Origin of the sequence: Exiguobacterium sp. s70, from assembly GCF_018618315.1 — a bacterium.
Taxonomy (GTDB): Bacteria; Bacillota; Bacilli; order Exiguobacteriales; family Exiguobacteriaceae; genus Exiguobacterium; species Exiguobacterium chiriqhucha.
Map to the genome: position 1 here is coordinate 1 of NZ_JACSLV010000007.1, position 54,837 is coordinate 54,837.

General features: G+C 50.2%; 63 protein-coding genes and 1 pseudogene. 17 read left to right on the forward strand and 47 right to left on the reverse strand.

Features of this window, described 5'->3' with window-relative positions; all coding sequences use genetic code 11:
• Nucleotides 1-293, reverse strand: a pseudogene (locus tag KNP84_RS13620) (glutamine--fructose-6-phosphate transaminase (isomerizing)); the annotation flags it as partial.
• 414 nt (nt 294-707) lie between these two features.
• Here KNP84_RS13620 and KNP84_RS13625 point away from each other — a divergent pair.
• Complete coding sequence (locus tag KNP84_RS13625) at nt 708-1,043, forward strand: hypothetical protein (protein ID WP_021065292.1); 336 nt, start codon at nt 708-710, stop codon at nt 1,041-1,043.
• 33 nt (nt 1,044-1,076) lie between these two features.
• Here the strand turns inward: KNP84_RS13625 and KNP84_RS13630 are convergent, their stop codons facing one another.
• The 7 genes from KNP84_RS13630 to KNP84_RS13660 are packed head-to-tail and all read right to left on the reverse strand — an operon-like array spanning nt 1,077 to nt 4,699.
• Entirely contained in the window at nt 1,077-1,835 is a 759-nt protein-coding gene (locus KNP84_RS13630; protein ID WP_215114972.1) for an endonuclease/exonuclease/phosphatase family protein, read from the reverse strand.
• On the reverse strand, nt 1,832-2,377 hold the full coding sequence (locus KNP84_RS13635; protein ID WP_021065294.1) for a P-loop nucleotide/nucleoside kinase family protein: 546 nt from the start codon (nt 2,375-2,377) through the stop codon (nt 1,832-1,834). Before KNP84_RS13635 ends, KNP84_RS13630 begins: the two co-directional genes overlap by 4 nt.
• A 32-nt stretch (nt 2,378-2,409) precedes the next feature.
• A complete protein-coding gene (locus KNP84_RS13640) occupies nt 2,410-2,880 on the reverse strand; it encodes a hypothetical protein (RefSeq protein WP_021065295.1) in 471 nt (156 codons plus the stop codon).
• The gene (locus KNP84_RS13645) at nt 2,873-3,382 is read right to left on the reverse strand and encodes a hypothetical protein (RefSeq protein WP_058765654.1); all 510 of its coding nucleotides are present in this window, start codon (nt 3,380-3,382) and stop codon (nt 2,873-2,875) included. Before KNP84_RS13645 ends, KNP84_RS13640 begins: the two co-directional genes overlap by 8 nt.
• Nucleotides 3,383-3,826: a hypothetical protein gene (locus KNP84_RS13650; RefSeq protein ID WP_058765653.1), complete on the reverse strand. Its 444-nt coding sequence runs from the start codon at nt 3,824-3,826 to the stop codon at nt 3,383-3,385.
• A gap of 4 nt (nt 3,827-3,830) precedes the next feature.
• Complete coding sequence (locus tag KNP84_RS13655) at nt 3,831-4,259, reverse strand: hypothetical protein (RefSeq protein WP_215114973.1); 429 nt, start codon at nt 4,257-4,259, stop codon at nt 3,831-3,833.
• Nucleotides 4,256-4,699, reverse strand: a complete 444-nt coding sequence (locus KNP84_RS13660) for a hypothetical protein (RefSeq protein WP_058765651.1) — start codon at nt 4,697-4,699, stop codon at nt 4,256-4,258. Before KNP84_RS13660 ends, KNP84_RS13655 begins: the two co-directional genes overlap by 4 nt.
• A 198-nt stretch (nt 4,700-4,897) precedes the next feature.
• Here KNP84_RS13660 and KNP84_RS13665 point away from each other — a divergent pair, with 198 nt between their 5' ends.
• The 6 genes from KNP84_RS13665 (at nt 4,898) to KNP84_RS13690 (ending at nt 9,400) form a co-directional block, all read left to right on the forward strand.
• Nucleotides 4,898-5,608, forward strand: a complete 711-nt coding sequence (locus KNP84_RS13665; protein ID WP_021065300.1) for a GntR family transcriptional regulator — start codon at nt 4,898-4,900, stop codon at nt 5,606-5,608.
• A gap of 150 nt (nt 5,609-5,758) precedes the next feature.
• Complete coding sequence (locus KNP84_RS13670) at nt 5,759-6,106, forward strand: PTS lactose/cellobiose transporter subunit IIA (RefSeq protein ID WP_215114974.1); 348 nt, start codon at nt 5,759-5,761, stop codon at nt 6,104-6,106.
• Nucleotides 6,103-6,411 (forward strand): PTS sugar transporter subunit IIB, encoded by a 309-nt coding sequence (locus tag KNP84_RS13675; RefSeq protein WP_021065302.1) that lies wholly within the window; start codon nt 6,103-6,105, stop codon nt 6,409-6,411. Before KNP84_RS13670 ends, KNP84_RS13675 begins: the two co-directional genes overlap by 4 nt.
• Nucleotides 6,412-6,426: 15 nt before the next feature.
• On the forward strand, nt 6,427-7,833 hold the full coding sequence (locus KNP84_RS13680) for a GH1 family beta-glucosidase (RefSeq protein ID WP_215114975.1): 1,407 nt from the start codon (nt 6,427-6,429) through the stop codon (nt 7,831-7,833).
• 11 nt (nt 7,834-7,844) lie between these two features.
• Nucleotides 7,845-9,173, forward strand: coding sequence for a PTS sugar transporter subunit IIC (locus tag KNP84_RS13685; protein ID WP_021065304.1), 1,329 nt, complete (start codon nt 7,845-7,847; stop codon nt 9,171-9,173).
• Nucleotides 9,174-9,250: 77 nt separating this feature from the next.
• Entirely contained in the window at nt 9,251-9,400 is a 150-nt protein-coding gene (locus tag KNP84_RS13690; protein ID WP_021065305.1) for a hypothetical protein, read from the forward strand.
• A gap of 38 nt (nt 9,401-9,438) precedes the next feature.
• Here KNP84_RS13690 and KNP84_RS13695 read toward each other — a convergent pair whose 3' ends face one another.
• The 8 genes from KNP84_RS13695 to KNP84_RS13730 form a co-directional block, all read right to left on the reverse strand.
• Nucleotides 9,439-9,888: a WapI family immunity protein gene (locus tag KNP84_RS13695; protein WP_215114976.1), complete on the reverse strand. Its 450-nt coding sequence runs from the start codon at nt 9,886-9,888 to the stop codon at nt 9,439-9,441.
• 2 nt (nt 9,889-9,890) lie between these two features.
• On the reverse strand, nt 9,891-10,133 hold the full coding sequence (locus KNP84_RS13700; RefSeq protein ID WP_144060641.1) for a hypothetical protein: 243 nt from the start codon (nt 10,131-10,133) through the stop codon (nt 9,891-9,893).
• A 101-nt stretch (nt 10,134-10,234) separates the two neighbouring features.
• On the reverse strand, nt 10,235-11,587 hold the full coding sequence (locus KNP84_RS13705) for a GH1 family beta-glucosidase (RefSeq protein ID WP_021065308.1): 1,353 nt from the start codon (nt 11,585-11,587) through the stop codon (nt 10,235-10,237).
• Between the two features lie 24 nt (nt 11,588-11,611).
• Entirely contained in the window at nt 11,612-12,538 is a 927-nt protein-coding gene (locus tag KNP84_RS13710; protein ID WP_215114977.1) for a carbohydrate ABC transporter permease, read from the reverse strand.
• Nucleotides 12,539-12,541: 3 nt separating this feature from the next.
• Nucleotides 12,542-13,441 (reverse strand): carbohydrate ABC transporter permease, encoded by a 900-nt coding sequence (locus KNP84_RS13715; protein WP_214837674.1) that lies wholly within the window; start codon nt 13,439-13,441, stop codon nt 12,542-12,544.
• 62 nt (nt 13,442-13,503) lie between these two features.
• Nucleotides 13,504-14,814, reverse strand: a complete 1,311-nt coding sequence (locus KNP84_RS13720; RefSeq protein ID WP_029596151.1) for an ABC transporter substrate-binding protein — start codon at nt 14,812-14,814, stop codon at nt 13,504-13,506.
• A gap of 198 nt (nt 14,815-15,012) precedes the next feature.
• On the reverse strand, nt 15,013-16,026 hold the full coding sequence (locus KNP84_RS13725) for a LacI family DNA-binding transcriptional regulator (protein WP_058765645.1): 1,014 nt from the start codon (nt 16,024-16,026) through the stop codon (nt 15,013-15,015).
• Between the two features lie 146 nt (nt 16,027-16,172).
• The gene (locus KNP84_RS13730) at nt 16,173-17,045 is read right to left on the reverse strand and encodes a TetR/AcrR family transcriptional regulator (RefSeq protein WP_021065313.1); all 873 of its coding nucleotides are present in this window, start codon (nt 17,043-17,045) and stop codon (nt 16,173-16,175) included.
• A 155-nt stretch (nt 17,046-17,200) separates the two neighbouring features.
• Here KNP84_RS13730 and KNP84_RS13735 point away from each other — a divergent pair, with 155 nt between their 5' ends.
• A complete protein-coding gene (locus KNP84_RS13735; RefSeq protein ID WP_215114978.1) occupies nt 17,201-18,694 on the forward strand; it encodes an MDR family MFS transporter in 1,494 nt (497 codons plus the stop codon).
• A gap of 41 nt (nt 18,695-18,735) precedes the next feature.
• On the opposite strand, the gene KNP84_RS13740 is transcribed toward KNP84_RS13735, so the two are convergent.
• Nucleotides 18,736-19,194 carry a hypothetical protein gene (locus KNP84_RS13740; protein WP_215114979.1) on the reverse strand — a complete coding sequence of 153 codons (459 nt, stop codon included), beginning with the start codon at nt 19,192-19,194 and terminating at the stop codon, nt 18,736-18,738.
• A 289-nt stretch (nt 19,195-19,483) separates the two neighbouring features.
• On the opposite strand from KNP84_RS13740, the gene KNP84_RS13745 reads away from it, so the two are divergent.
• Nucleotides 19,484-19,993, forward strand: coding sequence for a glucosaminidase domain-containing protein (locus KNP84_RS13745; RefSeq protein ID WP_251131256.1), 510 nt, complete (start codon nt 19,484-19,486; stop codon nt 19,991-19,993).
• Nucleotides 19,994-20,236: 243 nt separating this feature from the next.
• Here the strand turns inward: KNP84_RS13745 and KNP84_RS13750 are convergent, their stop codons facing one another.
• Complete coding sequence (locus KNP84_RS13750; RefSeq protein ID WP_215114981.1) at nt 20,237-21,331, reverse strand: HAMP domain-containing sensor histidine kinase; 1,095 nt, start codon at nt 21,329-21,331, stop codon at nt 20,237-20,239.
• Nucleotides 21,328-22,020 (reverse strand): response regulator transcription factor, encoded by a 693-nt coding sequence (locus KNP84_RS13755; protein WP_215114982.1) that lies wholly within the window; start codon nt 22,018-22,020, stop codon nt 21,328-21,330. The genes KNP84_RS13750 and KNP84_RS13755 overlap by 4 nt, the downstream gene beginning before the upstream one ends.
• Before the next feature lie 243 nt (nt 22,021-22,263).
• On the opposite strand from KNP84_RS13755, the gene KNP84_RS13760 reads away from it, so the two are divergent.
• The gene (locus KNP84_RS13760) at nt 22,264-22,728 is read left to right on the forward strand and encodes a DedA family protein (RefSeq protein WP_215114983.1); all 465 of its coding nucleotides are present in this window, start codon (nt 22,264-22,266) and stop codon (nt 22,726-22,728) included.
• Between the two features lies 1 nt (nt 22,729).
• Here the strand turns inward: KNP84_RS13760 and KNP84_RS13765 are convergent, their stop codons facing one another.
• Together KNP84_RS13765 and KNP84_RS13770 are read right to left on the reverse strand one after the other, a co-directional pair.
• Nucleotides 22,730-23,743 carry an ABC transporter permease gene (locus tag KNP84_RS13765; protein WP_215114984.1) on the reverse strand — a complete coding sequence of 338 codons (1,014 nt, stop codon included), beginning with the start codon at nt 23,741-23,743 and terminating at the stop codon, nt 22,730-22,732.
• Nucleotides 23,736-24,464 carry an ABC transporter ATP-binding protein gene (locus KNP84_RS13770; RefSeq protein ID WP_215114985.1) on the reverse strand — a complete coding sequence of 243 codons (729 nt, stop codon included), beginning with the start codon at nt 24,462-24,464 and terminating at the stop codon, nt 23,736-23,738. Before KNP84_RS13770 ends, KNP84_RS13765 begins: the two co-directional genes overlap by 8 nt.
• A gap of 173 nt (nt 24,465-24,637) precedes the next feature.
• On the opposite strand from KNP84_RS13770, the gene KNP84_RS13775 reads away from it, so the two are divergent.
• Nucleotides 24,638-25,237, forward strand: a complete 600-nt coding sequence (locus KNP84_RS13775) for a TetR/AcrR family transcriptional regulator (protein ID WP_215114986.1) — start codon at nt 24,638-24,640, stop codon at nt 25,235-25,237.
• 17 nt (nt 25,238-25,254) lie between these two features.
• Here KNP84_RS13775 and KNP84_RS13780 read toward each other — a convergent pair whose 3' ends face one another.
• From KNP84_RS13780 to KNP84_RS13800, 5 genes are read right to left on the reverse strand one after another with little or no spacing between them, the layout of a single operon-like run.
• Nucleotides 25,255-26,562, reverse strand: coding sequence for a HAMP domain-containing sensor histidine kinase (locus tag KNP84_RS13780; RefSeq protein WP_215114987.1), 1,308 nt, complete (start codon nt 26,560-26,562; stop codon nt 25,255-25,257).
• Nucleotides 26,559-27,233: a response regulator transcription factor gene (locus KNP84_RS13785; protein WP_215114988.1), complete on the reverse strand. Its 675-nt coding sequence runs from the start codon at nt 27,231-27,233 to the stop codon at nt 26,559-26,561. The genes KNP84_RS13780 and KNP84_RS13785 overlap by 4 nt, the downstream gene beginning before the upstream one ends.
• Before the next feature lie 18 nt (nt 27,234-27,251).
• Nucleotides 27,252-28,382, reverse strand: coding sequence for an ABC transporter permease (locus KNP84_RS13790; protein WP_251131257.1), 1,131 nt, complete (start codon nt 28,380-28,382; stop codon nt 27,252-27,254).
• A gap of 17 nt (nt 28,383-28,399) precedes the next feature.
• Nucleotides 28,400-29,083, reverse strand: a complete 684-nt coding sequence (locus KNP84_RS13795; RefSeq protein ID WP_215114990.1) for an ABC transporter ATP-binding protein — start codon at nt 29,081-29,083, stop codon at nt 28,400-28,402.
• Entirely contained in the window at nt 29,080-29,718 is a 639-nt protein-coding gene (locus tag KNP84_RS13800) for an efflux RND transporter periplasmic adaptor subunit (RefSeq protein WP_215114991.1), read from the reverse strand. Before KNP84_RS13800 ends, KNP84_RS13795 begins: the two co-directional genes overlap by 4 nt.
• Before the next feature lie 247 nt (nt 29,719-29,965).
• Here KNP84_RS13800 and KNP84_RS13805 point away from each other — a divergent pair, with 247 nt between their 5' ends.
• The 3 genes from KNP84_RS13805 to KNP84_RS13815 all read left to right on the forward strand — a co-directional run bounded on the left by KNP84_RS13805 (nt 29,966) and on the right by KNP84_RS13815 (nt 32,806).
• Nucleotides 29,966-31,468 carry a phytoene desaturase family protein gene (locus KNP84_RS13805; RefSeq protein WP_215114992.1) on the forward strand — a complete coding sequence of 501 codons (1,503 nt, stop codon included), beginning with the start codon at nt 29,966-29,968 and terminating at the stop codon, nt 31,466-31,468.
• A gap of 347 nt (nt 31,469-31,815) precedes the next feature.
• Nucleotides 31,816-32,268 (forward strand): LytTR family DNA-binding domain-containing protein, encoded by a 453-nt coding sequence (locus KNP84_RS13810; RefSeq protein WP_215114993.1) that lies wholly within the window; start codon nt 31,816-31,818, stop codon nt 32,266-32,268.
• A 13-nt stretch (nt 32,269-32,281) separates the two neighbouring features.
• Nucleotides 32,282-32,806 (forward strand): hypothetical protein, encoded by a 525-nt coding sequence (locus KNP84_RS13815; protein ID WP_251131258.1) that lies wholly within the window; start codon nt 32,282-32,284, stop codon nt 32,804-32,806.
• Between the two features lie 189 nt (nt 32,807-32,995).
• Here KNP84_RS13815 and KNP84_RS13820 read toward each other — a convergent pair whose 3' ends face one another.
• From KNP84_RS13820 to KNP84_RS13830, 3 genes are read right to left on the reverse strand one after another with little or no spacing between them, the layout of a single operon-like run.
• Complete coding sequence (locus tag KNP84_RS13820; RefSeq protein WP_215114994.1) at nt 32,996-33,481, reverse strand: hypothetical protein; 486 nt, start codon at nt 33,479-33,481, stop codon at nt 32,996-32,998.
• Between the two features lie 14 nt (nt 33,482-33,495).
• Entirely contained in the window at nt 33,496-33,975 is a 480-nt protein-coding gene (locus tag KNP84_RS13825; RefSeq protein WP_215114995.1) for a hypothetical protein, read from the reverse strand.
• Between the two features lie 58 nt (nt 33,976-34,033).
• Complete coding sequence (locus tag KNP84_RS13830) at nt 34,034-34,525, reverse strand: hypothetical protein (protein ID WP_215114996.1); 492 nt, start codon at nt 34,523-34,525, stop codon at nt 34,034-34,036.
• 78 nt (nt 34,526-34,603) lie between these two features.
• Between KNP84_RS13830 and KNP84_RS13835 the strand changes: the two genes are divergently transcribed.
• Nucleotides 34,604-34,807, forward strand: a complete 204-nt coding sequence (locus KNP84_RS13835; RefSeq protein ID WP_215114997.1) for a hypothetical protein — start codon at nt 34,604-34,606, stop codon at nt 34,805-34,807.
• Here the strand turns inward: KNP84_RS13835 and KNP84_RS13840 are convergent.
• The 17 genes from KNP84_RS13840 to KNP84_RS13920 all read right to left on the reverse strand — a co-directional run bounded on the left by KNP84_RS13840 (nt 34,804) and on the right by KNP84_RS13920 (nt 51,755).
• Nucleotides 34,804-35,277 carry a DMT family transporter gene (locus KNP84_RS13840; protein WP_215114998.1) on the reverse strand — a complete coding sequence of 158 codons (474 nt, stop codon included), beginning with the start codon at nt 35,275-35,277 and terminating at the stop codon, nt 34,804-34,806. The two genes, KNP84_RS13835 and KNP84_RS13840, sit on opposite strands and share 4 nt — an antisense overlap.
• 12 nt (nt 35,278-35,289) lie before the next feature.
• On the reverse strand, nt 35,290-35,958 hold the full coding sequence (locus KNP84_RS13845; protein ID WP_215114999.1) for a Crp/Fnr family transcriptional regulator: 669 nt from the start codon (nt 35,956-35,958) through the stop codon (nt 35,290-35,292).
• Nucleotides 35,959-35,964: 6 nt separating this feature from the next.
• Nucleotides 35,965-36,390: a DMT family transporter gene (locus tag KNP84_RS13850; protein ID WP_215115000.1), complete on the reverse strand. Its 426-nt coding sequence runs from the start codon at nt 36,388-36,390 to the stop codon at nt 35,965-35,967.
• A 15-nt stretch (nt 36,391-36,405) separates the two neighbouring features.
• Nucleotides 36,406-37,344 carry a DMT family transporter gene (locus KNP84_RS13855; protein ID WP_215115001.1) on the reverse strand — a complete coding sequence of 313 codons (939 nt, stop codon included), beginning with the start codon at nt 37,342-37,344 and terminating at the stop codon, nt 36,406-36,408.
• Between the two features lie 117 nt (nt 37,345-37,461).
• A complete protein-coding gene (locus KNP84_RS13860; RefSeq protein WP_251128374.1) occupies nt 37,462-38,355 on the reverse strand; it encodes a carbohydrate ABC transporter permease in 894 nt (297 codons plus the stop codon).
• A 12-nt stretch (nt 38,356-38,367) separates the two neighbouring features.
• A complete protein-coding gene (locus KNP84_RS13865; protein ID WP_034781489.1) occupies nt 38,368-39,255 on the reverse strand; it encodes a carbohydrate ABC transporter permease in 888 nt (295 codons plus the stop codon).
• Nucleotides 39,256-39,298: 43 nt separating this feature from the next.
• Entirely contained in the window at nt 39,299-40,540 is a 1,242-nt protein-coding gene (locus KNP84_RS13870) for a sugar ABC transporter substrate-binding protein (protein WP_034781487.1), read from the reverse strand.
• A 146-nt stretch (nt 40,541-40,686) separates the two neighbouring features.
• Entirely contained in the window at nt 40,687-41,661 is a 975-nt protein-coding gene (locus KNP84_RS13875; protein WP_034781484.1) for a LacI family DNA-binding transcriptional regulator, read from the reverse strand.
• Nucleotides 41,662-41,678: 17 nt separating this feature from the next.
• Nucleotides 41,679-43,211, reverse strand: a complete 1,533-nt coding sequence (locus tag KNP84_RS13880) for an alpha-glucosidase (protein ID WP_215115002.1) — start codon at nt 43,209-43,211, stop codon at nt 41,679-41,681.
• A 35-nt stretch (nt 43,212-43,246) separates the two neighbouring features.
• Entirely contained in the window at nt 43,247-46,465 is a 3,219-nt protein-coding gene (locus KNP84_RS15380) for a GH36-type glycosyl hydrolase domain-containing protein (RefSeq protein WP_215115003.1), read from the reverse strand.
• Nucleotides 46,462-48,588, reverse strand: coding sequence for a glycoside hydrolase family 3 N-terminal domain-containing protein (locus KNP84_RS13890; protein ID WP_215115038.1), 2,127 nt, complete (start codon nt 48,586-48,588; stop codon nt 46,462-46,464). The genes KNP84_RS15380 and KNP84_RS13890 overlap by 4 nt, the downstream gene beginning before the upstream one ends.
• A gap of 266 nt (nt 48,589-48,854) precedes the next feature.
• On the reverse strand, nt 48,855-49,343 hold the full coding sequence (locus KNP84_RS13895; protein WP_215115004.1) for a hypothetical protein: 489 nt from the start codon (nt 49,341-49,343) through the stop codon (nt 48,855-48,857).
• On the reverse strand, nt 49,340-49,795 hold the full coding sequence (locus KNP84_RS13900) for a hypothetical protein (protein ID WP_215115005.1): 456 nt from the start codon (nt 49,793-49,795) through the stop codon (nt 49,340-49,342). The genes KNP84_RS13895 and KNP84_RS13900 overlap by 4 nt, the downstream gene beginning before the upstream one ends.
• A 17-nt stretch (nt 49,796-49,812) precedes the next feature.
• On the reverse strand, nt 49,813-50,295 hold the full coding sequence (locus KNP84_RS13905) for a hypothetical protein (RefSeq protein ID WP_214834928.1): 483 nt from the start codon (nt 50,293-50,295) through the stop codon (nt 49,813-49,815).
• 11 nt (nt 50,296-50,306) lie between these two features.
• Nucleotides 50,307-50,768, reverse strand: a complete 462-nt coding sequence (locus KNP84_RS13910; RefSeq protein WP_215115006.1) for a hypothetical protein — start codon at nt 50,766-50,768, stop codon at nt 50,307-50,309.
• An 11-nt stretch (nt 50,769-50,779) separates the two neighbouring features.
• Nucleotides 50,780-51,235, reverse strand: a complete 456-nt coding sequence (locus tag KNP84_RS13915; RefSeq protein WP_215115007.1) for a hypothetical protein — start codon at nt 51,233-51,235, stop codon at nt 50,780-50,782.
• Nucleotides 51,236-51,290: 55 nt separating this feature from the next.
• Nucleotides 51,291-51,755: a hypothetical protein gene (locus tag KNP84_RS13920; RefSeq protein WP_215115008.1), complete on the reverse strand. Its 465-nt coding sequence runs from the start codon at nt 51,753-51,755 to the stop codon at nt 51,291-51,293.
• A gap of 160 nt (nt 51,756-51,915) precedes the next feature.
• Here KNP84_RS13920 and KNP84_RS13925 point away from each other — a divergent pair, with 160 nt between their 5' ends.
• Nucleotides 51,916-53,121, forward strand: a complete 1,206-nt coding sequence (locus KNP84_RS13925; RefSeq protein WP_215115009.1) for an MFS transporter — start codon at nt 51,916-51,918, stop codon at nt 53,119-53,121.
• A gap of 14 nt (nt 53,122-53,135) precedes the next feature.
• The gene (locus KNP84_RS13930) at nt 53,136-53,567 is read left to right on the forward strand and encodes a MarR family winged helix-turn-helix transcriptional regulator (protein ID WP_251131259.1); all 432 of its coding nucleotides are present in this window, start codon (nt 53,136-53,138) and stop codon (nt 53,565-53,567) included.
• 42 nt (nt 53,568-53,609) lie between these two features.
• On the opposite strand, the gene KNP84_RS13935 is transcribed toward KNP84_RS13930, so the two are convergent.
• Nucleotides 53,610-54,650: a flavin monoamine oxidase family protein gene (locus KNP84_RS13935; RefSeq protein WP_215115011.1), complete on the reverse strand. Its 1,041-nt coding sequence runs from the start codon at nt 54,648-54,650 to the stop codon at nt 53,610-53,612.
• Nucleotides 54,651-54,837: the final 187 nt, after the last annotated feature.

Here is a 54,837-nt window from a genome sequence, read left to right on the forward strand (position 1 = left end):
TTGTGGACGAGCGTGAAGCGGCCCGTCGTGCTCTGGTGCGGGTGGGCGTTCGGGACGCTCGGCACGCCGTGTGTCGCCCAACGTGTGTGGCCGATGCCGATGGCGCCTTCCGCTTCGACCGGTACGATGTCACGAAGTGCGGCGATGCGACCGACTTCTTTGAACACATGGACATCATCACCGACGAGCGCGATTCCGGCTGAGTCATAGCCTCGATACTCGAGCTTTTCCAACCCTTTTAATAAAATCTCTTTCGTTCCGACTTGACCAATCATTCCTACAATTCCACACATAACAATTCTCCTCATCGATTCGATTTCTCGAAAAAGGAAACGGGCTTTTTAGAGTGCTGTCAACGTGTTCCTCATTGTCCGTCCGGTCACCCGAACGTTTTAAAAGAACACTTTTAGTCGTGACAGGCGACTAGGAGGCATCCGCCGAAAACTCGATAACCCCCAACCTCGTCAACTCCTTAGAGTTCTGGCGCTTTTCCTTCATAGCTGGCCGTTTCTCCAGATACCCTTTCATGCTAGCCGGTCTCGATTGAATCCGAAAGTGTTTATGTCACAACAGAATCCAATACTTTTTTTACTGTTCATGTAAAAGTCACCACTTTCACTAAAAAGCTACTTTTTTCAACAGGCTTGTCTCGTCGAGCTGGTTCGGTCATGATGGAAGTATCTATTAGATGGAGTGGAGGAATGGCTATGAATATCGTCTTTCTCGTCATCGGTATCATCTTATCGACCGCATCCAAATGGCTGCAAATCGAAGGACAGAGTGAAGTTGGGGATTTTCTTGTGTTTCCGGCCGCCTTTTTCTTGGCGCTCGCGCTCTTGTTCAGCTTCCCGTTCTTTAAAGAATGGTGGGATGACCCGTCGCTTCGCCCGAAAGCGTATCGTTTTGCTGGACTTGCTGCCGGCGGCGTCTTGTCATTCCAGCTCTTCGCCTGGCTCCTATTCGGTCAAGGCGAGTGGATCGGAAGTATGTTCTTGATCCCGTTCCTCATTTGTCTCTACTTCGTCATCCGCACGTTCAAATGAAAAAGGGGGAAGCGACTAAGCGTTCCCCCTTTTTTAAGAGATGTCGAGATTGAGTAAGACTCCATAATGATCACTCGGCAGCACGTCGGTGATTGAATCGGACGTCTTCCCAAACACGTCCACGCTCGAGATGAGCGGGACGTTCCCTTCGTCGTGACGCAATAACATCCAATCGTAGCGTGCTGGTTGTTTCTGCAAAGAATCCTGCTTCAAATACGGATTGTGTACATAATCCAGCGTCGGCTCATCCCCTCCACGATCACATGTGGCGACATCGATCCAACGATGTGCGGTCAAATCACGATAAATCTCCGACTGCGGATTGTCATTGAAGTCACCACATAATAGCTCGTAACGTTCTCCCTCACCGATCCACTTGCGGACCGCTCGCACTTGCGCTTCCCGAATGACCGGCGACCTCCAATTCAGATGGACGTTCGTCAATCCGAACGCGTGACCTCCTGCTTGAAACGTCACCCGCATCGCACAGTAGTTCGCTTCTTCTACCTCGTGGTGCCAAATCGCATCATTCGTATCGAGGGGAATATTACTTAAGACAGCGAGCCCTTCATCGGGTGAGTCCGGATAGGCGAGAAATACGCAAAACGGATAGCCCGTTTCGTGGGCGATCTGCTCGGCTACACTGATGCCTTGCTCCCCTTCCACATGCGTTTTGACTTCTTGAAGCGCCAGCACATCGGCTTCAATCATCTTCACTGTGGCACAGATGGACTCGATCCGCTTCGACCATAATGTCGGATTGTTCCAGAGGTTGAACGTCGCAATCCTCATGTACTGGCTCCACTCTGTTGCAAATCTGTCAGCACGAATTGTTCGCTTTCTTGAAGCTGTTGAATCGTTTCGCTCAACTCACCGACCGTGTTGTCTAAATAGTAACGGTCCGGTGCACCCGAGCTTAGAAACTCGTTCCGCAATATGATGACCCGCTCCCCCATCTGCGCATCGCTCGGCCTATACTGATCGCGTTGGATGTGAACGTCTTGCTCCGCCCATAAGATGACGTAGCGTACTTCGACACCTTGTTCAATCCAGTGAACCGTGTAGCGCTTCACGTCTTGCCAAAAAGCGACCCAGTCCACGACGACGTCATACCCCGCCTCAAGAAAATTATCAGTCAACGCGACGATATTCTTCCAAACCAAATCGTTTGCCCGCTCTGATTCCCAAGGCCTTTCACGACCAGAGACTGCCATATGACTGATGTCATCCCCCGACACGTATGCACTCTTCTCCATGCTTTGAGCGAGCCATCTCGCCGTCGTCGACTTTCCGACACCAGCCGGACCTGAAATGATCCATACTTTCCGATTCATCATTATCCTCCTTAACATGTAAGAGGAAGCGCCTAAGCGCTCCCCCACTTTTGTTCTTCTCGCAATTCGGCTTCCGTGACGTAGTGCTCGTCGAGTTGAGCCATATGCCGCTCATACAGACGATGCTCAAGAATGGCGAGCATGTAAGCTCCTAGCCCAATCAAAGCGAACGCTTGAAGTGAAATCCAATCCGTGAGCAATGCGTAAATCCACACTAGGAAGAAGGGTAGCGTCACGAGCCCAAAGATGGAGTTAAGATGGATGAGCCGCTTTGCTGCATCCGACTTCAAAAATTGTTTTTTAATATTCTCGCGTTGCCACATCTTACGAAAATCGGGAAGACCCGCTGCGATGCTGAGAAATATGACTGTCATGGGTGATAGCCAATTATACTCTAATGAGAAAAATAGAAGTGCGGCCAACACCGCTGACAAGAACACTTGTGTGGAATGCTTTCTCTGGTCGAACGCCGTCAATTCACGCATTTGGCTCCGTTTATCCATGACCTTGCTCCTTCTCGATGTCGCGCGCTTCCCGAATCAGTTTTAAATCCTCCCCCGTCAAATAATGGCCGTCATGCTTTTGGATGATGCGATCGAGCCATTTCCCGAAAAAGGCAGCTCCCCAGAAAAAGGCTTGCGACAACAAGAACGCCTGAAATGATTGCGGTTGTGGCGTCTCATAGAATACGACAATCCCGTAGTATCCAATTGCGCTAACCCCAATCAAATAAATCGTATACCGGAGCGTAAGCAATTTCCGTGCCTGTCCATTTTTCACGAACCGACGCCACATGAGAAATCGAGTCGTTTCGATGCTAATCATCAAAGCGAAAACCGACACTAAGAGCACAAGGATAAATGACTCGGGCATGTTCCAATACGATGCGTAAATTAACATCCCAACGACCGCTGAAAAGACAGTTATACCGAAACCCCAACTCGTCCACTTCTCAAACCGGAGAATCGTATCAATCTGTTGTTTTGATTGTGGTGACAGTTCCATTTAGCTCATCCTTTCCATCAATTCTTCATACGTCGGTGCATGAGGATCATGCCTTTTCAACTGACGTTCAATGAATCGTTTCCGATGATTTGCAGTTAAACCCCAAATCCCAAATAGAAGTCCAATCCCAAATCCAAGCGACTCCGTTGTGAGCAAGGTCGTCATAAACGTTCCCATCAACATCGCGCTAATCCACGTGTCCGCATATTCGACCTTTAGCCACTGTAAGCTTTTTGAGTGCGTCGAGACATGGCGAAGGAGACGGTATTGTTTATGCCCCATGAAAATAAGGAACACGGCGACGGTCCACATTAAAGGAATCAATAACATCTTTTCGAATAGAAGCGCAACAATCATTAATAGAACGTAGATGCCAAGGACCGCGCCCCCATAGCGTTGGATTCGTTTAATCGATTGGACTTCTTTTTGAATAGAATATTCCATCCGCTCACCCCTTAAGCTGTTCATATGTAGGAAGCCACACATCCTCTTCTTTCATCCGCTTTTCGATTCGTATCGTCAACAACCCTGCTACTATAAGCATGAGCAGCCCACCTAGATACAGAACGTTCGACTCAAACAACTCACCACCATTTAAAGCGATAAAGAAGGCAATCGTATTGAAGCAGTCACTTCTTAATTGTTGGCGATAGCGATGCGTCAATTTCGGATTCAATGTCCGCCGCATCCGGGACCGTCGAATATACATAACATTGACGGGAACGAGCGCTAGTCCGATATAGAGAATTCCCCAAAACAGATGATCCGTCCATGCTATAACTGGAAGGACGACAATCAAGAATACACCGACAATCCCAAAGATGAGTTGATGGAACGAACGAAACCACGCCCGTTCCTGCTCAATGCGTTCTCTCATCGCGCTTCCTCCAATTCAAGGGCGCGCAAGATTGGATCATGGGCTTGTAGCGCCCGGTTCAAGCGGCGCGACACGACTTCGGCAATGATTCCCCAGATGACGACCGCGAACGCCCAATAGATGTTATCTTGACTGAAAATCAATAGCCCGCCGACCATGATGATGAGTACGCTCGTATTCACGATGTCGTATCCCAACTGCCAACGGAGCATTTTTTGTGCGGCGGACTCGAACAAAAACGACCGTCTCATCCGATATTTTGCCACGTCTGAAACGAGCAGGGCGACGCCGACAAGGCCGAGCGGGACGGTGATCCACGTTGCCCGTCCAAAGAACATCAAAGCGAACGCCAGAATGACCACCGCCAATAAAGCGTAACCGATGCGCGTATGTCGTCGCTTCCATTCTCGTTCCCGTTCCATCCGAACTGATTGTGCCATGACCTTCTCCTCCTCACTCTTCTCCTTTTCTATACGAATCCCTTTCTGATTCGTTTCGTTGAATTCATCGATTTCCCAAGTAATCGTTCGACGTTTTTCAACAATTGCCGAAGGATTGTCCTCCACCCATATATAATTTCTGATATACTGATAGCGTATTCATACCTACAAATTTTCATGTGAAAGGTGCAGACCCTGATGTCCCCAAAGTATAAACAAGTCGCCGAACAGATTGAGACGGATATTATGAATCACGTCTATCAACATACGAACAAGCTCCTCACCGAGGACGAATACGCCACCAAGTACGGCGTCAGCCGCAACACGGTCCGAAAAGCAATCGAGATTCTCGTCAACAAAGGCTACGTCTATCAAGTGCAAGGGAGCGGCGTCTTCGTCCGTGACCATTATATGAGCGATTACGTGAACCTCGAGAAGTTGCAAGGTCTCACGAGCGACTTCAGTGGACGAAAAGTCGAGACGCGCGTGCTTGATTTTGAATTGACGACAGCGAACGATGAAGTCGCTGAACGGATGAAGTGCAACGTCGGGACACCCGTCTATTACGTCAAACGTCTTCGTCTCGTCGATGACCATCCGTTTTCGGTCGAGGACTCGTATTTCCGAAAAGACCTCGTCGTCTATCTCGACCGGAACATCACGGAGAAGTCGATCTACAACTACTTCCGCAACGACCAAAAACTCGCCATCGGCTTTGCCGATCGTGTCATTTACGCCGACTTTTTGAACGCAGCAGATGCTGAGCTACTTGGATTGAATGAAAATGACCCGGCCCTTCTCGTCGACAACACCGTCTATTTGACGAACGGTCAAATCTTCGACGTATCGCGCTCGACACATCATTTCCGCCATGTTAAGATGCTCAAAGTCTCTAACATCAAGTCCTAAACGCACTCGAGAGATTGTTCTCGCGTGCGTTTTTTTCGTTCGTATATTTTATAAAAGAAAGGGTTTACATGTAAGCGGTATCGTGATACTATCAATTTGTAGAATTTGTACCTATGAATTTTGGTTATCCATACAAAAAGGAGAGATACTATGGTTTCTGAAACAATCGAAATTACACCCGAAGATATTTTCGGTTTAATCGCTCTTTCAGGCGACGCCAAAGCGAGCTACCATCACGCGATGCTATTGATGCAAGAAAACAAGGCAGAGGAAGCGGCTGAAGCGGTCAAAGCTGGGGATGCGACATTGAAAGAAGCACACGCCATCCAGACGAAATTCGTCACACTCGAAGCACAAGGGAAAACGGCTACGGTCGGCGTCCTCATGGTGCACGCGCAAGACCACTTAATGAACACAATCCTCGTCAAAGAGATGCTCGGCTATATGATGAACATGCAAAACGAAATCAACCAATTGAAAGGAATGGATCAAAAATGATGAAAATCGGACTCTTCTGTGCAGCAGGTATGTCAACAAGTATGTTAGTAGAAAAAATGAAAGCGGTTGCCGCTGAACGAGGCCTTGAGGCTGAAATCGCTGCTTACCCAGAATCAGAAATGGAAACGTACGTGGACAACCTCGACGTCGCGCTTCTCGGACCACAAGTCAAATACTTGCTCGCGAAAGGCAAACAAATCTGTGAGCCTAAAGGCGTTCCAATCGACGTCATCAACACAGTCGACTACGGCATGATGAACGGAACGAAAGTATTAGACCACGCGTTAAAACTCGCAAATAAATAAACTGAGGTGACCACTTTGAAAATGCCAAACAATTTCTTGTTCGGCGCCGCATCGGCTTCTTACCAAGTCGAAGGTGCATGGAACGAGGACGGGAAAGGACTCTCAAACTGGGACGTCTTCTCGAAAATTCCTGGAAAAACATTTGAAGATACGAACGGCGACGTTGCAGTCGACCATTACCACCGTTATAAAGAAGACATCGCACTCATGGAGGAGATGGGACTCGAATCATACCGTTTCTCGATCTCATGGCCGCGTGTCTTCCCGAACGGCACAGGTGAAGTGAACGAAAAAGGACTCGAGTTTTACAACAACTTGATTGACGAGTGCTTGAAGCACAACATCGTCCCGTTCGTGACACTCTACCACTGGGACCTCCCGCAAGCGCTTGAAGAAAAAGGCGGCTGGAAAAATCTAGAGACGGTTGACGCATTCGTCCGTTTCGCCGATACTTGCTTCCAATCGTTCGGCGACCGTGTCCGTCACTGGATCACGTTCAACGAAGCGGTCATCTTCTGCTCGCTCGGCTACTTGACTGGGGCACACCCGCCCGGCATCGAAGGCGACGTCAAAGGTTACTTCCAAACAACACACCACGTCTTCGTCGCTCACGCTCGTGCCGTCGAGTTGTTCAAACAAAACGGATACGTTGGCGAAATCGGAATCACACACGTGTTCAACCCGGCTTTCAGCATCGATGACGCCGAAGAGAACAAGTTCGCTGAAATGCACGCGAACGCTTACTCGACGCATTGGTTCTATGATCCGATCTTGAAAGGTGAATACCCAGCGTACGTGGTGAAAGGACTCGAGGAGCAAGGGCTTCTCCCTGACATGACAGACGAAGAGCTCGACCTCTTGAAGCGCACGGCTTCGATGAACGACTTCATCGGCCTCAACTACTACAGCCCGCAACGCGTCATGAAAAATGACTCGGCGCTCGTCATGGCCGGTGGCCGCGAGAACTCGACAGGCCGCCCGGGTAACCCATCATTCGATGGCGTCTACAAGACGGTCATGATGGATGACAAAGTCTACACGAAATGGGCTTGGGAAATCTCACCGGAAGCGTTCCTTGACGGCATGCACATGCTCAAAGATCGTTACGGCGATGTGAAAATCTACATCACAGAGAACGGTCTCGGTGATGTCGACCCGATCGTAGACGGAGAAATCGTCGACGACGCTCGCATCGAATACATCGAAGGTCATATCCGCGCCGTGAAACACGCTGTTGAACAGGGTGTCAACGTCGCAGGTTACTACGCTTGGTCGGCTATCGATCTTCTCAGCTGGCTCAACGGATATAAGAAGCAATATGGCTTCATCTATGTTGATCACGCTAACGGGCTTGCTCGTAAGAAGAAAAAATCGTTCCACTGGTACAAAGACATTATCGCTACTCGCGCTGAAAACCTATAAGGAGGTTCCCCATGAGCCGCTTAGAAACCGTATTTGAAAAATTCACGCCAGGGTTCGTTCGTTTCGCGAACGCCAAGCCCGTCCTTGCTATTAAGGACGGGTTCATCCTGACGATGCCGATGACAATCATCGGATCATTGTTCTTGCTCATTCTTGCTCTCCCAATTCCAGGTTGGGCTGACTTCATGTCAGGATTGTTCGGAGCCGATTGGACGCTTCCACTCACGCAAGTCGTCGGTGCGACGTTCGATATTCTCGCTTTAATCGGTGTATTCGGAATCGCTTACTCGTATGTTAAAAACGAAAAAATCGAAGGTGTACCAGCTGGTATCCTCGGAATCATCTCATTCTTGATCATCACGCAAGCGTCTGTCCTCTCTGAAGGTGGAGAAACAGTCGGCGGAGTCATCCCGAAAGTATGGACAGGTGGACAAGGTGTCCTCGCTGCCATCGTCGTCGGATTGGTCGTTGGATTCATTTATTCGCAGTTCATCAAACGCGGCATCAGCATCAAAATGCCTGACGGTGTTCCACCAGGCGTATCGAACTCATTCTCAGCACTCGTTCCTGGTCTTGCGATTATCACACTGGCGGTCGCGACATTCGCGATTTTCCAAGCGGTTGCAGATCGTACGTTCACAGAAGTCGTCTATGACGTGCTTCAAGCACCACTTCAAAACTTGACAGACACACTTGCCGGAGCCGTTATCATCATGGTGCTCATGTCAGTCATGTGGTGGTGTGGAATTCACGGTGCTGCTATCCTCATGGGGATTATGGGACCACTCCTTACAGCAAACGCGCTTCAAAACCAAGCACTCATCGATGCGGGTGAAACACTCGTTGCCGGTGAGAACGCGAAAATCGTTACCATCCAGTTCCTCGACGTCTTCACGAAGCTCGGTGGATCAGGAATCACAATCGGTTTCATCATCGCGACACTCATGGTCGCCCGTTCGGCTCACTTGAAGCAACTTGGTAAGCTCTCGCTTGCACCAAGTCTCTTCAACATCAACGAGCCGGTCATCTTCGGGATGCCGATCGTGTTCAACCCGATCATGTTCGTACCGTTCGTTATCGTTCCTGCCATCGCATCGTTCATGGTGTACTTCTCAATCCTTTGGGGCTGGGTCGACCCGTTCAACGCACTTCAAGTGCCATGGACAACACCACCGATCATCTCTGGTTTCTTAATCGGCGGATGGCGTGCAGCGCTCTTGCAAATCGTTACGATTGCGATGGCCGTAGCCGTCTACCTCCCGTTCGTCCGCATGCAAGACCGCGTCTCGTACGGTGAAGAGTTAAAAGCACAAGAAGACGCAGACAAAGCGTCAGCCTAAACAAATAACGACAGCCCTTCTCAGCGATGAGAAGGGCTGTTATATTTAGGAAAATGAGTATGAGAGTTGGTACATAGATGAAACGAAATTATACGGTCACGTTCTGCTTATTGATGAGCGCCTCGTTCCTCGCCGGCATCGCTCTAGAGTCTGTCGTCCCGTTCGTACTAGGAGTCGTCTGTCTGTTCGCAGCTGGCGTTCAAGCCAGGAAAGAAATCATTCATTAACAAGCAGCCAGCCTATTCGTAGCGCTGGCTGCTTTCGATTACAGATCTCGAATCGGATATGCGTCGGCGATTGCCTGTAACCCTTCCAAAAAACGCATCACATTGCTCACAGACGTCTCAAACGTGAACGCAAGCTCCTCAGACTCACCTTCAAGCGGATGCTCGAGATACCCCTTTACCGTGACCTCATCCCCATCTCCGTCTCTTCTCGTCACTGTCAAGCTGACGAATGGTTCGGTCGGCTCAAACTCGACTTCGGATACGTCGCCCGCTACGAATGACTCGAACATTGGTATGTAGTGAGCCACGAGCAGACTGTCGAGCATGACGTCATCGAACGTGATGCGATGGTCCGGCGTATGGAGCCCGACCCAATTACGATGCCAGGCCGCATCATGGATGTTGTCGGCGTCCGGATAGGCATACGCATAGCTCTCGATCGTCATATCACATGACTCGTCACGCGACATCAATTTAGCGATGGGCATCGTTATCCGTCCTTCCTGAGCGAATAACCGTCAATCTCCTGCAAACGCATCCGTTTCTGATCCACCGCTGCGTGGACGATGACCGTCACTCCTGGGTTGAGCTCCATCATCTTCTTGATTTTCGTCAAGTCGTCCCCTTTAATCTCGACCGGCAGGATAAACTCACCTTCCTTCAAATGGATGAACTTGATTTTCCCTTTGTCGTCATACCCTGTCACTTCGTACGTCGCATACTCGCGTTTCATTTGAACGGCCCCTTTCATTTGTTGTCCTCTTCTATACGTTCCCTGACCGAATACGTTCCACACAAAAAATCCATCCCTGTAGCGGCAGGGATGGATCCATCTTACGCCTCGACGCTATCCGCGTGTTTGGCTTTATGATCGCCGATGACTCCAGCGTACCATTTCGCGCTGTCTTTCCAGACGCGCTCTTGCGTGTCGAAGTCGATGTAGAGAATGCCGAAGCGTTTCTCATAACCGAAGCTCCATTCGAAGTTGTCCATGAGCGACCAGAGATAATATCCGGCGATGTTCATGCCTTCGTCGTTCAAGTCGGATACGGCTGTGAGGTGCTTTTTAACGTAGTCGATGCGTTTCACGTCATGGACTTCGCCGTTCTCAAGCACGTCGTCGTAAGCCGCGCCGTTCTCTGTGATGATGATTGGAAGGTCTGTGTACTCGTTACGTAAGCGACGGATCAGGTCTTTGAATTCGTTCGGGGCGATATCCCAGCCCATGCCCGTCTTGTCGTAATCGGAGTACGCAGCCACCGTCATGAAGTCGTTCGCCGCGCTGAACTCAACGAGTCCGCGGCTGTAGAAGTTGATGCCGAAGAAGTCGCACTCTGTCGAGATCGTCTCCATGTCACCTGGTTTGATGAAATCGTACGTGTGAACGTATTTCGCGAACAAGTTCATCATGTCTACCGGATATTGACCTTTAAACACTGGATCGAGGAACCAGCGATTCGAGTAACCGTCCGAGTTGTTTTGTGCGAGTCGGTCATTCACCGAGTCCGTCTTCGCATAGACCGGTGACAAGTTGAGCGTGATGCCAATTGGCGTCGTCGACTTCAACTCTTGTTTCAACAGTTCGACCGCTTTCCCGTGCGAGAGAAGCATATGGTGCACGGCGCGGACCGCTTCGTTCATGTCGCGATGGCCCGGTGCGTGGACACCGACGTGATAGCCGAGGAATCCAGCACACCATGGCTCGTTGTGCGTGATCCACGAGTCGACGATGCCGTCGAGTTCATCGAAGCACACTTTGGCATAGTCGAGGAACCAGTCGACCGAGTCGCGGTTCACCCAGCCGCCTTCATTGTGGGCCCACATCGGGAGATCCCAGTGGTAGAGCGTGACGGCCGGCTTGATGCCTTCCTCACGGAGGCGTGTCGCCAGCGTCTTATAGAACGCCATCCCAGCCGGGTTGAACTCCCCCTTTGCAGGGAAAATACGCGGCCAAGCGATCGAGAAGCGATACGTGTCGACACCGAGCTGTTTGATATGCTGGATGTCTTCTTCGAAGCGATGGTAGTGGTCACACGCGACGTCACCGTTATGCTTCTCGAACACACGTCCGTCGATGTCGCAGAACATGTCCCAAATCGACGGAGTGCGCCCGTCCTCGTTATGCGCGCCTTCAATCTGATACGACGAAGTCGCGGTCCCGAAGACGAAGTCTTTGTTAAACTGCATAGTCAATTCCTCTTTTCTCTCTAGTTATTCTTTGACCGCACCAGCCGAGATACTGCTGACGATGTATTTCGACAAGAACAAGAAGGCGATCATGATCGGTACGACCGAGATGGCGATACCGAGGTAAAGGGCACCGAGATTCTCGGCGACTTGTGAACCTTTCAAGAAGCCCATGAGGACCGGCAATGTGTATTTCTCTGGTGAGAACAAGAGCACGAGCGGCATCAAGTAGTTGTTCCATGAGCCGATGAACGTAAAGATCGACATCGTCGCAACGGCCGGCATCATCATCGGGAGCGCAATCGTATGGAAGATGCGCAGTTCGCTCGCTCCATCGATGCGCGCCGCTTCAATCATACTGACGTGCAGCGTCGCTTGCGTGTACTGACGGATGAAGAAGACGACGAACGGACTGGCGATTGACGGGATGATCAACGGGATGAACGAATCGAGAATTCCGAGCGTTTTCGAAATCTCGTAGAACCCGATGAGTCCAAGTTGCCCTGGGACCATCATCATGACGAGCATGAAGATGAACATCACGTTTTTGCCTTTGAAGTTATAGAACGCGAATCCGAACGCGGTCATCGCTGAGAAGTAACCAGAGAGCAACGTCACGAGCACCGCGACGATCAAACTGTTTTTAAAGCCGGTCCAGATGTTGATATAGTCGCTCAAAATCGCATAGTTTTCGACGAGCGCCGATCCAGGGATGAGCGAGAAACCAGACATGATTTCACCGTTCGTCCGTGTGGCGTTGATGAGCATCATCAAGAACGGGATAAAACAGATAATCGTCAAGACAATCAAGCCCGTGTAAATCAAGCTACGGCTAAACCATTTCTTTTTCTGCTTCTTTACTGGCGGTTCCACGCGAAGCGGTTTCTCCTCGCGCGGCGGCTGAACTTCGCTGTCGGCGAGCATACGCCGTGATTCTGCATTTTGTTCCATTGCTTATGCTCCCTTCTGCGCAGCGCGTTCTTTACGGAACATCCCTTTGAAGACGATCGCCGAGAAGACGAGTGTAATCAAAAACAAGCCGTAAGCGACCGCTGCCGCATAGCCATAGTTGTTATACTTGAATGCTTGGTTGTACAAGTAGAGAACCATCGTGTTCAGTGAGCCGTCCGGTGCGCCGATTCCATCCGTCAATAAGAGCGGAAGATCGAACAGTTGAAGACCACCGATGAGCGATGTGATCATGATGTACAAAAGAATCGGTTTGAGTAATGGGACCGTGACGTTCGTGAACATCTGCCAACGGTTCGCGCCATCGATATGGGCGGCTTCGAAGAAATCTTGTGAAATCCCCGATACACCGGCCATGACGATGATGAACGAGTGACCGAACCACATCCATGTCAAAATGAGTGAGACGGACAGTTGTGCCGTCACCGGTTGCGATAACCAATTGATCGGGTCAGAGATGATACCGAGTTTCAAGAGCATCATGTTGAGTGATCCATGCTGCCAGTCGAGCAAGATTCCGAACAAGAGCGCGACCGAACTGATTGTGATCAAGTTAGGAAGATAGAAGAATGAACGGAAGAACGCGAGGCCCTTCAATTTCAAACGTAAATCAGAGAACAAGAGCGCGAGAGCCAGTGCGAGACCGATTTGCAAGACAAAGTTTATTCCCCAAATCTTGATCGTATTGACGAACGCCTCGATGAAGTATGTGTCTGTCAACAGGCGCGTGTAGTTCGCAAAGCCGACGACCTCTTCTCCTTGGCTGCCGGTATAGTTGGTGAAACTGTAGTACAGGGTCAAGAAGACCGGGTAGATACTGAATGTCAAAAAGACGACCCAAAATGGGGCAATAAACGCATAGCCGTAACGGTCTAGTTTTTTCACGTCGTGTTACTCCTTCCATAGCAACCCTTAAGGGGGGGAATCCCCCCACGGGTTAGCTTGCTTCAGTCAACTGTAATGTCTGGGTAAGCGTTCTTCGCTTGTTTTTTGAACTCTTCGATTGCTTCTTCTTTCGACTTCTTACCTTCTACGTACTGAAGGACTGAAGCGCCGTAGAGCGTGTCGAGCTGTTGGTCGTATTTCGTGACGATTCCTGGTGTGATTTCATCCGCTTGGTCGAGGAAGAAGTCATAGTTGTTCTGTCCGCCGAGGAACTCATCGCTGAAGTCGTCTTTGATTTTGTCGGTAACTGGTTTGTAAGCGAGGACGTCGCCTGTCTCTTCAGCCCAGCCAGTCAAGAACTCTTCGTCTTGTGTCATGAGCTTAACGAAATCATAAGCAGCTTCTTTGTTTTTCGATCCTTCATAAACGCCGAGCCATGTGCCGCCCCAGAAGTACGGGCTTGGACCGTTCGTGACTGCCCAGTCACCGGCTGTGTCTTTCGCGCTATCTTTCAAGACGCTGTGAAGACCCCATGTTGGGAGGACGTAAGAGAAGACTTGTGTCTCTGTCTCTTTGCCGCCTTCTTTAACTTTGATCGGCTTCGACATGCCTTCGAACCAAGATGGTGACCATTCTGGAGCGAGCGCCGTGTATTGTTTCTCACGAAGTTCTTTCGCGTAGTCCATGTAGTTGATTTTGTCTTCTGTCAACACGAGTTCGTTCTTGTCGTTTACCCATGCTTCTGGGTTCGCGCCTTGTGAGAACCAACGGATTGCGCCTTCGTCTGGGAACATTTTGTAGCCTTTTTGCTTCATCTTCTCAGCAACTTCGAAAACGCCGTCCATCGAGCTCATCATGTTGCCGATTTCAGTCGGATCGTCCGTACCGAGGACTTCTTTCGCTAAGCTACGTTTGTAGTAGACGCCACCTGGTGTCGTTTGCCATGAGAGAGCGCGCACGTTGCCATCTTTGTCTTTCCCGAGGTCGAAGACGTAAGGAATATAGTCGTCTGAGATTTCATTGACGTTGTAAGGCTCGTCTGAAAGGTTTTCCCAGTAGCCTGCGTCAACCCATTGCTTGAGGAACGCGATTTCGCCTGTGAAGACGTCCGGTGCCCCAACGCCGCTTTCAAGTGCCGGCTTAAGTTTTGTCGGATAGTCCGCGATTGGAACGATTGTCAATTCGACCTTGACGCCGTTCTTCTCTTCGTATGTTTTGATTGGTTCTTTGAGCTCATCCGTGAACGACCAAACTTTAAGTACGTCGTCTTTGCCGTTTGACGATTCTGAAGACCCTTCGTCATTTGAGCATGCGCCCAAGACACCGACTGATAGTGCTCCGATAGAGAGTAAGCTAACTAATTTTTTACGCATGTGTGAACCATCCTTTATAAGTGTTTTTGAGAAAGCGTTTACAAGAAGAGGTAAATAATTGTCGAAAGCGCTTTCGAAAAAATCGAAATAAAATATCGAAAGCGGTTTCGATTTGGGGTGAATGATTTTCGAAATCGCTCTCTTCTCTCCATTCCGCTGAAGCGAACAGAGCGACTTCGAAACATCATCGTGACTTGTTTACTTTTTGACTGGCGCGCACGATGCCCGTTCAATCAATGTGACCGGGATGACGCGACGTTCAGTCCGTCGTTCTTTGGCTGTCATCTGCTCGATGAGCAGCTCGGCCGCCGCCTCTCCGATTTCGTCCGTGTCTTGCCGAATTGTCGTCAGTTTCGGCGTGATGTACTTGATCATCTCGATGTCATCGTAGCCGATAATCGAGATGTCTTCCGGGACCCGGAGACCGTGTTCATGGACGGCTTCGATTGCCCCGATTGCCATTTGATCGCCTGCCACAAAGACAGCCGTCGGCGGTGACGCCAATTGTAACAACTTCTCCATCGCCTGCTTGCCTTCTTCGACCGAGAAGAACCCGGCGTTGACCAAGTATCCTGGCTGAATCGGCAAGTCGAGCGTTTGCATGGCGAGCTCATACCCTTTCACCCGGGCCGCCCCAGCGTCAATCGACGAATCTCCGGCGATGTGAGCGATGTGGCGATGGCCTAACTCATACAAGTAGTTCACAGCCATGCGGGCACCTTCCGTATTGTCCGAGTAGACGACGCTACAGTTGGCGCTGTCCATGTCGACCACGACAATTGGGATGTCGCTTTGCATGAGTTCTTGTACTTGTTCGTCCATCCGATCCGAGCAAATGACGACGATCCCGTCGACCGCTCGATGTTTGAAGTGTTCGAGGTAACTCATGTCACGATTCCGGAGGTTACGCGAGGCGAAAATCAAATCATAGCCGTGCTCCTCGGTCGCGTGACGGAAACTTTCGATGATGCCGTTAAAGAACGGATGTTTCATTCCGACTTCATTCGCTTCTGAGAACATGACCCCGATCGCCCACGACTTCTTCGTCGATAACGACTGCGCGTGCGCGTTCGGCAGATAGTCCATCTCAGCCGCGGCTTGTAATATTTTGGCTCTCGTCTTTTCGCTGACGTCCTTGTAGTTGTTCAACGCTTTGGAGACGGTCGTAATCGAAAAGCCGGTTATTTTTGCTAAATCATAAATCGTACCCATGTCATTCTCCTCTTCCCGAAAGCGCTTTCGGTAATTTGATTGTAGCGCATGAATTTGTAGGAATCAATTCTTTTTCGTGGAATATTTTGAGATTTATTTTCGTACCGTGTTTCTTCTATATTACAGCAACCAATCTTTTTTTGTCGTTAGTGTGTCCGTGTATACAGCCAAACGAGATTCGTAAATTTCTGAACTTCCGTCTCCCCCGTGACTCCTTTGAACAGACGTTGGAACGGCTTGAGCAATTGCTCGATGACAATTTTACGAAGCCGGTCTTGATGCAACTCATACGTGATTGCCTCAAACAAATCCGCTTGTTCTTCGGTCATCTTGACGTGTGCGCGAATCCGTTCCGCCATCTCAATCAGTTCGTCTTTTGTGACGAGGTTTTTATCCGTCGTACCACGCATCTGATCGACCGTAACCGGATTTAAAATATGCTCGTTCGTCTCGACCATGCGGGCCGCCATCAGCTCGACGTAGGCGTATAAGTTACGAATCAGTTTCTGAATCGAATAGGCCGTGTTCGTGATGCGGAGCGTGAACAAGATGTGTTGCAACATCCCATTGAAGAGCACGGTCAACTCGACCGAGTACGGACGAATCTCCTCACCGATAATCTCGGTCAAACGCATGGCGAGCCACTCGATCTCATAAACACGGTGCTGCAAGACGAGCTTCTTCAGCTCGGGCTCATTCGCCGACATGATCGACTCAAATAAGGCGTGGAGGTTCCGCTCTTCATTTAATTGAATGAGGATGGAAATCTGCTCGATAAAGACGTCCTTGTCACGCTTGTCCCGCCCCATCTGCATCTCGATGCGGCGCTGGCCGGCGTCATAGCGCAAGTTCTCAAGGATATTGGCGACACAGTCCGTCTTCGAGGCGAAGTAATTGTAGAACGTCCCTTTCGAGATGTTCGCCCGTTCAATGATTTCTTGGACCGACGTCTGTTGGACCCCGTTCTCAATGAAGAGGTTCATGGCGACATCGGCGACTTTTCGTTTCTTATCTTTCATATCATTTCCTGCTCCGTTCTGTTTCATTTATAGATTCAGTATATCATTTTGAACTGATAGTACAAAATGGTTGATTTATTTATACGACGGGTATAAAATCACTACATCGACACTTACTAGTATATAACTATTCAGAACATAAAGGAGCAACTCGTATGAAACCAGAATTCCAAAAGAAACCGCCGTATCTCATGCTCGCGGTCCTCTTTGCCGGGGCGTTCATCGCCTTCCTGAACAACTCGTTACTTAACGTCGCACTCCCATCGATCATGGTCGATTTGGAGATTGCCGACTACTCGACCGTCCAATGGCTCGCGACCGGCTTCATGCTCGTGACGGGTGTGCTCGTCCCAGCATCGGCCTACTTAATCACCCGGTTCTCGAACCGAAGCCTCTTCATCACCTCGATGGCAATTTTCGCTGTCGGGACGGCCATCGCCGCGTTTTCACCGAACTTCGGCATCTTGCTCGCCGGGCGGATGATTCAAGCGGTCGGTGCCTCGACGATGGGGCCACTCCTCATGAACGTCATGCTCGTCAGTTTCCCGCGTGAAAAACGTGGAACGGCGATGGGGATTTTCGGTCTCGTCATGATCTCTGCACCAGCCATTGGACCGACGCTTTCAGGTTACATCGTCGAGTATTACGACTGGCGCGTCTTATTTGAGATGATTCTCCCGCTCGCCATCATCGGTCTCGGTCTCGCCATTTGGAAAGCCGAGAACGTCATGGTCCAAAATAAAGAGCAATCGCTCGACTATTTGTCACTCGTCTTATCGACGCTCGGTTTCGGTGGCGTCTTGTACGGTGTCAGCTCGGCGAGTTCAGATGGCTGGGACAACCCGATCGTCTTGACGACGATGATCGTCGGATTCGTCGCGTTAATCGCCTTCGTCATCCGTCAGCTCAACATGGAGAAGCCGCTGCTCGACCTTCGGGCGTACAAATACCCGATGTTCGCACTCGCTTCCATCATTGCAATCGTCAACGCCGTCGCCATGTTTTCTGGGATGATTTTGACACCGGCCTACGTTCAAAGCGTCCGCGGCATCTCACCGCTCGACTCTGGGCTCATGCTATTGCCGGGTGCCATCATCATGGGAATCATGTCGCCAATCACCGGGAAACTGTTCGATAAGTTTGGACCGAAGTTGCTCTCGATCACTGGTCTCACCATCACCGCAATTTCGACGTATATGCTCGCCCACGTTCAACTCGATTCGACGTACACGTACATCGTGACGACGTATACGCTCCGCATGTTCGGGATGTCGATGGTCATGATGCCGATTATGACTAACGGTCTTAACCAGTTGCCGACGAGCCTCAACCCGCACGGGACGGCCATCAACAACACGGCCCAACAAGTATCCGGTGCAATCGGTACGGCCGTCCTCGTCACCATCATGAACTCGGTGACGCGAACCGAAGCCGAATCGCTCATGACTGGCGTCGACCCAGCGACACTCACCGAGAGTGCCATGGGCGCGTTGACTCAGCAAGCACTCCTCTCAGGGATTCAGTACTCGTTCTATGTCGCACTCGGCATGAACATTTTGGCGCTCGTCCTCGCCTTCTTCGTGAAGCGCGTCGATGTACGCAAGCTCGACTTCAAGGAAGAAGAATCAGAACTCAAAAAAGCAAATTAACATAACAAGCCGTCCTGTTCGAACAGGGCGGCTTGTTATGTTTATCCTTTTGTAAAACTCAAGTCATGCCGACTCGGATGTTCCGGATCGAGCTGGCGAATCTTGCGTTCGTAATACATCGTCGTCGCCGCTTGGCCCGCAACCGCCCCAAAGAAAATCATCATCCATAAGAACAGATTTGACTGGAAACCGTTCTTGAACAATAAGCAGAATCCGATCGCTCCGAACAACGAGAGCGCGTTGCGGCCGAGATACGTGCGACGAATGAACTTTTGGACGGACGGTTCGGCTGTCAACCGTTGCATGAATTGGCTTTCGCGCCACTCCAAATAAATCAACACGACTAGCGACGCCAAAAAGACGACTCCATAGCCCGTTTGAAACTCGTTCATGACCAATAACGCGAATGACATCCCGACCGCGATGACGACCGATACGTGCAAGGGCATCCATCTTTTTTGATACGATTGAATCGAACGCATTCGTGCTTGTTTCTCCATTCCCATCACCTCGTTTCTATTTACGTAAGCAAACTGATTTTAGTTTCGTGAAAAGTAATGCTCCATCATTCGACTGCATAAATTTGGATGATTCCTCCCGCTTAATCAAAATGAAATAATTTAAAAGCCTAATATATGGTATTATTTGCATAGTTTATTTACTGATTAGGGAGGAACAAGGATGAAAAACATGTTCGTTTATTCGATCGGAATTGCTTTAATCCTATTTTCGTTGATTATATCGATGCCATCCGTTTCAGCTGCGTCAAAAAAAGAAAATCGTGCTATTATGGGAACATCAGCATTAACACCTCAACAGATGGCGGACTTTGTCAAAAAGAAAAATCCGAAAAACGTCCGGCTTGAAGGTGTGACCGTCGAAGAGCTCGCCAAGTTGTTCGTCGTCATCGGAGCAAAAGAAGGTGTCCGTGGCGATGTCGCGTTCGCGCAGGCGTTGAAGGAGACCGGCTACTTCAGTTACAAAGGGGACGTCCTCCCGAGGCAACACAATTATGCGGGCATCGGAACGGTGGGTAATGGGGTAAAAGGCCATACGTTCCGCTCGCCTTTCCAAGGTGTCACGGCCCATATTCAGCACCTGAAAGCATACGCTTCGAAAGACAAACTGAACATGAAGCTCGTGGACCCTCGCTTCCGTTACGTGAAACGAGGATCTGCACCAACTTGGCCCGCCCTTCAAGGCAAATGGGCGATGCAACCGAGAGGAAACTACGGCAACGACGTCCTTGCAATCTATAAAGAGATGGAACGGACAAAACTTCGCGTCGCCAAAAAATGAACGACTACAATGACTTACAGGGGTGAAAGATAGTGACTTGCAACCAAGTACGATTGTTTAGCGGACTCGCACTTCTCGTGACCGGCGTCGCTTTACTACTTAAACGTTAACAAGCATTCGGGGTATTTGCCCCGATGCTTTTTTATTTCACTTATAAATTTCGATTTGGCGGCTGACTTGAATCAATGCATGGATGAATTTGAGATGGTTCACTTTTTGAGGAAGTCCTGATTCGAAAAAACATCAAGTTCTGTTAGCATCGCTTCCTCGTTTAATCGGAAAGCTAGCTTCAAAACAAATTCGGTTCCCTCCCGAAGCATACGCTGTCAGCATACCTTCATGCAGGAGCATGATTTGTCGGGCAATCGACAGACCGAGCCCGTCACCTGGCGTCTCGCCTCGTGACGCATCCACCCGATACGTCCGGTCAAATAAATGGTCGATGGATGCAAGCGTCCGGGGTGTCGTCTCGTTACACAATTGCCACGAGACATACTCATCTCGTTCGACGAGCGTCAATTCAATCGGTCCATCCGGTGTTGCGTATTTCAATGCGTTCGACATCAAGTTCTGAAAGACGCGAATCAGTTGGTCTTGATCGGCTTCGATATAGAGATCAGGCTGAACATTGACCGATACACGATACCCTGCTTCTTCAAACAACGGACCCATCTCATGGACGAGTTGCGTCGTCAACAGACTGATGTTCATCCGATGTTTCAAGAGCATCACTTGAGATGAGTATAAGCGGTTTACATCCATCAACTGATCGAGCAATTGTTCAAGCTGAGCCGTTTTCTCGTTCAACACGTTAAAATGACTCCGTTCGACGTCCGTCATGACACGTTCGCTTTCAAGCAATTGCAGGTAACCACGAATACTCGTCAGCGGAGTCCGTAAATCATGGGAAAGGTTCGAGAACAGCTGGTTTCGTTCCTCTTCATGGGCGCGCTCTTTTTCGAACAGGTGTTGCAACTGCTTTGACATCCAATTCACGCTTTGCCCCAGTGAAGCCAGTTCATCCCGTCCTTCCACCTCGACCGTCCGACCGAGGTCGCCACTAGCGATTTGCTCAATCTCGCTCGATAAATACGTGATTTTACGTAACGTTTTTCGCATCATCAACGAAAAGCCGATCACAAAAACAATAATCGTAATAAACGTCACGCTTAAGAAAGCCAAATTAGAAGTCAACGGTTCTGGTGTCGTCTCGTTCCGAATGTAATACATACTGATTGAGTAGCCCATGATTAAAAAGGCAATCGTCGCAATCAGTGCATTGGTCAAGATAATCCCAATCAACTTGACGAGTAATCGATCCCATTGTCGCTGTCTCATAACCGGTACCCTAAGCCCCAAACCGTCTTGATAAAAGATGGTTTCCGAGGCGTATCTTCTATTTTTTCGCGAATTTTCGTGATGTGCACCATCACGGTATTATCGACCTCAAATGCATCCTCGCCCCACACGGCCTCATAAATCTGTTCGACTGTCAGCACTTGATTCGGATGCCGCATGAAATAGGCAAGAATATCAAACTCTTTTGGGGTGAGGCGAATCAGCGTCTCACCTTTTTGACATTGCCGCGTCTGCACGTCGAGCGTCAATTCTTGAAACATGAGTTTTCCAGACTGGCTCGCTTGATGTGCCCCATAGTCACGATAACGTCGGAGCAACGACTTGACCCGAAGCGTCACCTCGAGCGGATTAAACGGCTTTTTCATATAGTCATCCGCTCCGACAGAAATCCCTTGCATCAAATCCAGGTCACTTGTTTTAGCCGTTAGCATCAAGATTGGCATGAACTGTGTCTTCCGGATTTCGATGCATGTGGAAATGCCGTCCATGACGGGCATCATCCAATCTAAAATGAGTAAATCAATTGGTTCATGCGCGACGACATCGAGCACCTCTTGGCCTGTTTTCGCAAAGCGAAGCAAATATCCTTCATTCTTTAAATAAATCGCGAGTAGCTCGCGAATTGCCTCATCGTCATCAGCAATCAAAATGGTCGGTTGTGACCGCATGATCTTCCTCCTTGCCTGAGTACGCGTTATTATGGACGTCCTAAGCAGTCGTCTCGATTGAATCTAGCGTAGCATCTTTTTTCTGCTTCTGTTCCATCCTACGCGTAAACTTGTCTATTTATCTTAAGTGTACCGAGCGGATTGCAACGATTTCTGTGGTACTTCTTAAGATTTCTTAAGATGATGCTAAAAACTCCTTACGTTTGTCGGGGAATACTAGACAAAGGTAAGGAGTGAACGAATATGGATATATTGACGCAATACGTGATGCTCGCCATCGGCATCATGTTTACCCCACTATCAGACGACGTATTGATGATTACCCATCTGACCGTCGCATCTTCTGGTTGGGTGCTCTTCTTCACGACGTGGGTCGTCTTTACGCTCGCGTTCAGCTGGTTTTATCTTGTCGGTCGCGGCCTTCATCGCGTGATTCCGTCTTCCAAGCGCGATTCTCGTTATTTGAATCGGGCGAAAGCACTTTATGAGAAGTATGGGTCACGGATTGTCCTCATCTCTTATTTCATTCCCGGTCTGCGCCATCCGCTCCATTACGTCGCCGGATTCACATCGCTCAAGTTTCGGACGTATGCGCTCTATAACGCCATCTCGGCCTTTCTTTATACTGGCGCTTGGTTCATCGTGATTCGCTTGGCCGGACAGGTACCAGCCTTTCAACAGTTCCAAGATTGGGTGCTCGCTTTATGACTCAATGCCCTCGATATTTCCCGAGTGCTCGCATGTTGAGCAAGTAGAGTACCCCGGCATAGACGACCAAACCGAGCACGTAGACCCAGATGCCAGAGAAACCGCTGCCGTACACCATGACTTCTTTAATCGCGGTCGCCCCGTAAAAGATTGGCATGATATAGCTCAAATTGCCTAGTCCGTACGGAATCAAGTCGAGCGGGATTAACCCTGAGAAAAACACTTGCGGGATGATGGTGAACGGAATCATCTGGACGACTTGGAGCTCAGAACGGGCGAACACCGAAATTGTCGCGCCGAACAAGACGGCTGTCCACGCCATTAAAATCATCACGAGAAACACCCAACCGATATTGCCGAGCGATGTCAGCCCGAGCACGTAAATCGTATACAGAACGATGAAGACGGATTGAACGACCGCGAACACGCCGTAGCCGAGCGTATACCCTAAGATGACCTGTCCACGTTTGATTGGTGTCATCAGGAGCCGTTCGAGCGTGCCACCGCTCCGCTCTTTGACGAGCGCCATCGCCGACAGGATGAAGACGAAGAAGAACGAGAACAGCGACAAGAACACGTAGCCGAACGAATCGAACGTCGATTGGCCTTCTTCCCCATATACATAGTTCATCTCGATATCAGCCGCCGGATTCAATGCCGACAACGCCGCTTGAATCTCTCGTACCGCCTTCGAAGACTTCGTCGAAGGTTCTCGGAGCGTGATGGTCGTCCCTTCCTGAGTCACTTCAAAAATCGCATCGACGTCTTTATTGTCCTCTAAATACCCGAACGGATTGTCGACCGTATCCAACCGAACGTCGAGTGTCTCGGCTTCGAACGCTTCGACGAGTTGCGTTTGTGCGTTCTCATCGAGCACGACGACCGGCACATAATCCGAGTCCCCGAGGAGGAAGTAGACGAGCGTCAAGATGAGGAGCGGCGCAATCAAAATCAAGGCGACACTCCGCTTATCGTTGAGCGTCTGAAAGATGACGCGTTTCGCCAAGTTACGCATGATCCGTCCCTCCTTCTCGACCGGCGATGAGGAACAGTTCCTCGACGCGACCGTTCTCCGTCTGGTCTAACAGATGTGGCACCGTATCATAGGCAATCAAGCGACCATTATAGATGAGCGCGGCCCGGTCACACTCGAGTACTTCATCCATGACGTGCGTCGAGACGATGATGGTCGTCCCGCTCGCCCGAATCGCTTGAAACTGATCCCAAATCTGACGGCGTAAGATTGGGTCAATCCCGACCGTCGGCTCGTCTAAAAACAAGACGTCCGGTTGATGCAGGATGGCGATTGCGAGTGACAACCGTTTTTTCATCCCGCCTGAGAAGTTCCGGACGAGTTTTTTGCGGTCGGCCGTCAAATCGACGAGCGTGAGCACTTCCGTGATGCGTTGCTGAAGTGTCGGTTTGCCGAGCTTATAGATGGAGCCGAAAAACTCAAGATTCGCCTCGGCCGACAAGTCGTCATATAATCCATCGTTCTGGGGCATGAAGCCGATGTTGTGCAACATGCTCATGTTTGGCATGATCGTCTCCCCGATTTGAATCGAACCTTTGTCCGCGGCCAACGCACCAATCATCAGTCGAATGAGCGTCGTCTTCCCTGAACCTGAAGGGCCCAGCAAGCAACAGATGTCCCCTGAGTTGATGGTAAAGCCGACGTGGTCGATGGCCAATTGGTCACCGAACGATTTACTGACGCCGTTCAGTTGAATGTCCATAACGATTCTCCTTTTCGATGTCCGATTCATGTAACACTTGACTAATAGACACCGTGTTGGTTTATATGTTCAGTATAGACCTCGTCCGACAACCCAACAATCGGCAATATCGGGCATCGTGTCGGTTATCAGACAGTCCGCACTCAAGTGTTGGATAAAGGAGAAAAAAACAGATGGGACATGAAGATTTACGTATCACACGAACGAAACAATTGATTAAGAATGCCTTTTTGGATTTGATTGACGAGCACGGGTTCGAGGCGGTCACCGTGAAAGCCATCACCGAACGGGCCGGCATCAATCGCGGGACATTTTACAGTCACTATGTGGATAAGTTCGACTTGATGGAGAAATTGATTGAAGCGATTTTCCATGAGGCCGAACGGAAACTGGTCAAACAGATTCCGCGCGTCTTCGGTGACCAACGCGGACCCGCTGCTCATGAGTTGCTCGTCCCGTTCATCCGCTTTATCGAGGACAATAAAATCTTGATGAAACCGCTCCTCGGGCCGAACGGTGACCCTCAGTTTCAAGCCCGGCTTCGGTCGTACATGCACGCGGCGCTATTCCAACGCTCCCCGACCGTGTTGTTCGATGCGACGAAAGCACTCGTGCCGGCCGATTATCTGGTGTCTTACATCTCGTCGGCCCATATGGGGGTCATTTACGAATGGCTGTACAACGAACGACCCGAAACGGCCGAGGACATCGCCCGCATCATTTATACGATCACGTTCGAAGGCCCGTTGACGGCTGGCGGCTTGAAGCCATAAAAAGAGACAGGTCATTATCACCTGTCTCTTCGAAGCGGAAGCGTGACGGTCACCGTCGTTCCGACCTGCACCTCACTATTCACCTGAATCTTTCCACCATGCAACGTGACAATCTTTTGAACGATGGCCATGCCGAGCCCCGAGCCGCCTTGATGTCTCGAGCTATCGGCTTGGTAAAATCGTTCGTATATGCGACTCACTTGGTCCGGCGTCATCCCTTCCCCCTCGTCTTGAATCTCACATACGATTGCTTCGGACGTCTGCGTCAAGTGGACGCACAACTTCCCGTCCTCGTAGGCATGAGTCATCGCATTTTGAAGCAGGTTCATCCACACTTGTTGCAGTAGACCTGCATCCCCGACCATGTCGACCTCATCCAATTCAACGACCCAATTCAATCGCTTCCGAGTCGATTCGCGCTCGAACGATAGGATACTCTCCCGAATCTGTTCGGTGAGTGAGAAGCGGGTAAGGTCCAAACCGACGACCGTGTGATCGAGTTTGGCGAGACGGAGTAAATCGCGAGACAGTCGCGACAAGCGTTTCCCTTCCTGTTCAATCATCGTCGCATAATCGATTCGTTTCTCGGTCGAGACGTCCCCACGTTTCAACATCGTCGCATACCCGAGAATCGAGGCGACAGGCGTTTTGAACTCGTGGGCCATAATCGACGTCAGTTCTTCATTCTTCGATTCATTCGTCGCGAGCGTCTCGGTCATCTGATTGAACTGACTGGCCAGTTTGCCAATCTCATCATTCCCACCGTCTTGGACCCGTACTGTCAAATCGCCAGAGGCGACCCGGCTTGCGGCTTCGGTGACACGATCAATCCGACGCGTCATGAGTCGCACCGCGAGTAGGACGAACCCGCTCGAGACGAGCGCGGTCAGCAGTAACGTCTGGAGGGATAGATTACGGAAGATGGAAATCGGGTTGTCTTCCGCATTCGGCGTCAACGTCACAATCGTTTCGTCAATCAGCAAGACGACTGCAGGCAACCGTCCATCGCGAACGGTCAACACGTCTCCCCGTTCCAGACGAGCACGTTCGGAGACGGACCAAGCAGCGGTGTCGTACCGTTCCGTCGCCATGACGAGCGTCTGTTCCGAGAACAGCTCGACGACCTCATCGGCCCCGAGCTCATAGCGTTCGGATGCCGTCCGCATGCTGTCGGCCCGTTCGACGAGCATCGTCTCAACTTGTGTCGTCAATGAATTGAACTGGAACGTCAGGAAAAGTGCGAGCGTCAACAGAATCGGGATGAGCAACAGCCCAAAGAAGATGATTAGGAAGCGCCCATAGATGGAACTGAGGAACCGCTTCATGACTTCAACTCCAACCGATAGCCAAGACCCCAGGCCGTACTGATTTGGAACGCCTCGACGTGTTTCAAGCGGCTGCGTAATCGGTTGATATGCACATCAATCGTCCGGACGTCACTCTCCGTCTCATAGCCCCAAATCCGATCGAGCAACTGTTGTCTCGTGAACACTTGGTTCAAGTGTGTCGCCAGATGGTACAGCAGCTCGAACTCTTTCTTCGGCACTTCAATCGTCTCGGACGGCGTGACAACGGTGAGCGATCGTTCGTCGAGCACACAGTCGTTCAATTGGATCTGGTGCTCCCGATAAATGTTGGCCCGCCGGAGCATCGCCTCGATGCGGAGCTCAAGTTCTTCTAAGTCGACCGGTTTGACGAGATAATCATCCGCCCCGGCTCGAAATCCTTTCTTCTTATCTGGTAACGTCTCGAGCGCGGTCAACATTAAAATCGGGAACGTGTATCCGGCATCGCGCAACTGTTCCGTTAATTCGCGGCCGTCGAGCCGAGGCATCATGACGTCGGTGACCATCAAATCGATCGGTTCCCGTTCGAGCACGTCTAACGCCGCTTCCCCGTCGACCGCCAAGTGGACGCGGTATCCCGACGTCGTAAAATATTCATCTAATAGACTCCCGAGCGCCGGGTCGTCTTCGACCAGTAGGATGGTGACCATCGTGAACCCCTGCTTTCCTTATGCGTTTCGTAACGCTTCAATCGGTTGTAAATTTGACGCCTTTCGGGCTGGAATATAACCGAAGACGACGCCGATGAGAATCGAGAACCCGAGTGCGAGTCCGATCGTCGAACTTGCGAGTGTGAACGGCACACCCATGACGAGCGTCAACCCGAATGCGAGCAGTCCACCAACGACTACGCCGACGAATCCGCCGAGTAGCGATAACAGCACCGACTCGAACAAGAACTGTTGGCGAATCTTGCCAGGTGTCGCCCCTAACGCTTTTCGTAAGCCGATTTCGCTCGTCCGTTCCGTTACGGAGACGAGCATCATGTTCATGATGCCAATCCCACCGACGAGGAGTGAGATGGAAGCGATGCCGACGAGTAACATGCTGAGCAAGGCGTTGATTTGATCGATCGAGGCGAGCGCATCCTCAAAGCTCGTGACGGTAAACGTGTCACGGCCGTTGAAGGCGGTCGTCAACTGTTGCGTCACCGCTTCGTTCACCGTCTCCGACTGTCCGGCTTCCGTATAGATGTCGAATGACGCGATCGTGTTTTGGTGGAACTGTTGGAGTGCCGTCGTCACCGGAATGACGATCGCCTCATCGGTCGACATCGAAAATTCGGATGATGGAGCGAGTGTTCCGACGACGGTGTAGCGGATGCCACCTACGACAATCGTCTCTCCGAGCGGTGAAGTCGTTGGGAATGCTTCTTTGGCCAGCGTGTCTCCAAGCAAGGCGACATGCGTCTGTTGCGAGACGTCGACCGGTGTGAGACCACGACCGGTCGCGACGGTGGAATCATCGAAATAGGAATTGCTCTTGCCGATTATTGACTGCGTCGACGTCTGGCCCGTCACATAAACGTCCGTCTGTTGGGTCGTCGTTGGTGAAACCGAGCGGACACCGTCGATGGCTTCGAGCCGGTCGAGTTCAGCGACGCTGACGCCGTTCTTACTCGCGTCTTCGATTTGAACGGTCATCCGGTCCGCCCCGAACGTCGCCACTTCTTCATTGATGGAATCGGTCACCCCAGAGATGATCGTCATCAAGGCGATGATGGACGCCGTCCCGATGACGATTCCGAGAATCGTCAAGAAGGAACGCATCTTATGACTGATGACCGTCAACCAGGCCATGCGTATATTTTCTCGAATCATCGTACCCGTTCCTCCTTTTCAATCTTCCCGTCCCGCACATGGACGATTCGTGTCGCCTCTCTCGCGATATCGATGTCGTGCGTGATCATGATAATTGTCTTCCCTTCGGCGTGCAGGTCATGGAACAGTTCCATGATTTGACGCCCGTTCGCTTGATCGAGCGCACCGGTCGGCTCATCGGCCAACAGCAGCGACGGATTCGTCACCAACGCCCGCGCGATGGCGACCCGTTGCTGTTGTCCTCCAGACAGTTGGTTCGGGAAGGCGTCTAATTTATCGCCGAGTCCGACGCGCGAGAGCATCTGCTTCGTCCGCGCTTGGCGATCTGCCTTCGAGCTCCGTTGGTAAATGAGCGGCAACTCGACGTTCTCGTATGCCGATAGGCGCGGCAATAGATTGAACTGTTGAAAGATGAACCCGATTTGTTTGTTTCGAAACAACGACAGCTCGGTCTCAGACAACCCTGTCACGTCCTTATCCCCGAATCGATACCGCCCACTCGTATAACCATCTAAACAACCGAGAATGTTCATGAGCGTCGACTTGCCGGACCCCGATGGCCCAAGGATGGCGACGAACTCACCTTCTCGAATCTCGAGGTCGATCCCACGTAAGACGGTCTGCTCATTATCGCCCGACCCGTACGTTTTCGTGAGCGCCTCTACTTCGATTAAAGTCATTGGGCACCTCCGATTCGTGGCGGCATCAAGCCGCCGCTCGCCGCTTCATCGAGCAATAAGACACGGTCTGCGTTCAAGCCATCTTTGATTTCGACGCGGCTCCCGTCCGTGATGCCGAGTTCGACTTGTCGTTTGACCGGACCGTCGTCTCCTTCGATATAGACGTAAGCATCTTCCTCTTCGAACGTGATGCTGTCGAGCGAGAGCGTATCCACTTCCTCGGCGCGGGCAGCGACGACGGAGCCTTCAAGCGTCATCCCGTTGCGCATGCCATCCATCTCTGGTAGTTCGACGTCCATCGCATACCGTGCCGATGTGCCCGGTGTCGTCATCGGTTCCGCCTCATCCGCAATCGATTCGATTGTTCCATCTACCTCGAGGTCGACCGCGCTCACATAAATCGTCAGTGAATCTCCTTCCTCGACTTTACCGACATCTCGCTCATCGACGAACAGCGTCCCTGTGCTCTCCTCGACGCTCGTCACTTGTCCCGCGAACGTATACACGTTCTCAATCGTCTCGACCGATACGGCCTCCGTCTTATAGTCGACCGACTGTGGCATCAACGCGACACCAGCGCCTAACGTAATCGCTAATACCCCGATTCCGAGGCCCCATTTCCATTTCTGTTTCATCTGTGTATTCCTCCTTTTGGTTGTACCTAAAGGATAATCAGAAGATGTAAACAAAGTATAAACACGTCAGATGACGTCCATTTCAGGAGTGAATGTCGACTTGCTTTTGAACATTCAAGCGCGATATGCATGTTCAATCCACGTAAAGCAGGGAATAAGAGACGTGATGGCAAACTGTTAGAGTAGATCATCACGCTTTCATACTTACTAATAAAAAAATCCATGGCGGAAGAAGGGCAGAACACATATGCAAAACGTGAACAAATCAGTGATTGTGATTGGTGGAGGGCTCGGGGGAATTTCAGCAGCCATCTCACTTGCTCAAAAAGGATATGATGTCTCCTTATATGAAAAGAACGACCATATCGGCGGAAAAGTGAATCGGCTCGAACAAGACGGCTTCGGCTTTGACCTCGGCCCGTCGATTTTAACGATGCCACAGATTTTTGAGAAGCTGTTCTCAGGCAGCGGCAAACGAATGGAGGACTACGTACCGATCAAACGGCTCGACCTCGAGTGGCGCTCGTTCTTCCCGGACGGCACCGTGCTCGATCTCTATCATGATTTGGACAAGATGGAGCGCGCCAACCCGACGCTGTCCCGAAAAGACATGTACGAGTATCGTGAACTGTTGAAATATGCTGAGCGGATTTATAACACGACAGAGAAGGCGTACTTGAAAGAGGGGTTTGAATCGCCGCGCGAAGCGGTCGCGAAGAACGGTCTCTTCTCGACGTTGTTCGGCTTCGATTTGACGTCGACGATGTACGATGGCATCGCCAAACGGATCAGCAACCCGCATTTGCGGACGATGCTGTCGTATTATGTGAAGTATGTCGGCTCATCCCCGTATAGCGCGCCGGCCGTCCTCAACATGATGATTTATATGCAGCACGCACAAGGCTGTTGGTACGTCGAAGGCGGGACGCATAAACTCGCGGAAGGACTGACGAAACTCGCGGAAGAGATTGGCGTTCAGCTCCATACCGGTCAAGGCGTCGTCCGCGCGCACACGCTGAATGGTCAACTGACGGCCATCGAGCTCGAGGACGGACGGCTCCGTTCGGCTGACTATTTCGTCTCTAATATGGAAGTCATCCCGTTCTATCAAAAGATGGTCGAGGCGGACGAACAGTTCGTCGACAAGCTCGTCGAGAAATATGAGCCGGCCAGTTCTGGTTTCGTGCTCCACCTCGGCGTAAACAAAGAGTATCCGGCCCTCGGCCACCACAACTTCTTCTTCTCGGAGAACTTGCATGAACAGATGGACAAAATCTTCGAGCAGCACGAGTTGCCGGACGACCCGACGATTTACTTGGTGAACGTCAATAAGACCGACCCGACACAAGCGCCGCCCGGGCACGAGAACATTAAAATCTTGCCGCACATCCCGTACATCCAAGACGAGCCATTCACTCCTGAACAGTACGCCGCATTCGAAGAGCGAGTCCTCGATAAGCTCGAGCGGATGGGCTTGGACGGCCTGCGGGAACATACGGTGACGCGCGACGTCTGGACGCCGCATGATATCGAGCGCACGTACGGCTCGGACCGGGGCGCGATTTATGGGACCGTCGCCGATAAGAAACAGAACGGCGGCTTCAAGCACAAGAAGCAGAGCGAGCTGTACGACAACCTCTACTTCGTCGGCGGCACGGTCAATCCCGGCGGCGGCATGCCGATGGTGACATTGAGCGGCCAGCAAGTGAGCGATAAGATTGCGAAGCGTGACGGGGTCACAAATCGATGACCGACTCGTTTTGGGAACGACACCGCTTCAAGTTCTATACGATCGGCATGGTCATCTGCGGAATATTGGTGGGTATGTTCGCCTAACGAAGCCAAATTATATCTTAATTTAAAACACCCTATGGAGAAGCAGATGAAATAAACAATCTGTATTCATCCATAGGGTTTTATCGTGCCGAAATACTACTAATCAAGTAATATATCTATTTTGTGTATAGAACTCAGACCTCTGTGATGTAACTTGTGCGCATATTTCTGTAAAGTGTTCATCTTGTATTGATGCGCCCAGAGCTAGTTGCTACACTAATTTCAAATATGTGGATTTTCGTATAGGAAGGCGGTTAGTGCATGAAAATCAAGCTCGATATTAGTAGCGAGCGCTATGACGAGATTAAATCTTTGCTCGAGGAAAGAGGAATTGAAATAGATGATTCAGCCGACCTGGTCCTGAGTACATCCACTCCTTTTATCCAGCATTTGACCGTGAGAGAGAAGGATACGAATGCACGGGCCGTATTACCGGTCACGGACATTATTTGTATCGAGTCCTTCGGTCATACAGTGGAAATTCAAACGAAAGAATCAATTTATCTCGCCACTGATCGATTATACCGGCTCGTCGGTTCGCTTGATCCGACGTCTTTTTTACGAATTAGTAATTCTGTGGTGATCGCAACCAATCAAATCAAACAAATCAAGCCTACGCTTTCTTCAAAATTTATCCTTACCTTAACGAACGGAAAACGTGTTGATGTGACAAGGAGCTATTACCATATTTTCAAAGATCATTTTCATATTTGAAGGAGACGAATCCATGAGTATCCCCACTTACGTCATCGCAACATGTATCGTTCTATTCATGTTTATTGTGACTGTCTCGCTTTATTTCCAGGCCTATAAGCGGCATATCAATCAAGCGCTAAACGGAAACGCAAGAAAACGTTCTCCGATGGTCCCACCTTATAAGATGACTATAATCCTATCAATCATCGTCTTATTGATTAGTGTATTGATTAGTTACTTTGCGGGATACACCCATGCGTACAAAGCGTATGAGGAGGATGCCTGGGTCCTCACTCCGTCTGATATCCAAACCTATTATGCCGAAATCAAAGAAATCGAAGGCAATCGGATCGCAGTTCAAGGTAGCGTTCTCAACGATGAATACAATCAAACCCTTATGGAATATGAGATTTTTGATGAACAAGTATCTATTTACAATCAAGAGGAGACACTCTCTCTATCAGACTTATCGAAAGGTGATTTGATTTTAATCACTTTGTTGACTAACCGTTCGGGCACAGGTGTGTTTAAAATACAGGTAGTAGAGGAGCAGTGAATCTGCAATCAATATAAAAAGCCATAAAAGTCGAGGCTTTCGATTTTTATGGCTTTTTGGTTCTATTCAGTTCTTTGTTCGCTGTTCCAATCATCAGCTTAAGCACGAAAATGATTACGCCTAACATGACAGCATAATTACCAAGCGACCACAACATGTCTAATACTCGCATATCCATCGAACTCCTCCTTATTTGAGCTGGCGTTTCGCTTCATCGCGATGCGCCGTCCGCAACTCATGGTTCGTCACGTGCTCCGGATCAATCAACTCAATTTTCCGGTTCACCCACACTGACAAGAAGATGAATGGGATGAACAGAGCGAGCAGCATAATCGCGAAGATGACGAGCGACCCTTCAATCGCCCAAGCGATGGCGATAAAGATGCCAAGCAGGATAATGTTCGCGAGGACGATGCCGAACTCGAGTCGCACGAACTTTTGATAGCGCGCGTCGTCATTGAAAGTTATCAGCAACTTCATTCGATGCCATGCCCGATAGAGACTTGGCAGCTGCGTCGCTATGATGATGACGGCAAACGTCAATAACGAGATTTCTTGCGTGAAGATGAAGTAAAAGGCAATTCCTAGAATTGCGAACGTGAGCAGGAGTGCTGTCCGGTTCACTTTACGGTCGTTCTCGACCATTTGTTTTAATCGTTCATGTTTATTAACCATATTGAGGACTCCCATCATGATAACTTTCTTTTTTCACGTTCGATTTGTGCCTCGCCGAGTTCAGTCGCAGTCACATGGTTCGGATCAATGTCTTTCAACTCGCGATCGATTCGAAATCGAAGTGTCAAAAACGTGATGAGGCCAACGATGATGACGATGGAGAAAGTGAGGAGCGTGATCCAGCCTAACATAGTACTCGCGACCACTAGCAAAAGAAATACGAGGTTCCCGACGGCCAATCCGAATTCGGATCGTACTTTCTGTCGGTAGGAAGCATCCTCGTTGAAGGTGAGCAACAACTTCATCCGGTGCCACCCTTTATACAGCACGGGCAACTGTCCGGCCAAGATGATCGGCAGCAGCAAGAGGACGTCCGTCACCCAAAAATAAACGATAAATAGCGCCAGGAAACCGAGCATCGGATACCACGTTTGTTTTTGTCGCTTCTGGTCGTTCTCAAGCATCCGTTCTAGCCTTACGTCATGATCACACATCAAATCCCCCTCATTTAATCTCATTACCTTCTTTTACGAAAGAAGAAGGTAACAGGTTTCACATTTTGTCCCACCCTCGCTTCAACCGCTCCCGTTTCGTGAAGCTAATCAAGCTATCCGCGACATGCTCGTGATCAATCCGAAGCAATCGATAATCAAGCCACGTCTCAACTACTAGCATGCCTGCAATCAACATCACCGACAGTCCGCTGAACACGGACAATGCGAAGAATCCGGATACGTGTCCAAACATCAGACCAAGCATACCCCATAACATCGCAATCGCGGTAACGCCTTTTGCCCGAATCAATCGTTGGTAAGAGCGATGCTCATTGAATGTCAAAAGTGTACGTGTCTTCTGCCACGTGAGAAAGCTAAACGGGACAGCCGTCATGATCAGAAAGGATAAGACTGCCAGTAGCTGCAACGACGCATTGGCGTAAATCCACCATCCCACTCCTAGTCCAGCTGCGGCGGCCCATAACAAGTTAAATGCACCTTTTTTCGGGCGCTTCTGTAACTGTTCGATTCGTTCTTCTCGCGTCATCATAATTTGTTCCTCCTTGAAACCAATTCGGACCGTTTACCGTACATAGGAGTAGCATACCAATAATTAGGAGGTATTTCGATGGATATTCTCATTTTAGTCGTCCTGCTCGGTATCGCCGGATTCATCGTAACCCGTTCTTATACCATCTATCCGTCATCGTTCGGCGACCGTTCACCCATTCAACCACGCGCCTCGTTCACGACAAAATGCCCGCATTGCCAAGCCGTCATCAAACGGCAGGAACACGGGCAGACATGTCATATTTGTCGTAAATCCTTTTAACCGACTTGTTTTACTTTTTGATGGGCCGTCTCTTTATTTCCACTCAACTGGAACAACAACACCCCGCCGACGATCAACACGATGCCAAGCGCTGTCTTCCACGTGAACGGGATGGCTTCGAGCCCGAACCAGCCGAGCGTGTCCCATAGGAGCGCGAATAGGATTTGTGACACCATGACGATTGAGATGGCATGGCTCGGTCCGAGCTGTTGAACGCCTTGCGTCACACTCATGACGACGCCAACCCCGATGATGCCGCTGAACCAGTACCACGTCTCCATCCCCGTGACCGCGAACAGACCCATTCCTTCACTGATCAATCCGACGAGCAGTGATGCCGAGAAGCCGAGGGCGAGCACGAGCGTCGTCGTCGCCCACGCCCCGACCCGTTCTTTCACTTTGGCGTTAAACGTATTTTGCACACAGACGAGCATGCCGCCCATGACCGCGAGCATCATCCCAAGTGCCATACCGTGTCCTCCTCATTCATAAATACTCTCCCCAGCAACAGCAATCAACCCGGCGCGATCAATGATTGCAATCGACCGACGATTCCGTTCAATCAATCCCTGTTCGACAAACCGCTTGAGTGTCCGGTTGACGTGGCGATAGCTCGTCCCAATCAAATCGGCGATATCGGTCAACTCATCGACGGTCGATCCGAGCGTCGTCTCTTCCGGTGTCATCGACAACAGATAGCTCGCGAGCCGCACATCGACCGGATAAAACAAGTTGAAACTCATCGACTGCGACTTCCTCTCAAACTTCTTCGTGATCCCTTCCAACAAATAGTGGAGCCACGTGACGTCCTCCTTGGCATGACGCGCGAGCTCATCGAAGCGGACGACGATCATCTCGACCGGCGTGACCGCCTCGACCGTGTTCAAGAACGGCGTTCGGCGGACGTACTCGATGTCGCCAATCAAGTCGAGCGGATATTTGAACGACAAGACGAGCCGCTTCCCGGCCGCTGACGTGTGGGCCACCCGAATCTTTCCACTGACGAGAAAGTGGAGCTGCTCGGCCTTAGCGCCTTGGGTGCAAATCGCCTCCCCCGTCGCGTAACGGACGAGCTTGAGTTGAGGACGAACGGCTGATGGGAGTACCTCATCCAGCCCATACCGCTTCATGTAATGGTCAATCTGTTCCATCGCACGTCATCCTTTCAATACGAGAATCCCAACAATCATCATGACGACACCGAGCAGTTGCGTCCGGTTCAAGTCACGGCGCAACATCGCGAACCAGCCGCGCCAGTCAATGACGAGCGCGAGGGCAAGCTGGGCGATTAAAAATAATGAGATGGTGAGGGTGACACCGAGCTCATGCACGGCCGTCATATTGCTGAACAAGATGAACGCAGCGAACGCTCCCCCTGACAAATAAAGCGGCTCGACGCGACGCATGTGAACATACGACCGGTCGCGAACGAGAAGCATGATCATGAGCGCAACGACGAAGCCCGTCAATTGCGTCAACGTCGCAGCTTGCCACGTCCCGATACTTGAGCTGATGCGTGCGTTGGCTACGCTCTGTAGCGTTAAAAAGAAGCCGCCACTGATGGCGAACAGCACTCCGCGCATGATGTCTCTCCTCCCTTATGACAAACGAATCAGCATGATCCCGATGACCATGACGAGTAAACTGACGAGTTGTATCCCAGTGACCGGGTTCTTGGCGGCCCCGAACCAACCAAAACGGTCGATGAGCAGGCTTCCGCATAGCAAGCCGACAATGACGATGACGACGGCGATGCCGGTCCCGACCATCGGTACGATTAAGACGTTCCCGCCGATGAACAGTGCCCCGATGATCCCACCGAGCCAAATCCACCACGGCTGACCACGTAACCCGCGCCATTCGACGCTCGGCCGCAAGACGAGCAAGATGAGCAGTAACGTGACCGTCCCGACGACGAACGAAACGAGGGCCCCTTTCAAGGCCGATTCGAGCACCGTTCCCAAATAACCGTTGATGGCCGTCTGTGTCGCACTCATCATACCGGTCCCGATTCCGACGAGGCGCCAGACGTTCAAATTGCCGGTTCCGGTCTGCGACGGGGCGACAAGTTTGCCGCGACGACGATTAATCCAGTCCGTGAGTGCGACCGTCCCGACGACACCGAGCAAGACGAGCAAGGCGCCGAATACACGCCATGGTGTGAGGACGTTGACGGTTGAATTGAACCAACCGAAGTGGTCAATCAAGAGTCCCATCAAAATCTGTCCGAAGATCGGCATGATGACGGTCTGGACACTCCCAAGTCTTGGGAACAACAAGATGTTCCCCGTTAAAAAGATGACCCCTAACAAACCACCCGACCACATCCAATGCGGTTCTCCTTGGAAAATGGATGATTCAATCCCGAACGACTGCCCGGTGAGCAGTAACGTAAGTGTTAAAAAAGTCGTCCCAATTGCGAACGACAGGAACGACGCAACAAATGGTGACCCGACGATGGTGCGCAGACGCGAGTTCACGCTCGTCTGCATCGGTAACAAAATCCCGATGACGAGTCCAATAACAATGGCTAACATATTCTCTTCCTCGATTCTCTCTATATACTGTGTACGTGTTAAGCTTACTCCTCACACACTTTAGCATAAAGGACCGATGTCCTGAGTATAAAAAAAGAACCTTACATGGCGTAAGGTTCACTTCATTCCAGATATATTGTATCCTTCGATGATATGCTTTTGGAAAATCATAAAGATAATGATAATCGGCACAACCATGAATGTGGCCCCAGCCATCTGTAAGGCGTAGTTTCCACCATGTTGCCCCTGTAGAAGCGCTAATCCAACTGACAGTGTGTAAAGAGCTTCATCATTGGCGATAATAAGCGGCCACAAGAAGCTGTTCCAAGCACCGATGAAAGTCAAAATCCCTTGTACTGCCAAAATCGGTTTTGACATCGGCAAGACGATTGAGAAGAAAATTCGAAACTCACTCGCTCCATCCAAGCGAGCCGCTTCCAGCATTTCCTCTGGAATCGTCGTCATGAACTGACGGAACAAGAATACCCCGAACGCACCAACGAGACCGGGGAGGACAATCCCCATCATGGTGTTCGTCAGACCCATTTGATTGAGCATCAAATAAACGGGAATCATCGTAACCTGTCCCGGAATCATCATTGTCGCCAAGACACCGACGAACAAGATGTTACTCCCCTTAAACTTATGCTTCGCAAACGCATAACCGGCCATTGCTGTGAGCAATAAACCGAAAAATGATGCGAGTACAATCAACAACGTGTTCTTCAAATACGTTAAAAAGTTTAAATTCACGAATAAATCGATGTAATGTTCGAACGTCACATTTTCCGGTAGGATTGTCAGCGGTAGCGACAAGATTTCCGCATCCGTCTTGAAGGACGAGATCACCATCCAGAAGAACGGCAACATAAAAGCGATACCGAGGACGGTCAAAACAAGCGCGACGAGCAACTGCGAGAGTTTGGCTTTTCGTTTATGGTTTAAGTCGGGAAGTGGCGAGAATTTCTCCCGCTTCACATTCACGGCTACCGGTTTTTCATTTGGAATCATGAATGCCCCTCCTTAATAGTTGTTTTCGTTCTTTTGAAGACGGAACTGAATTAGTGTCACCGTGATGATCAGAATGAACAACACGACCGACCCGGCAGCCGCATAACCGAAGTTACTAAGCTGGAAACCGTTGTTGTATATAAACAACGCGAGTGACGTCGTCGAATTGAGTGGTCCCCCCTCGGTCATGATGAGCGGTTCTTCGAAGAACTGAATCCATCCAATCAAAGTTGTCACCGTTACGAAGAAAATCGCATATCGGAGCAACGGAATTGTAATCTTGAACATTTGCTGGAACGTACTTGCCCCATCTAACGCTGCCGCTTCATAGTACGTGCGTGGAATCCCTTGAAGAGCTGCCAAGAAAATAATCATATTGATTCCGACCGCACGCCATACGGCAAGCATGATCAACGATAACTTAGCGATAAACGGATCTTGTAGCCACGGGACGTCTGGAAGGCCGATTGTATTTAACAGGAAATTGAAGAGACCATACTGCGGATTAAACAAGAATCCCCAAACGACCGCGACCGCTACAACGTTCGTGATTGACGGCATATAAAAGACGACACGGAACCATTCGAAGACTTTGCCAGTCCCGAAATTGATTGCCATCGCAATCGCGAGCGAAAGACCGATCACAATCGGTACCCCAATAACGACATAAACGATTGTGTTCAATAACGCTTGGATGAACACTTCATCTTTGAAGATTTCAATGTAGTTGGTGAGTCCGATCCATTCAATGTTTGCCCAGTTCGCAATTCCCGCCAAATCCATGTCTGTAAAACTCATGAAAAAAGCGATGAATAACGGCATGATCGAGAACATGAGTAACAAGAGAACGGTCGGCGCGACGAGCAAGTATGGCGCTCGATCATTAAGAAATTGTTTCATAAGGTTCTCCTTTAATTAAACGAGAGGGGGTGTACCCCTCCGTTTATTTTAAAATCGACTTCGCTTTTTCTTGGAACACCTTAACTTCATCTTCTACAGTAGCCGCACCGCGATACATTTTCTCAAAGCTCTGCAAATATGTTTGCGCTACTTTTTCCCACGTTGTCATCATCGGCATCGGCTCTGCCGCTTCCATCTGCTCACCGAATGTTTTGAGTTTCTCATCGTTTTTGAGCGTCTCGTTCTCTGCCCATGTCGCTTTTGTCGATGGAAGTGACTTCGTCATCTCCATCCACTCTGTCTGTGTTTCTGGTTTACTCATATATGCGATAAACTTCGCGGCTTCGTCTTTCTTCTCACTGCTTTCAAAAATACTTAAGTTCGATCCTCCAAGGAACGAGATATTATTTTCTTTCGCTGGAAGAACGGCTGTACCCCACTTCTCTTCAATGTCAGGCATTTGATCATTGATAATGTTAATCATCCATGGTCCACTGATGAACATCGGCACGTTCGGTTCTTCTGCCCCGAACGCCTGCACAACATCAAGCCCTAAATCGATTGGTGCATATCCTTCTGTGAAGTAGTTTGTTAAATATTCTGCGCTTTCGATGAATTCTGGTTGATCAAAGAGCGGCTCTTGATTTTCTGTTAACAGCTCTGAACCGTTTTGACGAGCGAACATGAACGATAGCATTTGGTCGTTCGTGTCCAACGTAATCCCGTACATGTCTTCCCCGTCACGAGCCGCAAGTTTTTTCGAAGCGTCTTCTAATTCATCCCACGTTTTTGGCGCTTCTGGGTAACCTACTTTTTCAAGTGCGTCTTTCCGATAATAAAGAACACGTGTGTCGACATACCAAGGTGCCCCGTAAAGACCGTCCTCGAATTGAACCGTTTCAACCGATCCTTCATAAAAGTTTGATGGATCAAGTTCCGGGTAATCTTTTACGAAATCTTTCATATTCGCGAGTGCTCCCGCCTCTACGAATTCAGGCATCCAAGATGTTCCCATTTGAACGACATCTGGACCATTTTTCGAAGCGACCGCAGTCAACAGTTTATCATGCGCTGTATCCCAAGGGATTGCTTGTACTTTGACGTTAACGCCTTCGTTTTCTTTTTCATATTGTTCTGCTAGTTTCGGCAAAGCTTTTCCTTCTTCACCCATCGCCCAAACCGTGATGGTATTTGCGTCATCGCCGCTCGATCCAGAAGAACATCCCGCCAATAGACCTGAAATGATTACCGTGCCCGCTACCGCTGCTAACCCTAATTTCTTCATCTGAATTCCTCCGTTTCTTGATAATCGAAACGTTTCGATTATCGTGTAAAAAAATAATGTTTATACAAAGGTTTTACTGCAAATCAACAGGTTAAACGTTTCTATAAACATTATAGTTCACAATGTATCCGCTTACAATACGTATTTTATCTTTTATTATTTTTTTTTCGAATCGAGGCGTCTTTCATGAACTTTGAAGGAATCGTCTCTTTCGAATTTTCTTTCTCTTCAATCAGTTGGAGTAACGCGCGAGCCGCCTTCTTGCCCCAGTCAGGCTTCGAATAGCTGACGCTTGCGATTCGAGGCTGCGTATAGTTTGTAATCTCGAGTTTATCAAAGCCAACGAGCGAAATGTCTTCCCCGATTCTGAAAGAAGAGTTTTGCAAGACGTCATAAACCCCGAGCGCCATGTCATCATTTAAACACATGATGGCATCCCCTTCTTCGAGTACTTCAAGTAAGTCACTCGCTGCCCGAATGCCTGACCGTTTCGTGAATTCACCGGTCCATTCCCGGACGGTTACCCCAGCCGCGTTCGCGCGATCAACGACAACTTTCCGTCGTTCGACAGCATCATGATTGCCGACCGGTCCGTTCACAAGATGGATTTGTCCAGGGTTGGTCTCTAAGATGGCGTCCATCTCTTGATTCATCCCAATCTGATTATCGAGCAGCACACAACTGATGTTCGGATGCTCAATCTCACGGTCGAGCATCGTCAGCGGGTGCCCTCGGTCCGCGAACTCTAAAATCTGTTCTTGGGTGAAGCGATGCCCTAAGATGAGCGCCCCATCCACCATGCGTTCGGTCATCAGACGATGTGATTCGGGACCGTTACAAACAATCAACTCATAGCCAGTATCAGACAGCTCTTGGTTGATGCCTTTTAATAACTCTCCATAGAACGACCCGGAATAATCGCCTAAAAACGCTCCGATAATATGTGTCTTTCTCGTTTTTAGCGTCCTCGCCGCGGCGTTCGGCACGTAGTTCAACTCTTCGGCGATTTTAATGATGCGTTGCCTCGTCTTTTCTGTCACTTTCGGACTGCCGTTCAGCGCATATGAGACGGTCGATATCGAAACGCCAGCCTCTTTTGCGATGTCTTTAATTCCTGCCATTTCCTCACTTCCTTCTGTCAAAAATTATAACATATGAACGCTTCATACGGCCGTAGCATTGGTGCCTCAACCTGCTCTGTCGAAACCAAACGTTCCCCGCAACCACTGGGCAGCGGCAGCGTATCTTGAGACAAATTTGCGACGACAAGAAGTGGAGGCTCCCCATCGATGATGCGGCGGTACACATATAGCCGCTCCTCGGTCGGTACGAGTTCATAAGCTCCGTCTCGAAGCAGTCGATTTGTCCGGCGTAGCGCAATCAATTCTCGGTACAGATGAAGCAGACTCGTTTCATCTGAACGCATCGTCGCGACGTCCCTGCCTGTTTCGTCGTGAGCTGATCGAAGCCACGGTGTTCCCGTGCTGAACGAGTCCGTCCCTTCGCCCCATGCCATCGGAATCCGGGCATGGTCACGTCCTTTCATGCGAACGGCATCAAGCGTTCCACCCGCCCGCAAATAATTTAACGTCTCGATGTCTTGATACTCCTCTGTCGCAATCATACCGTTCGTCATCCCGACCTCTTCTCCTTGATACAGAAACGGGATTCCTTTCAATCCGTATAGGAGGACCGCGAGCATCTTCGCAGCCCGCTCGTCATCGTCATACCATCGTGAAATGACACGCGGCTGGTCATGGTTATTCCAAAACAGGCTATTGCGTCCTTCCACCGCAAACGCTCGTTGCCACGTATCGAGCGTGGTTTTTAGCCTCGACGGCTCGAACGGAGCGAGCTTCCATTTGCATTGTCCTGCCTGCTCATCGAGGGCACATACTTCAAAATTGAAGACGACGTCGAGCGAACCGTCCCGTTGCAAAGTTAGAATTTCGTTCGGAGTCAATCCTCCAGCTTCACCGACAAGCAACAAGGAAGAGGTGTCAACTTGCGCCACTAAATCTTTCAAGTAACGACGCATCAACGGAAAGTCGAGCCATTGCTTTCGATGGACGTCTTTGCCAATCAAATCAATGACATCAAACCGAAAACCAGTCACCCCGCGCTCGACCCAAAACGCTAAGACTGCCGCCATTTCCTTACGTACTTGCTCGTTCCCCCAATTCAAATCTGGTTGTTCCGGAGCGAATGCATGGAAGTAGTACTGGCCCCGGATCGGTGAGTACGTCCACGTCCCGCCCCCGAAGAACGAGCTCCATTCATTCGGCGTATCACACCAAATGTAGAAATTACCGAACGCTCCTTCCGGGTCACGTTCGGATTGAAGGAACCACTCATGCTGATGCGACGTGTGGTTGGCGACGATGTCCATCATGATACCGATTCCTCTGCCACGTGCTTCACGAATCAACTCGTCCATATCATCCATAGACCCGAAAAGAGGATCGATTCGTGTATAGTCTGCGACGTCATAGCCATTATCGTAACCGGGCGAGACGTAAACCGGATTCAACCAAAGCATCTCTACTCCGAGCCAGCTTAAATAGTCGAGGCGACTGATTACTCCTTGTAAATCACCGACCCCATCGCCGTCGCTGTCTTGAAAACTCTTTGGATATACTTGATAGACCGTGCTCACTTTTTTTGCGTCCATATGGTCCTCCTATTAAGAAAAGGGTGACGAATTCGTCACCCCTTCACCGTAATCACTAACTCATTCTTTTCCTTGGCGTAGCGCAAAAATTCATCTTTTTCGACACGCTGTCCTGCTTCGCGGTATGGATTCGTTAGGGTGTGACCGTTCAACCTCTGACCATTCAGCGTAATACTCGGCTCACCCATACGGAACTGGACCATCGTCTCCGTACCGAACATGCGGATCTGCACATATGTGTCCGCATCCACGATCGGATCGAACTCGACATGGTTTGTCCCGAGACGAATTCCCAGGTAGTTCGAGACGAGTTGGTTGAACCAGATTCCCGGTCCACTCGAATAAATGCGCCATCCCGCTTTCACGGGTACCGTTCCATCTTTCAAGCGGCCAAACTGTGACTCCGCCGCGTAGCGGTCAGCGAAATCTCCGTCCGAACTACTGAAGTAGGCGTTTCGTTGTCTCGGTGCGGCATTCTTCACTTCGTCCATCCGGACCGGGTTGATCATATTGAAAGCCGGACGAATCTTCTCGCGTAGCCCCGCCTTCGCCAGCGCCTCGATGTAGCGGATGTGAGCATGCACGTACTGCAGCCCGATCTCACGACCAAAGTTCGCTGCCTGTTCGGCCCGCATAAAGTGACGGCTGACTCCGCCCCGGTACTCGGCAGGTCGGTTCATGAGACGGACTCCGTCCGGGAACGTCAAATGCGTAGCGATCAAATCAAAGTTGCGTGTCATCTGGTCTTGATCAACAAGTTCAGCGATGACACTGCGCGTCATTGGCAACAAGCGGTAGCGCATTGGCAGCGTCTTGTCGGACGGATGAAGCATCGTCTCGAAGCGTCCATCAACTTCTTTTAAGAATCCTGCGATAACCCCATCCCGAATCATCTCGTCTGTGAACTGCTTCCGAATTGCTTGGCTCAACTCACCTAAGCGCTCTGCCAAATGTGACGCCGGCAACTGTTCATGCAACTGACGGAACGCTTGGTACGTCAATGTGACCGTCCATGAACTGATGAGGTGATGTTTCAACTCTTCATCGGCTGGTTGGAGCGTGTCGTCCCAGTCTCCTCCACCGTAGGCTGAGAAGACAGAACCTTCGACAAAGTGATCTTCAATGAATCCAAGTGCTCGTTCCACGTGTGCATACAGTGAAGCATCCGCTTCTGTCTTTCCGTCACGGTCGCGGAACGGAATTATTTCGTCTAGACACGTCACGTCCTCAGTTCGGGCCAAGTAATCCGACAATGCCTTGAGCGGCCAAACGATAACATCACCATGGCTATCCTCTTGTTGGATACCCGCATATTCATCGAACATGAACCATTGCGGCCAATCTCCGTCCTTAAATTGATGGCTGAAAATCACAAGCAAGAGTTTTCGCGCCTCTTCAAAATGACCGGTCGCAAGCAAGAACTCCATCGGCCCTTGTGAAACGTCCCGTGTACCCCAGGCAGCTCCACCGTATTGCTCAAGGCCGTGCGGTGACTGATAGTGCACCCGCATGTTTTGGACGTACCATAGCGCTTGAATACTCAACGCCTCGATGTCAGATGCCTCGCCTTTAAGCTTGAGACCGTTCATATAGCTATCCATCCACATTCGGTAAGCGTTCCGCTCCTGCTTTTCGTCTAGCTCAAACGGGCTGTGATTCGCCAAACCAAGATGCACCGTCACGCGCTCGCTTGGTTCGTATGACATCCAAACAAGATCGTCCTCGAACGGTTGGTCGAACCAATCCGACGTTTTGAGGAGCTCAAACGGCTGATTGCTCTCGATTGCATATGTCAGATCAGGTCGTATACCGGCGCTGTCTGCCGTTTCGTCCGCCTTGAATAGGAGTCGGTTGTCCGTCTGCTCCATACGGAACGGAACGACGTACTCTTGCGTGTTCATCGCGACCTGGTGACTCATGACGAACCGTCGCGGTTGCGACGATTCGACGGTCGTCTTGATGACAGGAGCACCTGAGGCGATGGACGTACGGACGATAATCGTCTCCCCGTCCAAATCGTAGCGCCATACGGCCTCGTTCAGACGCATCTCGAACAGGCTCGGCATCGTCAGCAAATGGTATGCCCCATCCATCTCGACATAGATGCGTTGCCCCGATGTTTTCGGGACATTGAGTGGATTTCGGACGTTAGTCGTCCATTTGTTGAAGTTTGTGTTGCCGTAAACGATATGCGAGTTAAAGACACCGTTCATGAATACGGTCGTGGCGAGCTTCGACTCGTCTGGCATCAGACTACCGGCGTTCAATAAGATGTTGCCGTGACTTCGCTCAACGAGATGCTCTTTCGCCGCTAAGACGACGTGCGAACCCTCTTCTGTGAAGAAGGACATGAGCTGTCCATCATTCGTCTCTTCGAGTCTTCGCACCGGATAGAGGCGCTCGATTTCGCTCATCGCGAGCCCACCGCCGCTGATTGATTGGAACGATTGACGAAGATACGGACGAGGACGTACTGTTTGTTCGACGGGTGCTCCCGCTTCAATCGTTGCGAAATGCTTGATTGATTGCTCTGTCAGCGCTTCCGGATGATTTTGAACCACTGACAATTCGAATGCGATTTCTCGGTCCGTCCCCATGTCTAACGGTTCAGTACGAAGTGTCGGCAAGGCGAACTCATATTGATAGACACGGGAAGGCAGTGCACCGTCTAGTCCTGCGGCTCGCCCGGTCAGTTTATAGGATGTGCCATACACGTCAAAACCATCCGTCGCATATTCTGCGATAGCTCGGGACGACGTCATTCGAATTGCTGGGAACCCGGTCGACTGCTTTTGATTTTGGCGCGCCATCAGCGCCGTATCCGTCTTCATATAGTCGATATACTGCGCCATGTAAGCCTCGTTCGTGCGAACACCGCCTTCATCAGCGAGTCCGAGATCTTGGACGTACGTGACGTCGAATTGACCTGTCCCTTCGAATGTAGCGTCAAAGCGAACGCCGTGGTCGCTGATCGTCCCTCGTACTTCATAAGCAAACTCCGGATAGTGTCCTGACCAAACGATTTCCTGACCAGTGGCCGCGAAATCACTAGGTGAATGCAGTCCCAGCAACGGCCGGGCAACTCCGCCCTCATGTCGGACATAAAGGTTTGCCATCGAGCCGTCGAATGGATGATGGATTAACTGATTGACCATGATCGGTCCGGTTTTCAATTGGCGGATGTCTCCCATCGGAGTGAGCGAAAGGCTCACGTCTCCGCATGTTAGTGTTGTCTGTTCGGTTAATACATTCACGTCGTACACCTCGTTTTTGTTTTTAGTTCAAAAGATTTTGCCAATACGTCACGGCTGTTCGGGCCCACAAAGAGCGTAAACGTTCCCGGATCGGCGTCAAACGAACCGTTCGGCTGAAGATAGTGGAGCATATCTCCTTCAACGGTGAACGTTACCGTCACGGATTCGCCGGCTTTGAGGGTCACTTTCTCGTACCCTTTCAATTGTTTGACCGGCCGTGAGACTTTGGCTATGTTGTCTTGGATATACCATTGGACAATTTCATCTGCCGTCGTCGCCCCATCATTTCGAATGACGACAGTCGCCTCGACGATGCCGCCTGTCATGTCTTTGACGATGAAATCGTTGTAGCTAAACGTTGTGTATGTCATGCCATATCCGAATGGGAAGAGCGGCTCGTTCGGTGCGTCGAGATATTTGCTCGTGTAGCGTGGATCAGCGTGTTCGATGTCTGACGGACGCCCTGTCCGCAACGCGTCGTAGCGGATCGGTACTTGGCCGACGTTATAAGGAAACGACATCGTCAGTTTCCCCGACGGACTGACTTGCCCGTATAATAAGTTCACAAGCGCCGAACCGGCTTCAGTTCCTGGATACCAGGCCTCGAGCACCGCATCCGAATGTTCGACGACGTCGCGCAGATCGAGCGGACGGCCGTTGAATAAAATCGTCACGACTGGTTTCCCGAGTGCCTTTAGACGCTTAATCCCTTCGCGCTGTGTCTTCGGAAGACGAATGTCCGTACGGCTGCCGGCTTCACCGCTCATCCATGAGGCTTCGCCAAGCGCCAAGATGACGATATCCGACTGTTCTGCGATGCGGCAAGCCTCCGTCCAATCAATTTCTTTTTCGACGGTCGATCCTTCCGCAAACACATAAGGAATTTCAGCCCGGTCAAATGCCTGCCGCAACGTCACGGCCTCTTCTCTTTTCCCATATCCGGCCCACGGGCCAAGCACGTCGTTCGAGTCGACGAACGGTCCGATGAGCGCGACACGTTGCTTTTGTAACGGAAGGACACCATCATTTTTCAAAAGGACCGCACTCTTTTCTGCCAGACGACGCGCCTGATCTCGATGCCCATCTGAAAGGTGGAGCGTTGTCTCTTTCGCTTGATCGATCCCTCGGTAAGGGTTGTCGAATAAACCCAATTCTTCTTTTAGCGTCAAGATTCGCAAGACCGCCTCATCCAGTAAAGCCTCATCGACCCCATCTGCGAGCATCGTTTCCAGATGATTTGTGTATGCGCCCGACATCATATCGATATCAACGCCAGCTCGGAGTGCAAGTTCGCCCGCATCCTTCAGCGTCTCGGCGACGCCGTGATGGATAAGTTCTTTGATTGCCGTCCAGTCCGAGATCAATACACCTTCGAAGCCCCAGTCACTGCGGAGGATATCCCGCATGAGATACTCACTAGCCGTGGCCGGAACACCATGGACGACATTGAAACTCGTCATTACCATCTTCGCCCCCTCTTCAAGGGCTCGTTTATAGGCCGGCAAATGGAACTCACGCAGCTCGCGGTCAGATACATCTACCGTATTGTAGTCGCGTCCTCCTTCCGGCGCGCCATAAGCCGCGAAGTGCTTGACGCAGGCAGCCAACGTATCGTCTTTCGTCAAATCGTCCGACTGATAACCACGGACGAACGCCGCCGCCATCTCACCGTTCAACCACACGTCTTCTCCGGTCGATTCCATGACACGTCCCCATCGCGGGTCGCGTGACAAGTCAGCCATCGGAGAGAAGGTGACGTGTAGACCGGATGCCGTCGCTTCGATAGACGAAGTCCGTGCCATTCGTTCGACCTCATCGAGATCCCAAGAACAGGCCATCGCGAGCGGGACCGGGAAAATCGTCCGGTGACCGTGGATGATGTCCGCCATGAACAAGAGCGGGATGCCGAGCCGATTATGTCGCAAGTAACTTTCCTGCAACTTTTGCGCTTGTTTCGCGTTGCTGATTCCGATGACCGATCCGATGTTCCACCGATTCTCATCGGTGATGCCGTCTTCTTTCAACAACTCCGCGATCGGTCCGGTGATCACATCTTGCTCATCATCCGAAAAAATGGATGGCAGTGTTTGAACAAGCTGTCCCACCTTTTCAGCCACTGTCATCTCCTGCACTAATTGTGTCGCTCTCATTCCATCCCGCCTTTATCTATGATTTGTAAATCGAAACGTTTCACCTGTGTATACCAAAAGTATAAGCGCTTACAAAAAGAGATGCAATGGTTAATCGAAACGTTTCTATAAAAAGTATTAATTTACTGCAAATGATCATCTTTAGATTGAAATACACCTCACTCAACCATTTCGAACTGAATATACTTTAGATTCCCGTTGCCCCGAATCGTTCCATAAAAAATGAGCCCTGACTTATGTCAATGACTCATTTTCCCGGCTTTATTTCGTCGCACTTTGGCTTTATTGAATGATTTAGAGGTTACATGCTCTATGTCAAAATCAAGAATAGCTCGATTGATTATATGCGAGAACAGCACCCCACCAATCACCCCAATTACCAAGATGGGTCCAAGTGTCCAAATCGTGATGAAACCGGTGTGATAGCAAGCGAACAGACACAGGAAAAGCAAAAAGATGAACCATTCGACGATGAAATCACTATAAATCCAGCGCCGATAGCGAGGATCTGGATTAAATGTCAGCAATAGTTTTGTCTTCCTCCATTCGACGCATAGTTGCGGCAAGTACAGCGCGAACACGATCAACGGTAAGTAAATCGATGTCTGATAAGAGATGAACGCGACGACGATGAGGTTAAAGAAGAGGCCCCAGTAGCGCCAGTGCCACGTCGCATCGTCGTGTTCGAGCAATAAATCGATCCGTTCTTGTTTCGTCAACATCTTCATAGCAATCCACTCGCCGTTGCCAATTCAGAGCGGACCGGTTGGGCTGCATCTGCGCTTTGGACAGTTTCATTGAAGCGTTTATACAGAAGCGGTAACAACAGCGCCATCTCAAGGACGAGAATCCATGTCCACCAAGGGGCCATCAGTTTATAGCATGTCACGCTACCGACGATGAAGACGTACCATCCGCTTAAAATCCGGTAGACGTTCCGCGTCGCCACTTGTGCGCCGTTCGCATCCGATAGACGAGCGAACATCTCCCCTTCTTTCAGCAAATACACGACTGAACCGCTGGCGAACAAACCCATCAACCCTAAGCCAACCCACCAAATGTGATCCGCGAGCAACGTGACAAACAATAGTCCAGGGACAGGAGCGAACATCACGTCTCGTCGCCGCTTTTTTTGCTCACGGTATCGATTCATTTCGTCAATCCGTTGTTGTTTCGTCATACGATTCCATTCCTTTTCTAATCATTGATTCCATCAAGCCGACGCTTCAGCTTCTCGCGATTGGCTTTGGCCAGCATGTTCGACGTGACGTGTTCCGGGTCGAGTTTGAGCAGTTTTCGATCGATCCACAGCGGTAACAAGACTGAAGGTGGTGCCCCGATGACCACCGCCCACATCAACACGTCCGGATGGATCTGTCCCGTTAAAAACAGTGCGATCAGACTGAACAATAAGATGAACGTGAAAACGAGTGAGGAAAACTGTAGTTTAATGAGACGTCGATACGTCCAGTCGTCATTGAACTGAAGATAGAGCGTCGTCTGCTTCCATTCGAAAAACAACGTCGGGATGAGACTGACCACCGCAATCACGCCAGAGTAAGTCGTCTGCATCATGAAATAGAGTGCACTCACAAAGATGACGACACTGCTTCCAATCATAAAACGACGATACGTCGTGTTGATTTGTAACAACGCTTCAGTCCGGGCTTCCCTGTTCATCTTGTACCTCCTCAGTCTCTGACGTTGTCGAGTCGAATCTCTTTAAGCTTTGGATGCTCCGGATCGATATCCGTCAATTGCTCGTCTTGTTTTCGAATTAAGCGGTAGCCACCGTATAGTACACCAACTGCCACAGCTAATATCCAGGCGTACATCCAACCAAGGTTAAGCGTCAGCGCAAACGATAAAATGAATACGACGAACAGCGCAAAGACAAATCCGTTCCGACGGGCGATGATGGTTTTGGCATTCTCTCGTTCGGTTAACTCGGTCTCGACTCGGTTCGCCTTGAAGAAGATTCCTCCCAGCAGCAAGAGACAGACGAGTACGCCGGCCACGTACCAACCGTTCCATGAATCCGACTGAATCAATCCAACGAGACAAAACACCATCGGAAACGTGAGCAGACTTTGAAATACGGCCGTCTTTACATTGGTTTTATAAATCAGATTGATGCGTTGTTGTTTGTTCATCGAATCCCTCCTTAAAAACTTTCCTGTTTGACGTCGCGACGCCTCGGTTGCTGGGGATCAATCCGTTTTACTTTTTCATCGAGAAACCGTTCGACAATTACCAGTGCCAACGCTGTAAGGGAGAAGATGAAGAACGGGACCCAACTGATTGTTTCGAGCTTCAAAAGCAACGGGAAAAACAAACAGCTGAAGACAACCATCATATAGTCGAACACATATTGAATGTGAATGACCCGCTTCGCTCGAATGTGGTCTGTGAAACTGCTCATGAATCGGCTTTCCCGCCCAATCATTACGCCGTACGCTAACAGCGACACCACCATTAAACTTCCGTATACGAACGATCGTGTCTCGGTTTGTAGAAAGAAGAAGAGCAATACCCCAACCGGAATCGCAAAACCGAGCCGTACGAGAAGCCATTTCCGGTTTGCGGTAACCATTTGCTTCAAACGCTGATGTTTATTCATAAGCTACTCCTTTAATTGTGATGGACTCACACGCTAACCTCGTGTCTTTTCAACCTCACCACGTGAATCTCGTGCGTTGAATCTCGCGACGGGTCGGTTGCTCTACATCCATCCAGCTCAACTGTTGATTGAGCTTATGCTGCGTAAACCAGATTAATGCGCTGCCACTGACGAATAGAAGGAAAGGAATCAGGTTGGTCAGGATATTCAGTCGCATCATCAGCGGAAAAATCACGGCCATCATGATGACGAGCAAGTAGTCGAGCCGATATTGAATGCTGACAATTCGTTTTGCTTGTTCAGACTCTGTCAGACCTTTGACAAAGTCACTCTCTCTTATAAATAACCTACCTGCAGCTCCTGTGAAGGCCAAGATTGATCCACCGGCTAAATAGGGATTACCATCTGTTTGTAAAAAATAATAGATAAGAACCCCAGTCGGCAAAGCAAACATCAAACGTAACAACATCCACTGTACATTCATTTGTTTCACGCTATGTAATCGTTCTTGTTTACTCATCGCATTCACCTCTTAACTACCTATACGATTTTCAGTAAAAAAAGTTCCGTTTTTTTACAATTACCTTATAGCAATCTACTCGCTTGACGAAAAAGTCACTTCACTTTATCGTTTAGTTAACTTAACTATATTAAAAGGTAGAAAGACTGAGGTTTTCTTTATGAATTTGCTACAAAATTCACGCTTCGTATTCACATGGTTATCCGGCATGACGCTCACGCTCGGCTTCTCGATTTTTTTCTTGAGCGTATCGTGGCTCACGATTGATGTGCTGAAACAACCGGCTCTCCTCGGGATTATCATGACTGCCGTCTCATTGCCGCGTGTCGTAATGATGGTGTTCGGCGGTGTGTTCGCCGACCGATTCCAAAAGAGTCGGCTCTTGTTTTTAACGAACCTCGGGCAAGGTCTTCTTATGGTCGCGGTCGTGGCGCTCCATCTCGCAGACGCGTATTCGGTGTTCGCCTTGATCATGATTTCCATCGTGTTCGGTCTACTCGACGGCATGTCTTATCCGGCGTTGTCATCTTTGATTCCGTCGCTCGTCAAACAAGAAGAGCTGCAGCGTGCCAACTCGCTCTTCCAAGGAACGCTTGAGCTCATGTTCGTGTTCGGACCGTTCCTCGCCGGAGCGTTACTGACATGGGGCGGCTTCGGGCTTAGCTTTGGGACAGCGGCCGTCTTGATTTTCATCGCAGCTATCTTGATCATGCCGCGCTTGATTCGCGATTCGATTCCCCTCGCCCGTGCCATGTCGCTCAGTGATGTCATCTTCGACTTGAAAGAGGGCATCCGTTATGTCTCGAGCACGCCGATTTTACGGAGCGGGACGCTGTCGATTGCCATCGTCAACTTGTTCGTCATGGGACCGCTCATCATGAGCATCCCGATTCTCGTCGGTGAACGAGGCGGCAACGCGTTTGATTTGAGTTTGATTGAAGGTGGACTTGCTGTCGGGACGTTCGTCGCGAGTTTTCTCGTCCTGTTGTTCCGCTCGGTCCATCGTGGACGTTTCGTCTTCCGTGTCCTGTTTTTGACGATTGGCGCCTTCTTCCTCTATACGCAGGCACAGTCGATCACGCTCCTCGCCTTGGCTGCGGCCGCGAGCGGATTCATGTTGATGCTCGTCTACTTGCCGACGGTCACACTCATGCAAGAACATAGCGACCACGACAAGATTGGACGCGTCATGAGCATCATGGCGCTCGCCGCATCTGGATTAGAACCGATCGCGTTCGCCGTCCTCTCGATTTTGGTCGCTCTTGCCGTACCGATTCAAACGTTACTCATCTCGTTTGGTATAATCGGATTAGTATTCAGTATCGTGTTATACGTGCGGAGCCAGACGTTCCGTGACACGCGATGAAAGGAGAACGACGATTGAACGACACACGCAAACAGCAAGTCATCGAGATGTACCGTCAAATTGACGAGCTCGACTTGTTGTTCACCAAATACTTTACCGAGTTGAACGAATTCGAACTCAGTTACCAGCAAGAACAGATGTTACTCCTATTCAAACGACAAGACACTTGGACGACGACCGAGATTGCCACGAAGATGAATATCTCGAAAAGTGCGGTCAGCCAAGTGCTCAAAGTGCTTGAACAGCGTGAGTTCGTAAAAAAAGAGAAGAACCCGGATAACTTGCGCGAGAGTTTCATCCGTCTCGGCCCAATCGGTGTGGAGTACTCGAAACAAATCGATGCGATTGAAGAACGGCTCGCCGAAGAGATGTTCTCCGTGCTCGAAGATGACGAGATGACGATGATCAATCGTTCGCTCGCGTTGATGATCAAGAAGTTCAAATGAAAAATGCGTATCGTCCCGACTTGGGAGGATACGCATTTTTCATTAGAGTTGCTCGACGACCCGGATGGCTGAACGGAGCGCGCCTTCGATATGACCGCCGAACAAGGAGTCCGTCTCTGTCCCGGCGAGTGAGAGTCGTCCTTCCCAAGCTGGGTCGAGCGCGATCGGCTGATAGACCGGGAATTCGGTCAATGGCTGGGCATCTCGCGGGCTTGCCGTGTCACGATCACTCGACCAATCCATATACAAGACATCACGTGACTGCCGCGCCTCTTCCCCGAACAGTCGCACGAGTTGATCGATGACGCGACGATTCAGCTCGTCTTGATCGAATACCGAACGTTCGGCAGCAGACAACCGAAAGAAGCCGAATAACGCCGCAAGTCCGCCCGGCTGCGAGGCGTCATGAATCTCCTGCAACACTCCGGCCCAGCTCATGCCTTGACCAGATTGACCATTATCTCGCCAAAACGGGCGGTCGTAGACGGCGAGTACTTTCGCCTGCCCGGCCATCCAGGTCGGCGTATTTGCTAGGTTCGACTTCGTCGTTTCAGACAGTTCTGGTTGGAAGCTGATGCGTGATGCGAGTCGTGGCGGGATGGCAAGGATGACATGACTGAACGTTTGAGATCGCCCTGTTTCGAGTTCGATGGAGACCTCGTCTTCTGTCTGTTGAATCAAGGTGACGGTCGACTCGAGTTTAATCGTTCCGTCAGGCAAGGTGGCAGCAAGCGCTGTCGTCAGTGTCATCATTCCACCCACGAGTCGCATCGATGGGACGGTGTGACCTGGCGGGAGCGTATGGCGTTCGATGACACCGAACTGCCGCTCAAGCATCAAATCACCGGCCGTATATTGTGTGAACGTCGGGAGACCGAGCCGTTCGATGAGTTGGGTGATCGTCGTCTCTGTCTCTGGCCAATACCAGGTCGGGCCGAGGTCGAAACCGTCATGGCTCAACACCCGTCCCCCGATACGGTCACGCGCCTCGAAAACGGTGACGTCATAGCCTTTCTCGATGAGGAGCGACGCGGCATACAATCCGCTCACGCCCGCTCCGATAATCGCAATTGATGGATTCATGAAAATGCTCCTTCTTTGTATGTGGTGTTCCTATTATACTGAAAAAGACGAATATACATAATTTGGGCGAACCGCTCAGTAAAGGACGTTATGATGTGAATCGATTCTTTTATTATTTCTATTTCCCGTTCATTTGGTTGATGCGCATATTGCATCGGTTCATCAAAACAGAAGTGATGATGACAGT

Excerpts from the sequence above, each read along its gene's own strand:
- KNP84_RS13625 (WP_021065292.1), top strand. The coding sequence starts at position 708 with ATGAATATCGTCTTTCTCGTCATCGGTATCATCTTATCGACCGCATCC.
- KNP84_RS13630 (WP_215114972.1), bottom strand. The coding sequence starts at position 1,835 with ATGAGGATTGCGACGTTCAACCTCTGGAACAATCCGACATTATGGTCG.
- KNP84_RS13635 (WP_021065294.1), bottom strand. The coding sequence starts at position 2,377 with ATGAATCGGAAAGTATGGATCATTTCAGGTCCGGCTGGTGTCGGAAAG.
- KNP84_RS13640 (WP_021065295.1), bottom strand. The coding sequence starts at position 2,880 with ATGGATAAACGGAGCCAAATGCGTGAATTGACGGCGTTCGACCAGAGA.
- KNP84_RS13645 (WP_058765654.1), bottom strand. The coding sequence starts at position 3,382 with ATGGAACTGTCACCACAATCAAAACAACAGATTGATACGATTCTCCGG.
- KNP84_RS13650 (WP_058765653.1), bottom strand. The coding sequence starts at position 3,826 with ATGGAATATTCTATTCAAAAAGAAGTCCAATCGATTAAACGAATCCAA.
- KNP84_RS13655 (WP_215114973.1), bottom strand. The coding sequence starts at position 4,259 with ATGAGAGAACGCATTGAGCAGGAACGGGCGTGGTTTCGTTCGTTCCAT.
- KNP84_RS13660 (WP_058765651.1), bottom strand. The coding sequence starts at position 4,699 with ATGGCACAATCAGTTCGGATGGAACGGGAACGAGAATGGAAGCGACGA.
- KNP84_RS13665 (WP_021065300.1), top strand. The coding sequence starts at position 4,898 with ATGTCCCCAAAGTATAAACAAGTCGCCGAACAGATTGAGACGGATATT.
- KNP84_RS13670 (WP_215114974.1), top strand. The coding sequence starts at position 5,759 with ATGGTTTCTGAAACAATCGAAATTACACCCGAAGATATTTTCGGTTTA.
- KNP84_RS13675 (WP_021065302.1), top strand. The coding sequence starts at position 6,103 with ATGATGAAAATCGGACTCTTCTGTGCAGCAGGTATGTCAACAAGTATG.
- KNP84_RS13685 (WP_021065304.1), top strand. The coding sequence starts at position 7,845 with ATGAGCCGCTTAGAAACCGTATTTGAAAAATTCACGCCAGGGTTCGTT.
- KNP84_RS13690 (WP_021065305.1), top strand. The coding sequence starts at position 9,251 with ATGAAACGAAATTATACGGTCACGTTCTGCTTATTGATGAGCGCCTCG.
- KNP84_RS13695 (WP_215114976.1), bottom strand. The coding sequence starts at position 9,888 with ATGCCCATCGCTAAATTGATGTCGCGTGACGAGTCATGTGATATGACG.
- KNP84_RS13700 (WP_144060641.1), bottom strand. The coding sequence starts at position 10,133 with ATGAAACGCGAGTATGCGACGTACGAAGTGACAGGGTATGACGACAAA.
- KNP84_RS13705 (WP_021065308.1), bottom strand. The coding sequence starts at position 11,587 with ATGCAGTTTAACAAAGACTTCGTCTTCGGGACCGCGACTTCGTCGTAT.
- KNP84_RS13710 (WP_215114977.1), bottom strand. The coding sequence starts at position 12,538 with ATGGAACAAAATGCAGAATCACGGCGTATGCTCGCCGACAGCGAAGTT.
- KNP84_RS13720 (WP_029596151.1), bottom strand. The coding sequence starts at position 14,814 with ATGCGTAAAAAATTAGTTAGCTTACTCTCTATCGGAGCACTATCAGTC.
- KNP84_RS13725 (WP_058765645.1), bottom strand. The coding sequence starts at position 16,026 with ATGGGTACGATTTATGATTTAGCAAAAATAACCGGCTTTTCGATTACG.
- KNP84_RS13730 (WP_021065313.1), bottom strand. The coding sequence starts at position 17,045 with ATGAAAGATAAGAAACGAAAAGTCGCCGATGTCGCCATGAACCTCTTC.
- KNP84_RS13735 (WP_215114978.1), top strand. The coding sequence starts at position 17,201 with ATGAAACCAGAATTCCAAAAGAAACCGCCGTATCTCATGCTCGCGGTC.
- KNP84_RS13740 (WP_215114979.1), bottom strand. The coding sequence starts at position 19,194 with ATGGAGAAACAAGCACGAATGCGTTCGATTCAATCGTATCAAAAAAGA.
- KNP84_RS13745 (WP_251131256.1), top strand. The coding sequence starts at position 19,484 with ATGGGAACATCAGCATTAACACCTCAACAGATGGCGGACTTTGTCAAA.
- KNP84_RS13750 (WP_215114981.1), bottom strand. The coding sequence starts at position 21,331 with ATGAGACAGCGACAATGGGATCGATTACTCGTCAAGTTGATTGGGATT.
- KNP84_RS13755 (WP_215114982.1), bottom strand. The coding sequence starts at position 22,020 with ATGCGGTCACAACCGACCATTTTGATTGCTGATGACGATGAGGCAATT.
- KNP84_RS13760 (WP_215114983.1), top strand. The coding sequence starts at position 22,264 with ATGGATATATTGACGCAATACGTGATGCTCGCCATCGGCATCATGTTT.
- KNP84_RS13765 (WP_215114984.1), bottom strand. The coding sequence starts at position 23,743 with ATGCGTAACTTGGCGAAACGCGTCATCTTTCAGACGCTCAACGATAAG.
- KNP84_RS13770 (WP_215114985.1), bottom strand. The coding sequence starts at position 24,464 with ATGGACATTCAACTGAACGGCGTCAGTAAATCGTTCGGTGACCAATTG.
- KNP84_RS13775 (WP_215114986.1), top strand. The coding sequence starts at position 24,638 with ATGGGACATGAAGATTTACGTATCACACGAACGAAACAATTGATTAAG.
- KNP84_RS13780 (WP_215114987.1), bottom strand. The coding sequence starts at position 26,562 with ATGAAGCGGTTCCTCAGTTCCATCTATGGGCGCTTCCTAATCATCTTC.
- KNP84_RS13785 (WP_215114988.1), bottom strand. The coding sequence starts at position 27,233 with ATGGTCACCATCCTACTGGTCGAAGACGACCCGGCGCTCGGGAGTCTA.
- KNP84_RS13790 (WP_251131257.1), bottom strand. The coding sequence starts at position 28,382 with ATGGCCTGGTTGACGGTCATCAGTCATAAGATGCGTTCCTTCTTGACG.
- KNP84_RS13795 (WP_215114990.1), bottom strand. The coding sequence starts at position 29,083 with ATGACTTTAATCGAAGTAGAGGCGCTCACGAAAACGTACGGGTCGGGC.
- KNP84_RS13800 (WP_215114991.1), bottom strand. The coding sequence starts at position 29,718 with ATGAAACAGAAATGGAAATGGGGCCTCGGAATCGGGGTATTAGCGATT.
- KNP84_RS13805 (WP_215114992.1), top strand. The coding sequence starts at position 29,966 with ATGCAAAACGTGAACAAATCAGTGATTGTGATTGGTGGAGGGCTCGGG.
- KNP84_RS13810 (WP_215114993.1), top strand. The coding sequence starts at position 31,816 with ATGAAAATCAAGCTCGATATTAGTAGCGAGCGCTATGACGAGATTAAA.
- KNP84_RS13815 (WP_251131258.1), top strand. The coding sequence starts at position 32,282 with ATGAGTATCCCCACTTACGTCATCGCAACATGTATCGTTCTATTCATG.
- KNP84_RS13820 (WP_215114994.1), bottom strand. The coding sequence starts at position 33,481 with ATGGTTAATAAACATGAACGATTAAAACAAATGGTCGAGAACGACCGT.
- KNP84_RS13825 (WP_215114995.1), bottom strand. The coding sequence starts at position 33,975 with ATGTGTGATCATGACGTAAGGCTAGAACGGATGCTTGAGAACGACCAG.
- KNP84_RS13830 (WP_215114996.1), bottom strand. The coding sequence starts at position 34,525 with ATGATGACGCGAGAAGAACGAATCGAACAGTTACAGAAGCGCCCGAAA.
- KNP84_RS13835 (WP_215114997.1), top strand. The coding sequence starts at position 34,604 with ATGGATATTCTCATTTTAGTCGTCCTGCTCGGTATCGCCGGATTCATC.
- KNP84_RS13840 (WP_215114998.1), bottom strand. The coding sequence starts at position 35,277 with ATGGCACTTGGGATGATGCTCGCGGTCATGGGCGGCATGCTCGTCTGT.
- KNP84_RS13845 (WP_215114999.1), bottom strand. The coding sequence starts at position 35,958 with ATGGAACAGATTGACCATTACATGAAGCGGTATGGGCTGGATGAGGTA.
- KNP84_RS13850 (WP_215115000.1), bottom strand. The coding sequence starts at position 36,390 with ATGCGCGGAGTGCTGTTCGCCATCAGTGGCGGCTTCTTTTTAACGCTA.
- KNP84_RS13855 (WP_215115001.1), bottom strand. The coding sequence starts at position 37,344 with ATGTTAGCCATTGTTATTGGACTCGTCATCGGGATTTTGTTACCGATG.
- KNP84_RS13860 (WP_251128374.1), bottom strand. The coding sequence starts at position 38,355 with ATGATTCCAAATGAAAAACCGGTAGCCGTGAATGTGAAGCGGGAGAAA.
- KNP84_RS13865 (WP_034781489.1), bottom strand. The coding sequence starts at position 39,255 with ATGAAACAATTTCTTAATGATCGAGCGCCATACTTGCTCGTCGCGCCG.
- KNP84_RS13870 (WP_034781487.1), bottom strand. The coding sequence starts at position 40,540 with ATGAAGAAATTAGGGTTAGCAGCGGTAGCGGGCACGGTAATCATTTCA.
- KNP84_RS13875 (WP_034781484.1), bottom strand. The coding sequence starts at position 41,661 with ATGGCAGGAATTAAAGACATCGCAAAAGAGGCTGGCGTTTCGATATCG.
- KNP84_RS13880 (WP_215115002.1), bottom strand. The coding sequence starts at position 43,211 with ATGGACGCAAAAAAAGTGAGCACGGTCTATCAAGTATATCCAAAGAGT.
- KNP84_RS13890 (WP_215115038.1), bottom strand. The coding sequence starts at position 48,588 with ATGACAGTGGCTGAAAAGGTGGGACAGCTTGTTCAAACACTGCCATCC.
- KNP84_RS13895 (WP_215115004.1), bottom strand. The coding sequence starts at position 49,343 with ATGAAGATGTTGACGAAACAAGAACGGATCGATTTATTGCTCGAACAC.
- KNP84_RS13900 (WP_215115005.1), bottom strand. The coding sequence starts at position 49,795 with ATGACGAAACAACAACGGATTGACGAAATGAATCGATACCGTGAGCAA.
- KNP84_RS13905 (WP_214834928.1), bottom strand. The coding sequence starts at position 50,295 with ATGAACAGGGAAGCCCGGACTGAAGCGTTGTTACAAATCAACACGACG.
- KNP84_RS13910 (WP_215115006.1), bottom strand. The coding sequence starts at position 50,768 with ATGAACAAACAACAACGCATCAATCTGATTTATAAAACCAATGTAAAG.
- KNP84_RS13915 (WP_215115007.1), bottom strand. The coding sequence starts at position 51,235 with ATGAATAAACATCAGCGTTTGAAGCAAATGGTTACCGCAAACCGGAAA.
- KNP84_RS13920 (WP_215115008.1), bottom strand. The coding sequence starts at position 51,755 with ATGAGTAAACAAGAACGATTACATAGCGTGAAACAAATGAATGTACAG.
- KNP84_RS13925 (WP_215115009.1), top strand. The coding sequence starts at position 51,916 with ATGAATTTGCTACAAAATTCACGCTTCGTATTCACATGGTTATCCGGC.
- KNP84_RS13935 (WP_215115011.1), bottom strand. The coding sequence starts at position 54,650 with ATGAATCCATCAATTGCGATTATCGGAGCGGGCGTGAGCGGATTGTAT.